Origin of the sequence: Lawsonibacter hominis, assembly GCF_014287895.1 — a bacterium.
Taxonomy (GTDB): Bacteria; Bacillota; Clostridia; order Oscillospirales; family Oscillospiraceae; genus Lawsonibacter_A; species Lawsonibacter_A hominis.
The window spans coordinates 1-45,126 of the sequence record NZ_JACOPP010000024.1; the positions used below are offsets into that span (position 1 = coordinate 1).

46 protein-coding genes and 2 pseudogenes are annotated in these 45,126 nt (G+C 64.3%); 5 read left to right on the top strand and 43 right to left on the bottom strand.

Going from position 1 to position 45,126, the window contains the following annotated elements; translation table 11 throughout:
* Positions 1–156 precede the first annotated feature (156 nt).
* The 21 genes from H8S57_RS13530 to H8S57_RS13615 all read right to left on the bottom strand — a co-directional run bounded on the left by H8S57_RS13530 (position 157) and on the right by H8S57_RS13615 (position 17,165).
* Positions 157–942 (bottom strand): polysaccharide deacetylase family protein, encoded by a 786-nt coding sequence (locus H8S57_RS13530; RefSeq protein ID WP_186908564.1) that lies wholly within the window; start codon positions 940–942, stop codon positions 157–159.
* Positions 943–1,157: 215 nt separating this feature from the next.
* On the bottom strand, positions 1,158–1,784 hold the full coding sequence (locus tag H8S57_RS13535) for a single-stranded DNA-binding protein (RefSeq protein WP_186908565.1): 627 nt from the start codon (positions 1,782–1,784) through the stop codon (positions 1,158–1,160).
* Positions 1,785–1,936: 152 nt separating this feature from the next.
* A complete protein-coding gene (locus H8S57_RS17740; RefSeq protein WP_256176535.1) occupies positions 1,937–2,068 on the bottom strand; it encodes a hypothetical protein in 132 nt (43 codons plus the stop codon).
* Between the two features lie 9 nt (positions 2,069–2,077).
* Positions 2,078–2,212: a hypothetical protein gene (locus tag H8S57_RS17745; RefSeq protein WP_256176536.1), complete on the bottom strand. Its 135-nt coding sequence runs from the start codon at positions 2,210–2,212 to the stop codon at positions 2,078–2,080.
* 24 nt (positions 2,213–2,236) lie between these two features.
* Positions 2,237–2,662, bottom strand: a complete 426-nt coding sequence (locus H8S57_RS13540; RefSeq protein WP_186908566.1) for a EutQ-related cupin domain-containing protein — start codon at positions 2,660–2,662, stop codon at positions 2,237–2,239.
* Entirely contained in the window at positions 2,655–3,749 is a 1,095-nt protein-coding gene (eutH, locus tag H8S57_RS13545; RefSeq protein ID WP_186908567.1) for an ethanolamine utilization protein EutH, read from the bottom strand. Before eutH ends, H8S57_RS13540 begins: the two co-directional genes overlap by 8 nt.
* Positions 3,750–3,912: 163 nt before the next feature.
* The gene (locus H8S57_RS13550) at positions 3,913–4,131 is read right to left on the bottom strand and encodes a EutN/CcmL family microcompartment protein (protein WP_369807630.1); all 219 of its coding nucleotides are present in this window, start codon (positions 4,129–4,131) and stop codon (positions 3,913–3,915) included.
* Positions 4,121–4,393 (bottom strand): hypothetical protein, encoded by a 273-nt coding sequence (locus tag H8S57_RS13555; RefSeq protein ID WP_186908569.1) that lies wholly within the window; start codon positions 4,391–4,393, stop codon positions 4,121–4,123. The genes H8S57_RS13550 and H8S57_RS13555 overlap by 11 nt, the downstream gene beginning before the upstream one ends.
* 73 nt (positions 4,394–4,466) lie before the next feature.
* Positions 4,467–5,087, bottom strand: coding sequence for a phosphate propanoyltransferase (pduL, locus tag H8S57_RS13560; RefSeq protein ID WP_186908570.1), 621 nt, complete (start codon positions 5,085–5,087; stop codon positions 4,467–4,469).
* 46 nt (positions 5,088–5,133) lie between these two features.
* Positions 5,134–5,892, bottom strand: coding sequence for a cobalamin adenosyltransferase family protein (locus tag H8S57_RS13565; RefSeq protein ID WP_186908571.1), 759 nt, complete (start codon positions 5,890–5,892; stop codon positions 5,134–5,136).
* Positions 5,893–5,895: 3 nt separating this feature from the next.
* Positions 5,896–6,195, bottom strand: coding sequence for an ethanolamine utilization microcompartment protein EutM (eutM, locus tag H8S57_RS13570; protein WP_186908603.1), 300 nt, complete (start codon positions 6,193–6,195; stop codon positions 5,896–5,898).
* 368 nt (positions 6,196–6,563) lie between these two features.
* Positions 6,564–8,027, bottom strand: coding sequence for an acetaldehyde dehydrogenase (acetylating) (locus tag H8S57_RS13575; RefSeq protein ID WP_186908572.1), 1,464 nt, complete (start codon positions 8,025–8,027; stop codon positions 6,564–6,566).
* A gap of 177 nt (positions 8,028–8,204) precedes the next feature.
* Complete coding sequence (gene eutL / locus H8S57_RS13580) at positions 8,205–8,858, bottom strand: ethanolamine utilization microcompartment protein EutL (RefSeq protein WP_186908573.1); 654 nt, start codon at positions 8,856–8,858, stop codon at positions 8,205–8,207.
* Positions 8,859–8,862: 4 nt separating this feature from the next.
* A complete protein-coding gene (gene eutC, locus H8S57_RS13585) occupies positions 8,863–9,747 on the bottom strand; it encodes an ethanolamine ammonia-lyase subunit EutC (RefSeq protein ID WP_186908574.1) in 885 nt (294 codons plus the stop codon).
* 300 nt (positions 9,748–10,047) lie between these two features.
* Positions 10,048–11,412: an ethanolamine ammonia-lyase subunit EutB gene (locus H8S57_RS13590; protein ID WP_186908575.1), complete on the bottom strand. Its 1,365-nt coding sequence runs from the start codon at positions 11,410–11,412 to the stop codon at positions 10,048–10,050.
* 35 nt (positions 11,413–11,447) lie between these two features.
* A complete protein-coding gene (gene eutA / locus H8S57_RS13595) occupies positions 11,448–12,869 on the bottom strand; it encodes an ethanolamine ammonia-lyase reactivating factor EutA (protein WP_186908576.1) in 1,422 nt (473 codons plus the stop codon).
* A gap of 110 nt (positions 12,870–12,979) precedes the next feature.
* On the bottom strand, positions 12,980–14,071 hold the full coding sequence (locus H8S57_RS13600; RefSeq protein ID WP_186908577.1) for a 1-propanol dehydrogenase PduQ: 1,092 nt from the start codon (positions 14,069–14,071) through the stop codon (positions 12,980–12,982).
* Complete coding sequence (locus H8S57_RS17125) at positions 14,053–14,238, bottom strand: hypothetical protein (RefSeq protein ID WP_207723803.1); 186 nt, start codon at positions 14,236–14,238, stop codon at positions 14,053–14,055. The genes H8S57_RS13600 and H8S57_RS17125 overlap by 19 nt, the downstream gene beginning before the upstream one ends.
* Before the next feature lie 22 nt (positions 14,239–14,260).
* Complete coding sequence (locus tag H8S57_RS13605; protein ID WP_186908578.1) at positions 14,261–15,859, bottom strand: MBL fold metallo-hydrolase RNA specificity domain-containing protein; 1,599 nt, start codon at positions 15,857–15,859, stop codon at positions 14,261–14,263.
* 31 nt (positions 15,860–15,890) lie between these two features.
* Positions 15,891–16,115 carry a hypothetical protein gene (locus tag H8S57_RS13610; protein WP_186908579.1) on the bottom strand — a complete coding sequence of 75 codons (225 nt, stop codon included), beginning with the start codon at positions 16,113–16,115 and terminating at the stop codon, positions 15,891–15,893.
* A 144-nt stretch (positions 16,116–16,259) separates the two neighbouring features.
* A complete protein-coding gene (locus H8S57_RS13615; RefSeq protein WP_186908580.1) occupies positions 16,260–17,165 on the bottom strand; it encodes a LysR family transcriptional regulator in 906 nt (301 codons plus the stop codon).
* A 115-nt stretch (positions 17,166–17,280) separates the two neighbouring features.
* Here H8S57_RS13615 and H8S57_RS13620 point away from each other — a divergent pair, with 115 nt between their 5' ends.
* Positions 17,281–18,570, top strand: coding sequence for an MFS transporter (locus H8S57_RS13620; RefSeq protein WP_186908581.1), 1,290 nt, complete (start codon positions 17,281–17,283; stop codon positions 18,568–18,570).
* A 16-nt stretch (positions 18,571–18,586) separates the two neighbouring features.
* Entirely contained in the window at positions 18,587–20,038 is a 1,452-nt protein-coding gene (locus H8S57_RS13625; protein ID WP_186908582.1) for an aldehyde dehydrogenase family protein, read from the top strand.
* A 52-nt stretch (positions 20,039–20,090) separates the two neighbouring features.
* Here the strand turns inward: H8S57_RS13625 and pyk are convergent, their stop codons facing one another.
* The 9 genes from pyk to H8S57_RS13670 all read right to left on the bottom strand — a co-directional run bounded on the left by pyk (position 20,091) and on the right by H8S57_RS13670 (position 30,310).
* Entirely contained in the window at positions 20,091–21,521 is a 1,431-nt protein-coding gene (pyk, locus tag H8S57_RS13630; protein WP_186908583.1) for a pyruvate kinase, read from the bottom strand.
* A 196-nt stretch (positions 21,522–21,717) separates the two neighbouring features.
* Complete coding sequence (locus tag H8S57_RS13635) at positions 21,718–22,929, bottom strand: alginate O-acetyltransferase AlgX-related protein (RefSeq protein ID WP_369807631.1); 1,212 nt, start codon at positions 22,927–22,929, stop codon at positions 21,718–21,720.
* A 14-nt stretch (positions 22,930–22,943) separates the two neighbouring features.
* Complete coding sequence (locus H8S57_RS13640) at positions 22,944–24,350, bottom strand: MBOAT family O-acyltransferase (protein ID WP_186908584.1); 1,407 nt, start codon at positions 24,348–24,350, stop codon at positions 22,944–22,946.
* A 13-nt stretch (positions 24,351–24,363) separates the two neighbouring features.
* Complete coding sequence (locus H8S57_RS13645; RefSeq protein WP_186908585.1) at positions 24,364–25,428, bottom strand: acyltransferase; 1,065 nt, start codon at positions 25,426–25,428, stop codon at positions 24,364–24,366.
* 5 nt (positions 25,429–25,433) lie between these two features.
* Positions 25,434–25,802, bottom strand: a complete 369-nt coding sequence (locus H8S57_RS13650) for a VOC family protein (protein ID WP_186908586.1) — start codon at positions 25,800–25,802, stop codon at positions 25,434–25,436.
* A gap of 61 nt (positions 25,803–25,863) precedes the next feature.
* Positions 25,864–26,712, bottom strand: a complete 849-nt coding sequence (gene sdaAA / locus H8S57_RS13655; RefSeq protein WP_186908587.1) for an L-serine ammonia-lyase, iron-sulfur-dependent, subunit alpha — start codon at positions 26,710–26,712, stop codon at positions 25,864–25,866.
* Positions 26,713–26,715: 3 nt separating this feature from the next.
* A complete protein-coding gene (sdaAB, locus tag H8S57_RS13660; RefSeq protein ID WP_186908588.1) occupies positions 26,716–27,384 on the bottom strand; it encodes an L-serine ammonia-lyase, iron-sulfur-dependent subunit beta in 669 nt (222 codons plus the stop codon).
* 63 nt (positions 27,385–27,447) lie between these two features.
* Positions 27,448–29,004 carry an amidohydrolase gene (locus H8S57_RS13665; protein ID WP_186908589.1) on the bottom strand — a complete coding sequence of 519 codons (1,557 nt, stop codon included), beginning with the start codon at positions 29,002–29,004 and terminating at the stop codon, positions 27,448–27,450.
* On the bottom strand, positions 28,991–30,310 hold the full coding sequence (locus H8S57_RS13670) for a chloride channel protein (RefSeq protein ID WP_186908590.1): 1,320 nt from the start codon (positions 30,308–30,310) through the stop codon (positions 28,991–28,993). The genes H8S57_RS13665 and H8S57_RS13670 overlap by 14 nt, the downstream gene beginning before the upstream one ends.
* A gap of 275 nt (positions 30,311–30,585) precedes the next feature.
* Between H8S57_RS13670 and H8S57_RS13675 the strand changes: the two genes are divergently transcribed.
* On the top strand, positions 30,586–31,926 hold the full coding sequence (locus H8S57_RS13675) for a hemolysin family protein (RefSeq protein WP_243204832.1): 1,341 nt from the start codon (positions 30,586–30,588) through the stop codon (positions 31,924–31,926).
* Positions 31,927–32,097: 171 nt separating this feature from the next.
* On the opposite strand, the pseudogene H8S57_RS13680 reads toward H8S57_RS13675, so the two are convergent.
* The 3 genes and pseudogenes from H8S57_RS13680 to thyA all read right to left on the bottom strand — a co-directional run bounded on the left by H8S57_RS13680 (position 32,098) and on the right by thyA (position 34,004).
* Positions 32,098–32,680: pseudogene (locus H8S57_RS13680) on the bottom strand (NUDIX hydrolase).
* A gap of 1 nt (position 32,681) precedes the next feature.
* Positions 32,682–33,161 (bottom strand): dihydrofolate reductase, encoded by a 480-nt coding sequence (locus H8S57_RS13685; protein ID WP_186908591.1) that lies wholly within the window; start codon positions 33,159–33,161, stop codon positions 32,682–32,684.
* A 12-nt stretch (positions 33,162–33,173) separates the two neighbouring features.
* The gene (thyA, locus tag H8S57_RS13690) at positions 33,174–34,004 is read right to left on the bottom strand and encodes a thymidylate synthase (protein WP_186908592.1); all 831 of its coding nucleotides are present in this window, start codon (positions 34,002–34,004) and stop codon (positions 33,174–33,176) included.
* Positions 34,005–34,190: 186 nt separating this feature from the next.
* Between thyA and H8S57_RS13695 the strand changes: the two genes are divergently transcribed.
* The gene (locus tag H8S57_RS13695; RefSeq protein ID WP_186908593.1) at positions 34,191–34,691 is read left to right on the top strand and encodes a hypothetical protein; all 501 of its coding nucleotides are present in this window, start codon (positions 34,191–34,193) and stop codon (positions 34,689–34,691) included.
* 107 nt (positions 34,692–34,798) lie between these two features.
* The gene (locus H8S57_RS13700) at positions 34,799–35,746 is read left to right on the top strand and encodes a 2-hydroxyacid dehydrogenase (RefSeq protein ID WP_186908594.1); all 948 of its coding nucleotides are present in this window, start codon (positions 34,799–34,801) and stop codon (positions 35,744–35,746) included.
* 48 nt (positions 35,747–35,794) lie between these two features.
* On the opposite strand, the gene H8S57_RS13705 is transcribed toward H8S57_RS13700, so the two are convergent.
* The 10 genes and pseudogenes from H8S57_RS13705 to H8S57_RS17435 form a co-directional block, all read right to left on the bottom strand.
* Complete coding sequence (locus tag H8S57_RS13705; protein WP_243204833.1) at positions 35,795–36,562, bottom strand: IclR family transcriptional regulator; 768 nt, start codon at positions 36,560–36,562, stop codon at positions 35,795–35,797.
* A 114-nt stretch (positions 36,563–36,676) separates the two neighbouring features.
* The gene (locus H8S57_RS13710) at positions 36,677–37,603 is read right to left on the bottom strand and encodes a uroporphyrinogen decarboxylase family protein (protein ID WP_186908596.1); all 927 of its coding nucleotides are present in this window, start codon (positions 37,601–37,603) and stop codon (positions 36,677–36,679) included.
* A gap of 73 nt (positions 37,604–37,676) precedes the next feature.
* Complete coding sequence (locus tag H8S57_RS13715; protein WP_186908597.1) at positions 37,677–38,657, bottom strand: D-2-hydroxyacid dehydrogenase; 981 nt, start codon at positions 38,655–38,657, stop codon at positions 37,677–37,679.
* 13 nt (positions 38,658–38,670) lie between these two features.
* Positions 38,671–39,969, bottom strand: coding sequence for a TRAP transporter large permease (locus H8S57_RS13720; protein ID WP_186908598.1), 1,299 nt, complete (start codon positions 39,967–39,969; stop codon positions 38,671–38,673).
* On the bottom strand, positions 39,966–40,466 hold the full coding sequence (locus H8S57_RS13725; RefSeq protein WP_186908599.1) for a TRAP transporter small permease: 501 nt from the start codon (positions 40,464–40,466) through the stop codon (positions 39,966–39,968). Before H8S57_RS13725 ends, H8S57_RS13720 begins: the two co-directional genes overlap by 4 nt.
* A 151-nt stretch (positions 40,467–40,617) precedes the next feature.
* Positions 40,618–41,733 carry a TRAP transporter substrate-binding protein gene (locus H8S57_RS13730; RefSeq protein WP_186908600.1) on the bottom strand — a complete coding sequence of 372 codons (1,116 nt, stop codon included), beginning with the start codon at positions 41,731–41,733 and terminating at the stop codon, positions 40,618–40,620.
* A 193-nt stretch (positions 41,734–41,926) separates the two neighbouring features.
* The gene (locus H8S57_RS13735) at positions 41,927–42,823 is read right to left on the bottom strand and encodes an HpcH/HpaI aldolase/citrate lyase family protein (RefSeq protein ID WP_186908601.1); all 897 of its coding nucleotides are present in this window, start codon (positions 42,821–42,823) and stop codon (positions 41,927–41,929) included.
* A gap of 76 nt (positions 42,824–42,899) precedes the next feature.
* Positions 42,900–44,714: a citrate lyase subunit alpha gene (gene citF, locus H8S57_RS13740; protein WP_256176122.1), complete on the bottom strand. Its 1,815-nt coding sequence runs from the start codon at positions 44,712–44,714 to the stop codon at positions 42,900–42,902.
* Positions 44,711–44,992: a citrate lyase acyl carrier protein gene (gene citD / locus H8S57_RS13745; RefSeq protein WP_186908602.1), complete on the bottom strand. Its 282-nt coding sequence runs from the start codon at positions 44,990–44,992 to the stop codon at positions 44,711–44,713. Before citD ends, citF begins: the two co-directional genes overlap by 4 nt.
* 13 nt (positions 44,993–45,005) lie before the next feature.
* Positions 45,006–45,126, bottom strand: a pseudogene (locus tag H8S57_RS17435) (NAD-dependent malic enzyme); the annotation flags it as partial.

Consider the following 45,126-nt stretch of genomic DNA (forward strand, 5'->3'; position numbering starts at 1 on the left):
CGGACATGGTTTACAGACTCCTTTCAGAATGGTGTGTCGCAACTTCATTCTACCAGAGTTCTGCAAACCATGTCTCTTTTTATCCTCTTTTATATTTGCGCAACTTATTTTACCTTATCTGAAACAGGCCGCCCCGCTTGCGGGAATCCCGCCATTTTATTGCGCCGGGGCTGCGATGGCCGGGATCTGCTTTCCGGTATGGTCGATGGTATAGTCGCTGCCGTAGGTTCCAGGCAGGATGATCTGAGAGATCGGAACAAATGTGTAGCCCTCCTGGAGCAGCTTTTCAAGAATGCTGGGCAGGGCCTCCGGGGTGTGGAGGGCGGCGTTGTGAAAGAGCACGATGGATCCCGGCTGGACCTTGGAAGTGACCCGCTGTATGATCTCCGACGCCGGAAGGTCCTTCCAGTCCAGGCTGTCCACATCCCACTGTATGGGCTCCATGCCGATGGAGCGGATCGCAGTGATCACGTTATTGTCATACTCTCCATAAGGCGGCCGGATCAGGGTGGGACGCACGCCGGTCACCGCCTCGATCTTGTCGTTGCAGGCCTCCACATCGGCAATGATCTCCTCTTTGGAGAGCTGCGACATATGGGCGTGATCGTTGGAGTGGTTCATCACCTCGTGCCCGGCATCATGGAGCGCCTTGACCGATTCGGGGTATTTATCCACCCACGAGCCTACCACAAAAAACGTTGCCTTGACGTTATACTTGCCCAAGATGTCGATAAGCTGCTGGGTATCCTCGTTGCCCCAGGCTGCGTCAAAGGATATGGAGAGCATCTTCTGATCCCGCTGGACGCAGTAGATGGGCAGTTGCCGGTCGGTGGCATAGGCGCTGACCGCCGCAGGATAATTGACCACATAGAACATGGCCGCCGCCGCCAGGGCGCAGGCCAGGGCGGTCAGGCGCTTTCGCTGGAGCAGGAACACTTTCATAGCTGGACCTCCTAAACTTCGTTTGCTCCATCTTATGAAAGACAAGGCCGGTTCAGAAGAATGCGGCGGCAGAAAGGCGGGACAGCGCCAGGGCCAGCAGGATGCTTCTTCCCGCATGTCTCATGATCGTTTCCCCCCTGTGCTCCAATTCCTTCCTTGTAACGGAAACAGGTCGGACATACAAGTCCGTGGAACCCTCCGGCAGGGATTACCGGCTATGTATCCCCCAACTCCACCGGCTCCAGCTTCATCACGGACACCTCGTAGGCCACCCGCTGCTGACTGACGCCGTCCTCAACCTTGGTGTAGGAGCGGCTCTGCAGCCGTCCGGCAAGGCGCACCCCGTCCCCCACCTCCAGCCCGGCGCAGCGCTGGGCCAGCCCGCCCCAGGCGATGCAGGGCAGATAGTCCGCCCGGCCATAGCGGCGGTTGACCGCCAGCATCAAATCGCAGATCTCCCGTCCCAGCGGGGTGCGGCGGAAGACCGGCGGCTTGCACAGCACCCCCGCCAGCACCAGATCGTTGGCCGGCTCCCCCCCGCCCTTCCGCAGGGAGCGGGCATACAGAGTGATGACCAGCCGGCTGCCCCGGCCGCTCTTGTTGTTGAAGGAGCGCACTTCCCCCTCCACCTCCAGCGGTGTGCCGACCGCCACGGGACATTGCTCCAGCAGCGGCCGGGCCGCGATGACGTTTACCCGGTCCTCCGAGCCGGAGAGCCGCAGCACCGAAAGCGGAAAGGTCTCGTAAGCCACGCCGTGATTCTCATGGGAAAGGGTGGGCGCCGCCGCCGCCACGCCCCGCAGCAGCGCCCGGTTCTCATTCCAGCCAGTTTGCATATCCATCCACGCTCCTGTGTATTGCTTTTTCGTTCACTGTGGCATGTATATGCGGGCATGTCCGCGGCTATGCCGCGCTCCGGGCCCTCCCCGGCACAAAACCGCCCCCATCCCCGGCGTCTCACGCGGGTGACGGGGGCGGCGCCCGGTGCGTACGCTTACCGCTCGGTGATGGGCTTGGCCTTTTCCTTGGCGGTTTTGGGCCTGCCCTGGAGCTCCGGCACGGGGGGCGCTTCGTTCCGGGGCTTTTCATGGGTGCGCTCGGGGCGCTTCATGCCTTGCTTTGCCATAGAGGCACCTCACACATCGTTATTGGGCAGCGACTGCTTCTTTGCATTGGGATTCTGGTTCTGGTTCTCCCGGGTCAGCGGGGTCTGCCCGTTGCACTTCTTTCTTCGTGCCGTCTTGTTGTCGGGCTGGCTGTCCTTTGGCATAGGGCGCTTCCTTTCTGTGCTGTGCTACGCCTGTTCCTGCCAGTTGGCGGGGTAGACGAAGTACAGGAATCGGGCATGGCCCGTGACGGAAAACTGGATGGAGCTGTCCTTGGGGATATAGATCACCTCGCCCGGACCGGCGCTGACGCGTTCTCCGCCGATGAGCACGTCCAGTCTTCCGCTGATCACGTAGTCCATCTCGTCGTAGCGCAGGGTCCAGGGGAACGTGGTGTCGGTCATCTCCATGATGCCCGCCCCCAGGCGCGGGCTCTCCTGGAGGGAAAACAGATCCCGGGTATAGACCCGGTGGCGGGGGTCGCCCGTGTCCATGCGATGCTCCTCGGAGACCGGCAGGTCGGGTACCCGGACGGCACGCACGCCGTGGGCGCCCCCGCCCAGCTTTTCCAGCAGCACCTGGCGCACCAGCGCCTCCAATGCATTCTTATCCATTCCGTTCCTCCCGGCCGTCCTTGCCTGTGAGGAGCATGGCCACGATCACACCGCCGACGCCGCCCACCAGCTTGCCCACGATCATGGGAAAGATCATGGTGGAATCGAACCCGGCGGTAAAGCCCAAATGGTCTCCGAAGACAAAAGCCGCGGACACGGCGAAGGCCACATTGATGACCTTGCCCCGCTTGTCCATATCGGCCATCATACCGAACATGGGGATGTTGTTGGCCAGGGTCGCCACCATTCCGGCAGCCGCCACATCGTTCATACCCAGCAGCCGCCCCAGCTTGAGCAGAGGCTTCTGAAACACCTTGGTGATGACGAAGACCAGGGGAAACGCGCCCGCCAGCACCACTGCGATATCGCCCACGATGGCGACGCCCTCTTCGATGGGGTTCATGCCCGGGATAATGGTGAGGGGGGTGAGCTTCTGGATGATGGCGGCGGCCAGCCCGATGGTGATGATGATGACGATGATCTTGCCGAAAACCTGAAAGCCCTTGACCATTCCATTGGGGATCAGCCAGAGGCCCAGGGCGATGAGCGCCGCGAAGAGAACGATGGGGATCAGGTTGCGCAGCACCATCCCCACCGGGAAGCCCGCCACCAGGCCGCCCACAAAGCTGCCCACCGGGACGGCCACCACGCCCGCCAGCACGCCGGTAGCCAGATACCTGCGGTCCTCCGCGCGGATGATGCCCAGCCCCACGGGGATGGTGAACACGATGGTGGGCCCCAGCATAGAGCCTACGATCAGCCCGCCGAACTGTCCGGCCTGCTTGGTGAGGGCCAGCTCCTGGGCCAGGGGCGCACCGCCCATATCATTGGCCAGAATGGTTCCCGCGAACATGGCCGGGTCCGCGCCCAAGAACTGATAAAACGGGACCACCACAGGGCTCAGCAGACGGGCCAGCACCGGGGCCAGGCAGATGATACCCACCATGGACAGGGCCAGGGAGCCCATGGCCAGGATGCCCTCCTCGAACTTCTCCCCCAGCCCGAAGCGGTTGCCGATGATACGGTCTATGGCGCCCAGGGCCATGAAGACCACCATCAGGTATACAATGATCTCATTGACGGACATTTACATGTCCCCTTTCTTATAGCTTGGCATAAAAGCGCTTCCCGAAGGCGCCGCTCAGACAGACCCGTTTTCTGCGGCAATCCCGGCGGCCCGGGCAAAAACCGGCGCGGCAGGGCGGGACCGTTTGCCGGACCGGCGGGCGCACGGACGGTTCCGTTCTGCCCTACGGCCCATCGATGATGCCCACAATGGCGGCGTCGATGGGGATATGCGCTCCCGCCGCCACCCGTGCCGCGCCCCCGGTGGCCACCAGGACCCGCTCCCCCTCTCCCGCGCCCACGCAGTCCGCGCATACCAGCAGCGCCCCGTCCACCGCTACGGTCAGCAGGGCCTGTCCCGTCAGGGCGGGGGATTTCTTGGTGGCCCATACCTTACCCGCCACTTGTCCTAATAACACCGATGCCCATCTCCCTCATCTGGCGCTCCATGCCCACGAATTTCTGGTAGATGCCCATAGGGGCGGTACGCTTGTACTGCCTGTACTCCATCGCTTCGGCCAGTACCGCCACCCGCTCCCCCCGCAGCAGCGCGCCCAGGACCTGCCGCGCCGGCTCGTCCAGCGGGATGCCCAGGGACAGAAGGGCCATGTCCTGGATGGGCAGGCTGGTGATGACCAACCGCTCCCCTCTCTGCTCCAGCGTCACGGCAGCCTCATCCCCCGGCCGCCCGGGGCGGCGGAAGCGGGAGCGGCCGGCACCGCGGCGGTCGGAACGCGTCTCACGGCAAAATCATCCCCCTGTCGCCCTTCTGGAAGCCGCAGGCGTTGGCCTCGTCGTAGTCGATATGCACCACCGTGGAAAACTTGGGGGACACCCGCACTTCCATCTGTTCGAAGACCAGAGGCCGGTTGGTGAAGCACCGGAACCGGACGTTCTGACCGTCCGCCACGCCGAGACGGCCGGCGTCCTCAGGCGTCATGTGGATATGGCGCTTGGCCACGATCAGGCCCCGCTCCAGGCGGATCACCCGCTCCCCATGGCGCACGGTGAGGCCCGGAGTACCCTGGATATCCCCGGAGAGACGCACCGGGGGCGTGATCCCCAGGGCCACCGCGTCGGTCAGGGAGATCTCCGCCTGACTCTCGCTCCGTTCCGGCCCGAGTATCACCACACGCTCCAGTTTTCCCTTGGGGCCCTCCAGGGTCAAGCGCTCGGCGCAGGCGTACTGCCCCGGCTGAGAGAGATCCTTGACCCGGTTGAGCTGATAGCCCGCGCCGAACAGGGCCTCCAGATCGCCCCGTGACAAGTGGATATGCCGTCCGCTGGCCTCGATCTCGATGGTCAGCCGGGATACGATCTCCTCCGCCAGGCGTTCGATCGCAAGTACATTGGTTGTCATGTTGGTCCACCGCCTTGTACGGCGCGGCGCCCCAGCGCGCCGCGCATCAGGATTGGCGCCGGTATTGCCCGGCCTTCCACTTGATCATCATGATCCACATCAGTGAGGACAGCCGGTTCAGGCCCAGGATCATGTCGCTGCGCGTCACGTTCCCATCCGGGTCCCGGAACGCGGCATAGGCGGCCAGCTCGGTCTGCCGCACCACGGTACGCAGTTTGTTGAGGGCCAAAAGGGCGGGCCCGTCGGTGTAGCGGATCATAAAATGGGGCTGGCCGAAGTGCTTTTCCGGGTAATGGGAATACTCCCGCAGCTGCTCCGGCGTATAGCCGCACAGCCGGATGCTCCCGACCGGCTCGTCCAGCACGTCGAAGCGGATATAGCGCCGTACGAACCCCAGTACCTCCTCCAGCTCCTCCGCCAGCGCGGGGCAGCCCTCCCCCGCGGCCGCCTGCTGGGCCAGGGTGATCTCCGCCTCCAACGCGTCGATCCAGCCCCGGAAGGCGATGCGGGGGTGGTCCTTAAAGACCAGGAGATTGCCCTTGAGATGGGTCATATGCTCCGGCTTTTCGGTCAGCGCCGCGCCGAACAGCGTCTGATATCGGGGCGCAGACGGGGCTTCCGCGCTGCCGGAGCCCGGCTTTGCTGCGCCCTCGGGCCTTCCCTGGGGGTAGACGACCTCCACCCGGTGCTCCCGCAGGTAGTCTTTCGCCCCGGGTGTGAGCACCTGGTCCCGATTGACCACCACCGGCCCGCGTGCGCCGTTGTCCGACATGCGGCGCACATCCTCTTCGGTCAGCAGGGCCATGGCTTACTGTCCGTCGGATTCGCCCTTGGTATGGGGCAGGATGTGATCCACCTCGGCATGGGGCCGCGGGATGACGTGCACGGAGATGAGCTCGCCCACCTTCTCAGCGGCTGCGGCGCCCGCGTCGGTGGCGGCCTTGACGGCCCCCACGTCGCCCCGTACCATAACGGTCACCAGGCCGCCGCCCACCTGTTCCTTTCCCACCAGCTGGACGTTGGCGGCCTTCACCATGGCGTCGGCGGCCTCGATGGCCCCCACCAGTCCCTTTGTCTCCACCATGCCCAGCGCATTCGTGTTTGCCATACGTTCGTTCCTCCTGTGATTCCTGTTTTTTTCATCCGCCGCTTCCTTGGGAAGGGCGGCGCTTTGGCTCTCCTTTTTGGCGCTCCGGGGCCGCGCCGTCTTTGGGCCTGCTGCGTCCGGACGGGCGGCGGCGTAGCTGCCGCTCCCCGCCCCCCGGCGCCTGCCCGGCGGAGCGGCGGTCTCGGGCGGGATATGTGGCGCGCCGCCCACCGTCCCGGCCGCCTCGCCGTTTCCGGCGAAGACGGTATGCTCCTGGTCGTCCTCCATCCCCTGGGGCGTTTCGGCCATCAGGGTGTTGGACAGGGCCTGTACCTGCTGAAGAATGGCCTCATGGGGGTTGAGCAGCACGCCGTCGGCGTTGACCTCGCTCATACGTTCAGCCTCCTCAGGATCTGCTGGACCAGCTCCTCCAGGCCGGGCATGGCCACAGCCTGTTCCGGCCGTCCCGGCTGGTACGGCGCGCGATCCTGCCGCAGATCTTCCAGCTCCCGCACGCCCCAGGCCACGCGCTTGATGTTGATCAGGTCCAGCGGCCCGATGTTGTTGGAGCTGGAGGAGCCGCCCACCGCGCCGCATCCCAGGGTCAGCGCCGGGAACAGGCAGGTGGTGGCGCCCACGCCGCCCAGGGACGCCGGGGTGTTCACCAGCACCCGGCTGGCGGGCACCTCCTGGGCAAAGCGCTTGACGGTGTCCTCGTCCTGGGCGTGGATGGCAAAGGTATGCCCCGCGCCCTCCCACTCCAGGATCTCCACGCAGCGGCGGAGCACCGCCTCTTCGTCGCTCTCCACGTAGTAGGCCAGGATCAGGCCCAGCTTCTCGTTGGAATAGGGATAGCCCCGGCCAACGCCCCGCTCCCGGGCCACCAGCACCCGCGCCGTGGGCGGCACCCGGTCCAGCCCCGCCAGCTTGGCCACCGTCTCCACCGATTTGCCTACGATGGCGGGGTTCATGGTGCCGTTGGAGCGCAGGATGAACCGGGAAAGCCGGCTGTGCTCCTCATCCGAGAGGAGATAGGCCCCCTGGGCCTTCAGCTCGGCGCTCACCGCCGCCTCCATCTCCCGGGTGACCACGATGGACTGCTCGCTGGCGCAGATGGTGCCGTTATCGAAGGTCTTGGAATCCAGGATGCGTTTGACGGCCAGCCTCACGTCGGCGCTGCGGTGAATATAGGCCGGTCCATTGCCCGCGCCCACGCCGATGGCGGGCGTCCCGGAGGAGTAGGCCGCCTTGACCATGGCTCCGCCTCCGGTGGCCAGGATCAGACGGGTCGCGTCGTGGCGCATCAGCGCCTGGGTCGCCTCCAGGGTAGGATTTGTGATGCAGGCGATGGCTCCCGCCGGCGCGCCGGCGCTCTCCGCCGCCCGGCGCACCACGTTCACCGCCTCCAGGATGCAGCCCGCCGCGCTGGGGTGCGGGGAAAAGAGGATCGGATTGCCCGCCTTCAGGCAGATCATGGCCTTATAAATGACGGTGGAGGTGGGATTGGTGGAGGGCACCAACCCCGCCACGATCCCTACCGGTACGCCGATGTCGATGGTGCGTTTCTCCCGGTCCTCGGCCAGGATGCCGTGGGTGCGCTCGTCCTTGATGGCGTCGTAGAGGGTAAGGGCGGCAAAGCGGTTTTTGATCTCCTTGTCCGCCGGGATACCGAAGCCGGTCTCCTCCACCGCCAGCTCCGCCAGTCTGCGGGCTTGCTCCGCCGCCGATGCGGAGATGGCCTTCGTTATTTTGTCCAGCTGTTCCTGGGTCATGCGTTCCAGGGCGCGCTGCGCCTGCCGGGCCTGTCCCAGCAGGTCCCGCACCTCCTGAATGGATTGCAGGTCCTTGTCCAAATCGTTCCCTCCTTGGGCTTGCAGAGACGGCTTGCCGCCTTTGCAGACATTTGCGGAATCGATGCCAGCCGCGGCGGCCCCCTCAAAGCGCGGAGGGGGGCGCACCGCAGGTGCACGTCCGGAGGGAAGCGCTCTCCCCCGGACGGCGCGTCGCGTTTGCGCCGAAAAGCGACGCGTCTAAACCTCACGCGGCCGGGCCGCCACGGCCTTGACCGCCTCGGCGAACGCAGCGGCGGCCGCGTTGCAGGCGGACTGGGTGCCGGTCAGCAGACCGCCGCCGAAGTTGGTCTCGCTGGGCGGCTCAAAAAGGGCTACCAGCTCCACGTCGGAAGCCTTGAGCGCTTCATCCAGGCCCACCACCGCCTCCAGCGGGGGCGCGATCAGGTAGGCCAGGGCCTCGCCCTCCTTTACCCCCGCCGTTTTGGACAAATAACTGCCTGTCCGGGAGACGGTATGGGCGAAGTAGACGATGGAGTCGTCCTCGTTGGCGGAGACAAAGCCCACGCCGCTCTCCATAAAGTCCACGCAGGATCTCAGCCCGCTCTGGACCTCCGCCGGGTTGGGCCCCGCCAGAATGCCGATGACCTCTCCCGCCAGCTTGGTGGAAGCATTGGCCGCTCCGGCATAGAGGGAGCGGCCGTAGACCACCTCCACAGCGGCGGCCTTGGTGGCCTCGTCCAGGGCGCAGTAGGTCACATCGTCGCTGTCGGCGGTAAGGATGCCGATGGAGCGGTATTCCTGGGGCAGGCCCAGCTTCTGGGCCAGCGTCTCGCTGACGTTTGCAATGGTATGGGTGGCCAATACCTTGGCCGGGATCCGGTCGCCTGTCATAACATCACCTCAAATCAATGCCGGAGGCTTTCTTCTCCAGCATCCTGTGAATCAATTCCGCAATGTGGGCCCCGGCCTCCACCGCGGTGGTGCCCTGCCGGTGGATGTTGGATACCACGGTGCGCTTGGACTCGGGTATGCCGATGTGGGGCTGATAGGTCACGTAGGCGGACATGGATTCCGCCGTCACCAGACCGGGCCGTTCTCCGACCAGCATGCACACCACCTCCGCCCCCGTCAGATCTCCGATGTGATCGCAGGCCCCCACCCGGCAGTACTTGACAAAGAGCACCGGCCCGGGCGGAATGCCATAGGCCTCCAGGCCCGCCCGGATGGCCTGCATGCAGTCGGCGGCGTTGGCCTCAATGGCGGCGGAGCTCAAACCGTCCCCCACCACCAGGGCCACCTTGGGGCTGCGTCCAAAGGTCTTTTGGATGATGGCCTGATTCTGCTCGTCGAACCGGCGGCCCCGGTCGGGGCGGGTCAGATATTCGTCCTTGTCGGCGCACAGCGTCTGGGTAAACACCCAGCCGTTTTGGTCCACAAAGGCCTCGTCCACGTGGGAAAACACGGAATCCTGCGCGGCCGCATGGTCTGCGCGCATGCGCAGCATGGTGATGGTCTTGTACCGGGCGCCCGCCCGGCCTACCCCCAGGCGGGCGGGGGTCTTCCGCTTCAGGTCCAGAAATGCCGGGCCGTTGCGGGGGTCCTTGACCAGATACTGCCGCCGCAGATCGATCTCGGAGATGTCGTCCAGACAGCCGTCTCCGGCGGTGCTCTCCCGTTCCATGGGGTGGTAGTCCGCTCCCTTCACCTGGGGCGTGGGCGCCTGGCCCGCCAGCTCCACGATCATGCGCTCCACCAGGGCGCGTACCTCTTTTTCGTTCATATCGATTGCTCCTTCGCCTCGCAGAGTTCTGTCGTCCGCAGACGACGGAATAAAATCAGGATCCGCCCGTTCCGGGAGACATCGGGTTCCCCCGGGACGGACGCTTCCCATGAAATTTTTGCCGACCGCTTCGTGCAGCTTCCTCGAACCGGCGGCAAAGCCGCTTTTTCCACTGCCTCGCTTGCCCCTTCGGGGCAATTCGCCTTCTGTGCGCCGCAGAATATACCGCTCGGCCCGTACGGGACGGCTTCGCCGCTTTTTTGCCCGCCCGGCCGGAGAGGCCCTCGCCCGCCGGCCGCGTCAGGCCAGTAAAATCGACGCGTCCCCCGCCAGGGCCGTGAGCTTGTTGTCCTCCACAAAGCCCATCTGCTCCAGCCAGCGCTGGAAGGGCTTGATGGCGGTCAGCCCGAACATTTCCCGCAGGGCCGCCGTCTCATGGAACCCGGTGGTCTGGTAGTTGAGCATGACGTCGTCCCCGTGAGGGATGCCCATAAAATAGTTGCACCCGGCGGTGGTCAGCAGGACGGCCAGGTCCTCGATGTCGCTCTGATCGGCCTTCATGTGGTTGGTATAGCAGGCGTCGCACCCCATGGGGATGCCGGTGAGCTTGCCCATGAAGTGATCCTCCAGCCCCGCCCGGATGACCTGCTTGGAGTTGTAAAGATACTCCGGGCCGATAAAGCCCACCACCGTGTTGACCAAATAGGGCTGAAAGCGCTTGGCAAAACCGTAGCACCGTGCCTCCATAACCACCTGGTCGGCCCCATGGTGGGCCTCGGAGGAGAGCTCCGAGCCCTGCCCGGTTTCGAAATACATCACATTGGGCCCCTCGGCATTGCCCTGGCGCAGCGCCAGCTGGCGTGCCTCCTCGATCAGCTTGCCGTCCAGGCCGAAGGCCTCGTTTCCCTTCTGGGAGCCGGCGATGGACTGAAAGATCAGATCGCAGGGCGCCCCCTGGCGTACCGCCTCCATCTGGGTGGTCACGTGGGCCAGTACGCAGATCTGCGTGGGAATGGCCCAGCGGTTGCGGATCTCATGGAAGCGGTCCAGCACACGGCGCACGCTCTCCACACTGTCGTCTACCGGATTCAGTCCCAGCACCGCGTCCCCCGCGCCGTAGGTCAGCCCCTCCAGCAGGCTTGCCATGATGCCGTCCGGGTCGTCGGTGGGATGGTTGGGCTGAAGGCGGCAGGACAGCGTGCCCGGCTCCCCGATGGTCGTGTTGCAGTGGGCGGTGACGGTGATCTTCCTGGCCGCGTAAATCAGGTCCATATTGCTCATAAGCTTGGCTGCCGCCGCGATCATCTCGGCGGTAAGCCCCCGGCTGAGACGCCGGATGGCGGCGGAGTCGTTGTGCTCGTCCAGCAGCCACTCCCGCAGCTCGGCCACTGTCCAGTTCTTGATTTCGTCATAGATCGTTTCGTTCACGTCGTCCTGGATGATACGGGTGACCTCGTCCTCCTCATAGGGGACGGCGGGATGGTTGCGCAGGTCGGCCAGGGTCAGGTTCGCCACCACCACCTTGGCCGCCACCCGTTCTTCGGCGCTCTCGGCGGCGATGCCCGCCAGGGAATCCCCCGACTTGACCTCGTTCGCCTTGGCCAAGACGTCCTTGACCGACTGAAACTGGTACACATGGCCCAGCAGCTTTGTTTTGAGTATCAAAAAAATCCGCTCCCTTGCAGCGGGGCATCCCCGCCCTACTTGTTGAATACCAACGTCTTAATGATCACCGGCAATACAGCTCCATTGGCGACGGGCGCGCCGATGTCGATGTAGTCGCCGTTGTCCACCCCCACGCCGTCCAGGCACAAAACAGGTCCCTCCAGCAGGGGCGCCATGGTCTGGCCCAGCACCTTGGCCATGTCCCGCTCTACCACGACCACGCTTGCAAACCCCGCCCGCCGCAGGGGCTCCAGCCCCCGTGCCAAGCCCTGGGCCAGCTCCCGCACACGGGAATAGCTGGGGTTTTCCTCTCCCCGCAGGCCCAGGGCCAACTGGCTCAGGCCGCCCTCATCGGCAAACCAGCGCAGCTTGGCCCCGATGGCCTGCTCCAGCGCCTGGGCCGATCCCCGTTCCTCCGCCTCGGTAAGCTTCAGGATGGGCAGGTTTTTCAGCGGGAACACCGCGTTCCGATAGAAGATGGTCGAGCCGGAGAGCTCCGTGGAGTGGCTGCCCGCCCCCACTACCGTGGCCCGGATGGTCTCGGTGCCGGCGCGCAGCTGTGCCCCGCGGAACCGGGGCGACTCCCGGATGGCCCGGCCCAGCAGCACGCCGATATCGCCATAGGCGCGCCAGTCCCCTTGGGGCGTGTAGATGCAGTCGGCCACCCCACCGGAGAAGGAGCACACCGGCGGCCGGTCCGGCGGCTCCCACCGGGTCCCCTCGGTCAAAAGGGCGTCCAGCTTATCCCGGCCCGGCCGCAGTCCCGCCGCCTGTTCCAGCGCCTGAGTCAAAAACTCCACCACCGGCGCCAGCGCTTCGGGGTGTGCCCGTTCCCCTGCCGCGGGGGGCGGGCACACTCCCGTCCTCCGCAGCACTGGGGAGACATAGGTGACCAGCCCCGTCTCCCGCTCCAGCTTGATCAGCCGTCCGCCCACATCCAGGCATCCGGTGCGCACCAGCTCCCCATGGGAGTAAAGCGCCAGGTTGGAGGTGCCGCCCCCGATATCGAAGTTGAGCACATCGGTATGGTGCTCCCGGGCGTAGGCGTCCGCGCCCGCGCCCCGGGCGGCCAGGATGCTCTCCAGGTCCGGCCCGGCGGTGGCCACCACAAAGTCTCCGGCAAAGGCCGACAGGGCGCCGAGCACTTCCCACGCGTTTTCCTTCCGGGCGGTCTCCCCGGTGATGATGACCGCGCCGGTGCCGATCTGGCGCTTGTCAAAGCCGGACTTCCGGTACTCCTCTTCCACAATGCGCCGTACCCCGTCGGCGTCGATCACGGTCTCCGATTTCAGGGGCGTAAAGTGGATGTCGCTGCGGTAGAGCACCTCCCGCTCCGCGATGGCTACCCGCGGCACGGAAAAGGGATTGGCCCGGTTTTCCAGGACCAGCCGCGAGATGACCAGCTGCGTGGTGGAGGTGCCGATATCAATGCCGACCGATAAAAGCTGCTCACTCATCCGGGCACCTCCGCCGCCGCCGCGGCCCCGCAGGCCCGGTCAGGCTCCGCCGGCCCGGTGGAGGCGGGGCTCCGCCGGCAATGCCTGCCGGGAAACACTGCCCCGCCATGCTATACCAGCTCCTTCAGGATCGCCTTCACGTCCAGCACCGAGACGCTTCTGGGGTTTGTGGGGGTACAAAGGTCGGCCAGGGCGGCCTCGGCCAGCGCGTCCATGTCTCCCCGGAGCTGCCCCGCCTCCACGCCGCAGGCGCTCAGCCGGTCGGGCAGCTTCAGGGCGGCGCGCAGCCGGTTGAGTGCCGCGGCCAGCGCCCGGGGGTTCTGGGCCAGGCCGCAGCGCCCGGCCAGCCGGGCATACCGCCGGGCGGCTCCGGCGTCCGCCGCGTTGAACTGGATGACGTGAGGCAGCAGCAGCGCGTTGAGCCGCCCATGGGGCACATGGTAGCGCCCGCCCAGGCTGTGCGCCAGACCGTGGCAAAGGCCCAGCCCGGCGGCGTTGAACGCCATCCCCGCCATGCAGGAGGCCAGCAGCATGTTCTCCTTGGCCCGGCTCTCCCCCGCCGTCTCATAAGCCGGCTTCAGGTGTTCATAGGCCAGTGAGAAGGCCTGCTCCGCCAGCGCGTCGGAGAAGGGGCTGGCCTGTTTCGCCACGTAGGCCTCGGCGGCGTGGGTGAGCACATCCATCCCCGTGTCCGCCGTGACGGCGGGAGGCACGCCGGCCAGCAGCGAGGCGTCCAATACCGCCGCGTCCGGCAGCAGGGCATCGTCCACCAGGGGATACTTGACCCCCCGCTCCGTATCGGTGAGCACCGCGAAGGAGGTCACCTCCGATCCGGTCCCCGCCGTGGTGGGCACCGCGTAAAAAAGAGGAGCCAGCCCCGCCTCCAGCTTTTTCCCGAACTCCACCATGGCTTTGGCGCAGTCCATGGGCGAGCCGCCGCCGAAGGCCACCACCGCCTCCGGCCGGAAGTCCGCCAGCGCCCGGGCCCCCCGCGCCACCAGGGCCAAAGAGGGATCGGGAACCACCTCGGTGAACCGTTCCACCGTGCAGCCGGTCAGGCGGGCGGTCACCCGGTCCAGCAGTCCGGAGCTGGATAAGAACGCGTCCGTGATGACCATCACCCGCTTTCCCGCCAGCGCATCCAGCGCCGCCAGCGCGTCCGGGCCAAAATAGATCGTCGGTTTCAGTTGAAATCGTTCCATGCCGTTTCCCCTGCTTCTTCCTTGATGGGGTTAGTATGGCAGAGAATGAAATGATTATGCAGCATGACTTGCCCGGACCAGCTGCAAAAAGCCGCCGGGAACTCCGTGAGTCGGAGTTCCCGGCGGCTTTTTGCACGTTTGGGGTTGGTGTGGCGGCTTTGCAGCACGCTTATGCGGCCTGCTTCCGCCCTATCGGTCCCACTTCTCGATGAGGGCGCGCAGCTGGTCGGCAAACTTGCCCAGATCCTTGTTGGCGCCGCCCTTGTTGCGGGCGATGACCTGCATGAGCTGTGCGCCCATGTCTTCCAGACGCCGGTAGGCCGGGGATGCCGCAGGGGCCGCGGCGGCGGACTTGGGCGGCAGCGGGATGCCGGCGGCCAGTACGCGGTTTTCCAGCAGATCGTAGACCTCTTCGTAGTCCGGCGCGTGCGCGGGAAGGCCCCGCTGGCGCAGGGTATCCGCATAGATCTCGGTGACTTTGCAGTCTCCATGGACCACAAAGACCTGGCGCGGCTTGGGCTGATAGTGGTCGATCCACTGCAGCAGGCCGTCCCGGTCGGCGTGAGAGGACAGGCCGTGGAAATTGACGATCCGGGCCCGGACGGCGATCTCCTCCCCAAAGAGCTTCACGGAGGAAACCCCGTTCAACAGCCGCCGGCCCAGGCTGCCCTCGGCCTGGTAGCCCACGAAGACCACGGCGCATTCCGCCCGCCAAAGGTTGTGCTTGAGATGGTGGCGGATGCGCCCGGCGTCGCACATGCCGGAGGCCGAGATGATGACCTTGGGCGACTTGTCCAGATTCAGCGCCTTGGACTCCTCGCTGCTCTCGGTGATGTTCAGCCCCGGGAACTGGAACAGGGCCCCGCCTTTCAGCGCCTGGATGGCCTGCTCGTCCAGATAGCCGTGCAGGTCGCCGGAAAAAATACGCGTGGCCTCTCCTGCCAGGGGGGAATCCACATAGACCTGGAAGTTGGGGACGCTTTTGACCATTCCCTGCTCTTTCATCTCCCGCATAAAGTACAACAGCTCCTGGGTACGCCCCACGGCGAACGAGGGGATGATCACGTTCCCGCCCTTGCTCAGCGTCTCGTCAATGATGGCGGCCAGGTCGCCGGTGTAATCCGGCTGCTCGCTCACATCGTGGAGACGGTCGCCGTAAGTGCTCTCGGTGAGCACATAATCGGCCTGACGGATGTACTGGGGATCCCGAATGATGGGCTGGTCCCGGTTTCCGATATCCCCGGAGAAGACGATCTTCCGCGTCTCGCTCCCCTCGGTGAGCCACATCTCCACGCTGGCCGAACCCAGCAGATGGCCGGCATCCACGAAGCGGGCCTTCACCCCGTCGGCGATCTGGATCTCCGAATCGTACTCGCAGGTGACGATGCGTTTCACCGCTTCCTCTGCGTCCGCCACCGTGTAAAGGGGCTCCACCGGCTCCCGGCCGGCCCGCCTGCCCTTTTGGTTGGTCCACTGGGCGTCGCTCTCCTGGATGTGGGCCGAATCCCGCAGCATGATGGACAAAAGCTGCCCGGTCAGGCGGGTGCAGTAGATATTGCCTTGAAATCCCTGTTTCACCAGCAGAGGGATGCGGCCGGAGTGGTCGATGTGCGCGTGCGTGACCACCACCGCGTCGATGTACCCGGCGCTGAAGTCCAGCTGGCGGTTGTCCCGCTCGTCCCTGCCCTGCTGCAAGCCGCAGTCCACCAGGATCTTCTTCCCGCCGCACTCCACGCAGTGGCAGCTGCCGGTGACCGCCCTGGCCGCGCCGAAAAAGGTCAGTTTCAACAAAGCACCTCCTTGTTTTTTCGCTTCGACTTTATTTTACATCCAAAACCGCTCGGTGTAAATACCTGTCCAGCATCCGGTAGGAGGGGCAGCAGATCTGCCGCCCGAACACCTGGGACAGCGCTTGGTTCCACTCCTCCAGGGTATAGGTATTGACCGGCAGCAGGGTCAGCAGCGTCAACAGCCACGCCGGGTCGGCTCCACAGGGCTCCACGCCCATACTCCGGCGCAGGCGGGCCAGAATGCGGTTTTCCATGTCCTCAATCACCTCTGCGCCTATTTTATGCGCCTCAGGCGGCTGGCGGGACCCCCCCGCCGCCCGGCGACGGCAGATGCAGGCTGGGCGCGTGCCCCCGGCGGCGGGCTTTCGGATCCAAACGGACGGGCCGGCCCGGCGCCTTCAGCGGTAATAACGGCGCAGTTCCTCCAAAAAAGCCATCAGCAGGGGGTTGGCGTTTCCCCGCCGCCGGACGGCGCACAGAGCGCTCCATGTGTCCGGCAGGGGGAAAACCCGCAGCAGCGGGTTTGCATAGTCCCGCAGGAACCGGTCGCACACCAGCACCTCGTCGTCCCGCTGCAGCGCGCTGATCAGTCCGTGCGCGTTGGAGGTCCACACCGCGATATCCGGCATGAAGCCGCCTTGCCGCAGGCAGATCTCCCGCACGTAGGCCGCATACCGGGGCGTCTCCTGCTCCCGTATACCCACAAAGCGCTGCCCCCGCAGGTCCTCATAGGTTACCCGCTCCTTCCGGGCAAGCGGATTGGAGCGCAGCATACATACCAGCTTGGGACAGGTGCAGATTTCTTCCTGCTCCAGCTCCGTCTCCGCCTCCCCCGCGTCGAACGCGATGGTGAGCACTACGTCCACCTCGTCCCGCAGCAGCTTGGAGCGCCACTGAGAAAACGAGGCGTATTCAAAGGACAGGTCGGCCTCCGGCTGCCGGCGCAGCAGTGCGTTGCGCACCTCCGGCATATCGTTGAGTACATTGAGGGAATCCACCGTGCATACCCGCAGGCGGCTGGCCCCAGTTGTCCGGAAGCGCTCCAGCACCTGGACGGACTGCTCAAAGGCGGCCAGCAGCGGCCGCCAGCGGCTGTAGAGCAGCTCCCCCGCCTCGGTCAGCCCCACCGGGCGCTCCTCCCGGCGGAACAGCCGCACGCCCAGCTCCCGCTCCAGCACGCCGATGCGGCGGCTGACGGTGGACTGCTCCAGATTTACCTGCTCCGCCGCCTTGGAAAAGCTGTGCTGCTCCGCCACGGCCAGAAATACCTGGATCTGCAGCAGACTTACGTCGAATTCCAGCATATGCCCCCTCCTGTACTATGTATTTACTGCATGATATCATGTAAAAGTTCATTTTACAACGGGCGTTCTTTTTTATATGATTACGCCAGCAATACAAATAACAGGAGGGATTATTATGGGCAAACCAACCAACAAGCAACTGACCAACAGCAAGTTTGGCCCCTGGGGCTGGAGCATGATACTTTATGCGTTTCTGCTCTACTATTTCTGGGCCGGCCTTTCAGTGGACGCCCTGAATGTTTACCCTGAAGCATTTGCCGCCCTGCACGGCTGGGACCCCAACGTACTGCTGGGCTTCGCCACCCCCGCCGGCATCATCGGCGTGCTGGGCGGCATCGTTTTCGGCCGCCTTATTATGAAGACCGGCGCCCGTAATTTGTCCGCAGTCACCCTGATCGTCACGGGCCTGATCTACATCCTCTTTGGCCGGGTGAGCTCCCCCACCATGTTCCTGGTCTGCCTGACCCTGTTCACCTTCATGGCCAACGCCTTCGGCCTGATCGTGACTTCCACCCTGATGAACAACTGGTTCCCCCGCAAGAAGGGCATCGCCCTGGGCTGGGCCACCATGGGCGCCCCCTTCTGCACCGCCACCTTCGTGGCCATTATTTCCGTTCTGTTCGGCAGATTCGGCATCCCCAACGCCTGCGCCATCGTGGGCGTGGTGGTCATCGTCTTCGGCGCGGCCTCCTTTCTCTGGGTCAAAAACTATCCCCACGATGTCGGGGCGTATCCCGACAACATCCGGGACGAGGGCGTGGATCTCAAGGCTCAGGCGGAAGCCGTCCACCACTATAAGAGTCCCTTTACCTTGGGCAAGCTGCTCCGGGACAAGGACATGTGGTGCATGGCCCTGGGCTTCGGCCTGCTGTGGATGGTCACCGTCGGCATTGTCAGCCAGTTCGTGCCCCGCATGATCAGCGTGGGCAATTCCCAGCCCGCCGCCCTGATGATGCTCACCGTGGCCGCCGTCGTGGGCCTGTTCGGCAGCTACTTCTGGGGCTGGCTGGACCAGAAGATCGGCACCAAGACCGCCAGCGTGATCTACTCCGCCTCCTACATCATCGCCCTGCTGCTGCTCATCTTCGCCAAGCTGCCCATCTTCACCTACATCGCCATCGTCTTTGTGGGCCTGGGCATCGGTGGCCTGCTGAACCTGATGCCCTCCATGGTCATCTCCGTGTACGGCAAGTATGACTTCACCGCCGCCAACAGCCTCGTCTCTCCCATCGCCTCCCTGCTGCAGAAGTTCGCCTTCCTCATCATGGCCGTGCTGCTGGGCAAGTCCGGCGGGGACTACACGCTGCCCTACGGCGTGTTCATCGTCATCGACGTCATCGGCGCGGCGCTGCTGCTGTGCGTCACCGGCAAGTGCAAGGGCAAGCAGGACGAAACCCAACAATAAAGGAGATATTGTCATCATGTCCGACTGCAAGAAAATGTACATCGGCGGCGCGTGGGTGGACGCCATGAGCGGCCAATTCTACGACGACTGCGACCCTTACACTGGCGAGGTCTTCGCCCGGGTGGCCAACGGCGGCGGCGAGGATACCCGCCGGGCCATCGACGCCGCCCAGGCCGCCTTCCCCATGTGGAAGGCCTACAACCCGGTGGAAAAGCGCAAGCTGCTCAACCGGGCGGCCGACCTGCTGGAGGAACGGATGGATCAGTTCGTGGACGCGCTGAACCGTGAGACCGGCGCGGCCACACCCTTCGCCAAATTCCAGGCCAAAAACTCCCCCGAGTTCCTGCGGGAAGCCGCCAGCCAGGTCCTCAATGTCCACGGGCAGATGTTCCCCTCTGAGACGCCCGACTGCGTCGGGATGATGTGGCGCCAGCCCATGGGCGTAGTGGGGTGCATCTCCCCCTGGAACGCGGCGCTGCTGCTGGCGCTGCGGGCGGTGGTCTTCCCGCTGGCCTGCGGCAACACCGTGGTCCTCAAGACCTCCGAGGCCTCTTCCGTGGTGGGCGGCGTCATGCTGGCCCAGCTCTTTGCGGACGCCGGCTTCCCCGCAGGAGTATTCAACCTGGTCACCACCGGCCCGGGCCGCTCCGGCGAGGTGGGGGATGTGCTCACCAGCGACAAGCGGGTGCGGTGCATCACCTTTACCGGCTCCACGCAGGTGGGCCGCGCCCTCAATGTCCAGTGCGCCCAGAACCTCAAGCGCTTCTGCGCCGAACTGGGCGGCAACTGTCCCCTGATCGTGCTGGGAGACGCGGACGTGGACTATGCCGTCAACGCCGCCGCGTTCGGCCGCTATATGCACCAGGGGCAGGTGTGTATGAACACCAAGCGTATCGTGGTGGAGCAGTCCATTGCCGACGCCTTCCTGGAAAAACTCACCGCCAAGGCCAAAAGCCTGAAGTTTGGCGACCCCAAGCTGCCCGACACCATCATCGGCCCTCTGATCAACCAAAGTCAGATGAATACGCTCCTCCGCCAGATCGAGACCGCCCGGGCACAGGGCGCCGAAATCCTCTGCGGCGGGCAGAACCACGGCCTGGTATACGAGCCCACGGTGCTGGTCATGACCGAGGAGATGGAAATCGCCCATCAGGAGGTCTTTGGGCCCGTGGCCAACGTGATCATTGCCAAGGATGCCGGGGACGCGCTGCGCATTGCCAACGACACGGACTATGGCCTCTCGTCCGGCATCATCACCGGCGACCTTGCCCGGGGCTGGGACATGGCGGAGCGGCTGGAGGCCGGCTGCTGCCACATCAACGACTGCACCCTGGGCGACGAGCCCCACGCCCCCCTGGGCGGCATGAAGGAGAGCGGAAGCGGCAAGAACGGCTTCATGGCTATCGAGGAATTCACGGAAGTCCGCTGGGTCACACTGCAAAAAAAGCCCCGTCACTATTTGTTTTAAACCAAAACCCGCCCCGGCGTTTGAAACGCCGGGGCGGGTTTTTCTGCGCGGCTTACAGGCGCTCGCCCACGACCTGAGCCTTGATCAGGTTGGTGGTGCCGGAGATGCCGATGGGCACGCCGGCCGTAATCACCACCGTGTCGCCGGGTTTGACGGCGCCCTCCTTCCGGGCCACCTCCACGGCCAGGGAAAACATCCGGTCGGTGGAGTCCACCTCTCCGGACAGGTAGGGGTGCACGCCCCAGGAGACGGCCAGCTGCCGCCGGGCCGACTCGGTCTGGCACAGGGCCACGATGGGGCAGGCGGGGCGGAAGCGGGAGATGACCTTCGCGGTATAGCCGGACTTGGTGGCCGCCAGGATGGCGGTGGCCTTCAGATCCATGGCGGTCAGGCAGCCGGAGTGCGAGATGGCGTCGCTGATGGTGGACACGCCGGGCAGCAGGCTGCTCTCCCGGAAGCGCCCCCAATAGTCGATGGCTCCCTCGGCGGCCCGGACGGTATCCACCATGGTCTCCAGCGCCTCGATGGGGTATTTGCCCGAGGCGGTCTCGCCGGAGAGCATCACGCAGGAGGTGCCGTCGAACACGGCGTTGGCCACGTCGGACACCTCCGCCCGGGTGGGCCGGGGATTGCGGATCATGGAGTCCAGCATCTGGGTGGCGGTGATGACCGGCTTGCCCTGCCGGATGGTGGCCTTGATCATCTTCTTCTGGAGGATGGGCACCTCATGGGCGGGGATCTCCACGCCCAGATCGCCCCGGGCCACCATCACGCCGTCGGAGGCGGCGATGATCTCGTTCAGGTTGTCCGCGCCCTCCCGGTTCTCGATCTTGGCGATGATGCGGATATCGTCTCCTCCGTGCTTGTGCAGCTCGGCGCGGATATCCTCCACATCGCCGGCCTTGCGCACGAAGGAGGCTGCGATAAAGTCGAAATCGTTTTCCACGGCGAAACGGATGTCCTCCCGGTCCTTGTCCGTCAGGGAGGGCAGCAGGATATGCACGTCGGGAATATTGATGGATTTATTGCTGGACAGGGCGCCTCCATTTTCCACCGTGCAGTGGATCTCATGGCCTAAGACCTCCTGCACCAGCAGTTCGATGAGCCCGTCGTCCACCAGGATGCGGCAGCCGGGGCCCACCTCGTTGTGCAGATTGGCGTAGGTCACCGACACCCGCTTGCCGTCGCCGGGCACGTCGTCGGTAGTAAGGGTAAACGCCTGCCCCCGCTCCAGGGTCACCGCTCCGTCGGCAAAGGCGCGCACCCGGATCTCGGGGCCCTTGGTATCCAGGATGGTGGCCACGGGGGCCCCCAGCTCGTCCCGGACCCGCTTGAGCTTTAAAAGCTGCGCCCTGTGGCTCTCATGGGTGCCGTGGGAAAAGTTGAACCGGGCGGCGTTCATGCCCGCCAGGATCAGCTTTCGGATGGTCTCCTCGCTGTCTACCGCAGGGCCCAGGGTGCAGATGATCTTGGTCTTTCTCATGTCATACCTCCATCGGGTAGGATGTCTGTTTCTCTCTTAAATAAACCGCAGTTATTTTACTACAGCCGTCCGGATTTGGAAAGTAAATTTTTTGTGTCCAGCCGCAGCGCGTCCCAAAGCAGCGCCGCGCCGGCGCAGCAGCCGCTGGAACACGAAGGCGGCGGTGGGAGGGGAGCGTCTTACCTTCGTCCAAGGGTCATTCCTCCGATGCGGCTTCGGATGGAAACAGCGCTGCGTTTCCCGTCGAACCCGCCGTCATCAGGCTCAGCACCAGGTCGGGCTCCAGCTTCACGACGGTGTCCAGCAGATCGCCGGAAAAATAGCGCAGGTCGATGGTGACCAGTTCCGAGCAGGACAGCGCCAAAAAGGGCGTCAGCGCGCAGGCGAACGAGTCCCGGAGGAGCACGATCCGGGGGCCGTCCGGGTTTCGGTGGTTGGTGACGGTGGCCAGGGGGTAGTCTCCCCCGGCGTAATAGGTGTAGGGATTGCCGCCGAACCAGTCCCGCCGGGCCACCCGTTCGGGAAAGCAGACCGATGTTTGGAAGGGTCCCCTGCGGTCGATGGCGTAAAAGGGACAGGCGTAGGTCAGCTCCGTTTCAAACTTCGGGGTATAGAGCGTTAAGCGGTCGGTCCCGGCATAGAGCGTGCCCACCCGCTTGCCCTGGCTGCCCAGGAAAAAGTCCTCCAGCACCCGGGTGTCCCAGTTGGACGCCTGGGTAAGGGCGGCGTCGCAGGCAAAGCCGTATTCCTCTTCCAGCAGTCCGGTCAGATACTGCCAGGCAAAAAAAGCCGCCTCCGGCTTCCAGTGGTGGTCGGTACGGAAGAACCAGTCCGCATAGCTCCCGTTTTCCTCAAAGAGCGGCCGCAGGTCGGTATAGGCCGCGCCCGCCTCCGCCAGCCCCGCCAAAAAGGCGTCCGCCGCGGCGTTGCCGCGGTCGGTCACCCCTGTGGGCAAAAGCGCCTGATCCCGGCCGATCTTCTGGGGGGCCAGCAGGAAACGGTAGGGGATGCCCCGCTCCGACAGGTCCTGGGCGAGGGCCGCCGTAGCCCCGGCGTTTTCGGCGGCTTGGGGCGCGGGGTCCGGACCGGTCAGATCAACAAAGTTCAGAGCCCCGGTCGAGAGCTTTACCACCGTGTTTTCTCCCACGGCGTCCTCCACCACCCGGCGGCCAGACAGCCGCTGTACCCCGCCAAACAGCTGGATGAAAAAATGATCCCGATCCAGGTCCTGATTGACGGCGCGTTCGGCCCCGTCCAGCACGGCCTGCACGTCCCGGTCCCGGAGGGCCTGCTTCAAAAGGGTCTCCAGCGCTCCCTCTCCCCCGAAGCAGGAGGAGACCACTACCGCCAGGGCCAGCGCCAGCGCCGCCAAAAATCCCAGCGCGGTCAGGGTATCTCTGCGCTTCACCGCTCTTCCCCTCCCTAAAAGTTAAAGTAGATAAAGGGATTGTAGGTCCCCTTGATGAGAAAGCTGGCCGCCGCCGCGAAGAGGAGCAGCATCAGCACCGCGTACCCCACGTCCAGCAGCAGACTGGGCCGGGCCGTGGTCTTTTTCCGCAGCCAGCGCCCCGCCGGCACGGAAAAGGCCGACGCCGCCAGCAGCACCAGAACGTTCTCCCGCAGGTAGAGGAGAAACAGGCTGTCCCAGCCTGCGGCCCCGAGGCCGAGCATGGCGCCCAGATACCGCCCGGCCGCGCCCAGGCTGTCCGCCCGGAAGAGTACCCAGGCGAAATTCACCATCAGGAAGGTATACAGTCCTTGCAGGGGGGCGGGCCAGCCGCGCCCCAGGCGGGCGTATTTCTCCAGCACCAGCAGCACGAAGTAGAACAGCCCCCAGGCGAGGAAGGTCCAGTTGGCGCCGTGCCACACGCCGGTGAGCAGCCACACCACAAACAGGTTGCGGATGTGCTTGGCCCTGGAGTCCACCCGGCTGCCGCCCAGTGGGAAATACACATAATCCCGAAACCAAGCGGACAGGGAGATATGCCACCGGCGCCAGAACTCGGTAATCGAGCGGGAAACATAGGGATAATCAAAGTTCTCCAGAAAGTGGAACCCGAACATCCTGCCCAGTCCGATGGCCATATCGGAGTAGCCGGAAAAATCATAGTAGATCTGAAAGGTGTAGCACAAAGACCCCAGCCAGGCAAAGGCGGCGGAGAGCTCCCCGCCGCCCAGGGAAAACGCCCGGTCCGCCACCACGGCCAGCTGATTGGCCAGGAGCACCTTTTTCCCCAGGCCCACCAGAAAGCGGCGGCACCCGGAGGCAAAGTCCGTCCAGGTCTCCGTTCGGGCGTCGATCTGCTCCGCCACCGTCTCATATTTGACGATGGGTCCGGCGATGAGCTGGGGAAAGAAGGCGATGTACAGTCCCACCTTCAGGGGGTCGCGCTGGACCTGGCCCCGGCCCCGGTGCACGTCCAGCACATAGCTCAGCGCCTGAAAGGTGAAGAAGGAGATGCCGATGGGCAGTTCGATCCCCGGCACTGCAAAATGCCCGCCCAGCCGGTTGAGGGTGTCCAGCACGAAGGTCAGGTACTTGAAGACAAACAAAAGCCCCAGATTGGCCGCCGCGGCCGCCAGGAGCGGGAGGCGGCAGGAGGCCCCCGCCCGGCGGCGCCGGTCCACCCAAAGCCCGAACCCGTAGTTGGCCAGGATGGAGGCGATCATGACCAGCACGAACCAGGGCTCCCCCCAGGCGTAAAACAACAGGGAGGCCGCCAGCAGGAACACGTTCTGCCCCTGCCTCCGGCGGCGCAGGGGCAGATAGTACACCAGCAGCACCAGGGGCAGGAACAGGAAGAGAAACAGGGAGCTGGAAAAGAGCATGGCTTTGGCTCCTTTATGTGAGATAACGGCCCACAAGGGGGATCTTGGAGAGCACCCACGCCACGGCAAAGGAGCACAGGAAGATGCCCGCCGCCAGTACCGGTACGGCCAGCGCCGGCGCGAAGGAGAGCGCGTCGATCCCAACGCGGCGCAGCAGCATAAGAAACAGGTCATGCACCAGATAGATCCCGAAGCTCACCTGCGCGGCTTTGGACAGGCGCTCCCGGCGGGAGCGCTCCTCGCTGACCCCCAGCACATACCGAAACAGCACGAATACCGCCACGGACATCAGCGCTACATTAGGGCTGTCGTAATTATAAAAGACCTGCACCAGCTCCCCCCGCTGCCGGGAGAGCAGGGCCGTCCCGCCCACGGTGACCGCCGCCCCCAGCGCGCCCAGCAGATAGAGCGCAAATTCCGCCGCCCGGCTGAGCGTGTTCTGCTTCAAATAGTAGCCCAGCACGTAGTACCCTACATAGCCCAGGACCAGATGCAGGTTCAGATTGCCGATCCAAAGGCTCGCCGTCTGGCTGGGCCGCAGGCGAAGCAGGGTGGGCAGCAGGAAGGTAAACACAAACACCAGCAGAAAAAACCAGTGAAAGTCCCCCCGGCCCGCGCCCCGGACGAAGGCCCGCAGCACCGGCGTGACCAGATACAGGCCGAGGATCATATACAAAAACCACAAATGATAGTGGGTGTGCCCCCGCAGGGCCTGCCAAAGGGCTTCCCGCACCCCGGGCCAGGTCCATGCGCCGCCCTGCTCCAGATGGTTGGCCACGGCGTAGACCGCGCCCCACACCGCCAGGGCCGTAAAAATGCGCAGGATGTGGCGGAACAGGAGTTTGGGCAGAGGCAGGCTGTGCTTGGGGTCCAGCAGGAAGGCGCCGGACAGCATCACGAACACTGGCACACACCAGTGGGTCAGGCCGTCGTAAACATTGAGCACCTGAAATGCCCCGGAATCCACCGGCACATCCGCCAGACGCGCGCCGGACACGTGGAGCAGGACGACTGCAAAAAGCGCGGCGCAGCGCAGCAGGTCCGCCCAGGCCAGGCGTCCGTTACCGTTTTTCCCCATGTATCCTACTCCCGGGCCGGGACGATCTCGATCCAGTAGCCGTCCGGATCCTCGATGAAATAGACGCCCATCGCCGGGTTTTCCAAGCACACGCAGCCCATGGCCTTGTGGCGGGCATACAGCGCGTCGTACCGGTCGGTCCGAAATGCCAGATGGAACTCCTGCTCCCCCAGGTCGTAGGGCTCGGTGCGGGAGCGCAGCCAGGTCAGTTCCAGCAAAAAGCCGGTCTCCCCGTCCCCCAGGTACACCAGCCGGAAGGAGCCGTCCCGGGCCGTCTTTTCCCGGACCGTCTCCAGCTCCAGCGCCTGCCGGTAAAAGGCCAGCGAGCGTTCCAGGTCCAGCACGTTGAAATTGAAATGGTTGAATTGCAGCATCGTTCTCTTCCTCCTGATCCTTCTCCGGGCGGCGCTTTGCCGCTTTTCCGCGAATCGCCCCCTACATCCCTTCCGCGATCCTTCTGCCGGTGGGTGTGGCCGCCAATCCGCCTCCGCCCGTCTCCCGCAGCGCGGCGGGCAGGGCGTCGCCCACGGCGCGCATGGCGTCAATGACCTCGTCACAGGGAATGGCGCTCTCCGCGCCGGACAGGGCCATCTCTGCACAGGACAGGGCGTTGACCGCCCCCATCACGTTGCGTTTGACGCAGGGCACCTCCACCAGCCCGGCCACCGGGTCGCACACCAGCCCCAAGGTGTTGGACAAGGCCATGGCGCAGGCATGGGCCATCTGCTCCCCCGTTCCGCCCATCACATGCACCAGCGCGGCGGCGGCCATGCCGGAGGCGGAGCCCACTTCGGCCTGACAGCCCCCCTCCGCACCGGCGATGGAGGCGCGGGTGGCGATGACCTGCCCAAAGCCCGCGGCGACATAGAGGGCCTGGATCATGACCTCGTCGCTGAGCGCGTCCCGCTCCCGCAGGGGGATGAGCACTGCGGGCAGCACGCCGCTGGCCCCCGCCGTGGGGGCGGCCACGATGCGGCGCATACAGGCGTTGCACTCCCCCGTTTTCAGCGCCGCGGCAATGATCCTGCGCAGAAAGGGCGGGCACAGGCCCGGTCCCGTCCCGTCCAGCCGGGCGCCCTCTCCCCCGCTCAGGCCGCTGGGCGAGCGGCGTGCGGGATCATAGTCCTCCAGCGGAGCCTGCATCGCCTTCCAAAGACGCTCCATCTGCGCCCAGGAATGCTCCCGCGCCACGCCCCGGTCCCGCTGGTCGTCCTCCAATACCGCCTGCCACAGGGGCGTCGTCCGGGCAGCCGCCAACAGTCCCTCAACGGATGAAAACGCCATGGCTCATTCCTCTCCTTCCAGATCCAGATAAGTCACGCTGACGATGCCGGGGCAGGCCCGCAGCTCCTCCGCCGCCGCGCCACAGATGGGCTGGTCGCTCTCGATGACCATCACCGCCAGACCGCCCCGCATATCCCGGTAGAGCTGCATCGCGGCGATATTCACCTGCCGCCGGGACAGCACGCCGGTGACTTCGGCCACCATGCCGGGCTTGTCCCGGTTGCGGATGATCAGGGTAGGCAGGTCCCCCGTAAAGCTGGCCTCCAGGCCGTCGATGGAGCAGACCTTCACCCGGCCGCCGCCCAGAGAGGAGGCCACCACCTCCATCTCCCGGCCGCTGCCGCCCTTCACCCGCAGCAGCACCGTGTTGGGGTGCGCTCCGCGCAGCACCGTCTTTCCCAGCGCGAGGTCCATCCCGGCCTCCTCCGCCAGCTCAAAGGAGCGGGGCAGGCGGGGATCGTCAGGCCGCATGCCCAGCAGCCCCGCCACCAGGGCCCGGTCGGTGCCGTGCCCCGCGCCGGTGGCCGCGAAAGACCCGTGGAGCAGCAGCTGGGCCGAAACAGGCGGTTCCCCCAGCAGCCGCCGGGTAATCCGCCCGATCCGCGCCGCCCCCGCCGTATGGGACGAAGACGGCCCCACCATGATCGGCCCCATGATATCAAACAGGTTCATACGATCGCTCCCTTCTCCCTTCCGGCAGAGCGCCCCGCCAGGCCGCCCTCCGCGCGCTTTCGTTCAGCGCGCGTATACCGTCGTTCCGTCCTTGATGGTCTCCAGCACCCAGATCTGCCGGATGGACATGGGCTCTACCGCCGTCGGGTCGCCGCTCAGGATCACCAGATCCGCCCGCTTGCCGGGGGCGATGCTCCCCCGCTCGTTCTCCATAAAATACTGGTACGCGGCGTGGATGGTGACAGCCTTGAGCGCTTCCCGCGGCGAAAGGCGCAGCTCCGGACCCAGCACCGCGCCGCGCCGGGTCACCCGGCACGCCGCGCACCACACGCTCTCCAGCATGTCCGGCTGGATGACCGGGGTATCCTGGTGCAGCGTAAAGGGCAGGCCCAGCTCCGCCGCCCAGGCCAGGGGGCTGATGGAGGCGGCCCGCCGCGCTCCGAAGTTCTCCGTGTGGACATCCCCCCAGTACCACAGGTGGGCGGCAAAAAAGGAGGGGATCATCCCCAGCCGTTTCATCCGCTCCAGCTGCTCCCTGCGGACCAGCTGGGCATGGATCATCACGCTCCGGATGCAGGCGGCTTCCACGCCGGTCTCCGCCGCTGCCCGCTCCATACAGCGCAGGTACTGTTCCGCCGCCGCGTCGCCGTTGCAGTGCGCCAGGATCTGCCGCCTGCGCTTCAGCGCCGTACGCAAAAATCCCGTCACTTCGTCGTCGGAATAGACCGGGTAGCCCCGGTAATCCGTCTCCCCTTCCTCCTGCCGCGCGTAGGGCTCCAGCATCCAGGCGGTGCGTCCCTGGGGCGACCCGTCCAGAAAGATCTTATACCCGCCGATCCCGGGCCGCTCCGCCAGGTCCGGGTCATGTTTCAAATCCGCATAGCCCACGGTGTCCACCGTCAGCCGCGCCGATGCCAGCAGATCGTACCGCCCCTGGTCGGCCAGCCCCTCCTGGGCCAGCACAATGCCGTGGGACAGGTAGGCCTGCTCCGCCGCCGCCAGGGCCTTGCACGCATCCGCCCGGGACGGCGCGGGCAGGGCGGCGCGGATGCGAAGGAAGGCGGTCTCCTCCAGGTAGCCGTTGGGCGTGCGTCCGTCGGCCTCCCGGCCGATCCTGCCGCCTTCCGGGTCCGGGGTGTCCGCGGTGATCCCCATGGCCTCCAGCGCGGCGGTGCTGGCCACCCCCATGTGGCCGGATGCGTGGGTAATGAGGACAGGGACTCCGGGCATACATTCATCCAGCACCTGCCGCGTGGGGTGCGCCCGCTCGTCCAGCACGTTGTGGTCGTAGCCAAACCCGACCGTCCACCCCTGCGGATGGGCCGCGCGGTAGTCCTGCAGGGCCGTCCGGATCTCCCGAAAGGAGCCCGCCGCCCCCAATTGGCACAGGCCCAGCGTGGAGGCCAACGCCGTGATGTGGGAGTGGGCGTCCAAAAACGCGGGCATCAGGCAGCACCCCTCCAGGTCCCGCCGCCGGGCGCCGGGGGCCAGCGCCGTCAGGGCGGCCAGCGGGCCCGCCGCGGCAATTTTTCCATCCCGGACCAGCACCGCCTCCGGGGCCGGAGCATCCTCCATGGTCAAAATGCTTCCGCCGAAAAACAGGGCCTCACTTCTGCTCATGCTCGTTCGCCTTCTTATTGATAAATTCCGGTTTGAGCTTACTATAAACGATTTTTTGTTCGCTATACAGGCCATAATAACCGGAAAGCATATAAGAAACGCCGATCGAGACGGCGAAGAGCCCCAGGCTCTGTCCGGTAAACATCCCGTAGCTGTCTCCGGCGAACAGCTCCAGGGAAAGCAGCAGGGAGGTCAGCGGGCAGTTGGTGACGCCGCAGAAGACGCTGACCATGCCCAGCCCCGCCCCAAAGGAGGGATGCAGTCCCAGCAGCGGGGCCACGGTGCAGCCGAAGGTCGCCCCGGTAAAGAAAACGGGAACGATCTCACCGCCCTTGAACCCCGCTCCCAGCGTGATGGTGGTGAAGAGCATCTTCAGAAAAAAGGCCTCGGGCCGGGCCTGACCGCCGATCGCGGCGTGGATGACCGCCTCCCCCGCGCCGTTATAGTCGTAAGTGCCCGGGTTCCACAGCCAGACCAGGAACGTCAGCCCGATCACGACGGCTCCGCCCACTGCGGCCCGCAGCACCGGCCGGGGCAGGAAACGGTCGTAGATCTTCGGCGCGGCGTGCATCAGCCGGCAGAACAGGATGGAAAGGGCGGCAAACAAAATGCCCATACCGATCACCTGTACCAGGGTCAGCGGGGTCAGATCGGGCACCCCCGCCAGGTCAAAGGCAGTGCCGGGCACGCCAAAAAACTGCGCCACCCACAGTCCGATGATGGCCGAGAGGACGCAGGGAACGATGGCGGCATAATAGAGCACGCCTACGCTGGTGACTTCCATGGCGAACATGGCCGCCGTCAGGGGCGTACCGAACAGCGCGGAAAACGCCGCCGACATGCCGCACATGGTAATGATGCGCCGGTCCTTGTCGTTCAGCCCCATCCAGTGGCCGATCTTGGAGGAGATGGAGCCGCCGATCTGAAGGATGGCCCCCTCCCGGCCGGAGGAGCCGCCCACCAGATGCGTAATAATGGTGGAAAGGAAGACCAGCGGCGCGGTACGCAGGCGCAGGGGCTGGTCCTCCCGCACGGCCACCAGCACGAAGTTGGTGCCCCGGTCCCGTTCCATCCCGCAGGCCCGGTAGAGCAGCACGATGGCCGCGCCCCCGGCGGGCAGCAGAACGATGAGCCAGTGGTGGGCCTGCCGCAGGGTGGTGGCCCAGTGAAAGCAGAAATAAAAGGCGGTGCTCACGCCGCCCACCACGATGCCGATGACGCAGGCAAAGACCACCCACTTGAGGAAGACCCCCGGCTCGTCCAGCCATCTGCGCAGCGCGCCGCGGCGCGGTTTTGCTTGGTTCATATCCGCTCACTCCGTTGTCAGGATTACATATGGGGCCTGCGCGGCGGAAGCGCCGCGTTGCCGCCCGGATCCCACAGATGCCAACCCGTTCGCTGCGGAAGCCCGCAGGGCGGGAACGCAGCGTGCCGGGCAAGCGGCATAACAGCCGCATCGCGGCTATTATACCATGCATCCCAAGTTTTTTCTTCATTTATATAGATTTTTTTCGCAAACATGGTATACTGAATTTTGTATCGCATCCAATTTGTCCCGTATTTTTTAAGGAGGAATTTGTTTTGCAACCCCCGTTATGGCCGCAGCTGCTCTTACAAGTCGTACTCATCGCCCTCAACGCCTTTTTCGCCGCCACGGAAATCGCCGTCCTCTCCCTGAATGAGGCGGTGGTCCGCCGCCAGGCCGAGGAGGGCGACAAAAAGGCCGTCCGCCTGCTGGCGATCGTGGAGACGCCCACCCGCTTCCTCTCCACCATCCAGATCGGCATCACCCTGGCGGGCTTTCTGGGTTCGGCTTTCGCCGCGGACAACTTTGCCGGACGCATCACCCGCTTTTTTACCGTTCAGTACGCCCTGCCCGACGCCGCCGCCGGGGCGGTCCACACCCTGTCGGTCATCCTCATCACCGTGATCCTCTCCTTCTTTACCCTGGTCTTCGGGGAGCTGGTGCCCAAGCGCATCGCCATGAAGAAGAGCGAGCCGGTGGCCCGCTTTGCCTGCGGTGTGGTAAGCGCGCTGTCGGTGGCCATGCGCCCGCTCATCTGGCTTTTGACCGTCTCCACCAACGGCGTGCTCCGTCTGGTACATATCGACCCCAACGAGGAGGGCGATGAGGTATCGGAAGAGGGCATCCGCATGATGGTGGATATCGGCGAGGAGCAGGGCGCCATTGAGTCCGGCGAAAAAGAAATGATCGAGAATATTTTTGAGTTCAACAACACCACCGCCGAGGACGTAATGGTCCACCGCACCGATATGGTGATGCTCTGGGCGGAGGACACGGCGGAGGAGATCGAGCAGACCATCGAGGACTCCGGCCTGTCCCGGTTCCCGGTGTACGAGGAGGACGCCGACGATATCATCGGCATCCTCAACACCCGGGATTGGCTGCTCAACGCCCGCAAACCCGCCCCCAAACCCCTTCGCCAGCTGCTGCGCCCGGCCTATTTCGTGCCCGAGTCGGTGCGGGCCGACATTCTGTTCCGCGACATGCAGAGCAAGAAGGTGCACCTGTCCATCGTGGTGGACGAGTATGGCGGCACCTCGGGTCTGGTGACCATGGAGGACCTGCTGGAGGAGATCGTGGGCAATATCTACGACGAGTTCGACCCGTTGGAGGACCAGGAGATCGTGCCTCTGGGCGACAATCTGTGGCGGATCGCCGGCGGGGCCGATCTGGACGACGTAGCCCAGGCGCTGGACGTGCAGTTCCCTGAGGACGAGGATACCGAGACCCTGGGCGGTCTGGTCTTTGCCCAGCTTTCCGTCATTCCCGAGGACGGCAGCCACCCGGAGGTGGATGCCTGCGGTCTGCACATCAAGGTAGAGGAACTCACCGACCGCCGGGTGGAGTGGGCCCTGGTATCCAAGCTGCCCCCCACGGAAGCGAAAGACGGCGACTGACGCCGTGTCTTCGGCGCGGCGATCGGCTCCAAAGGCCCGGCACGCTGCGCGCGGTCAAACGCTGTTCCGGCGCTTGACCGGAGTTGGACCGGATGGGAACGGATGCAAACCCGTGCGCGGCTCAGTTTGAGCCGCGCACGGGTTTTCTCGTTCCAGCCGCCCGCCGTCTTCCTATGCGCGGCCGGTCTCCCGGCCCAGCAGCGCCCTGGCGCGGGCGAGCAGCTTGGTATACACCCCGTCCATCTGCCACTCCCGGGTGTATTCCAGCAGACGCTCCGCCGGGAGCCAGCCCACCCGGGTATTCTCCCCCTCCCGGGCCCGGAGCGGATCGGTTTCATCGGCCACCAGAAGATAGGAGACGTTCAGATGCTGGTGGGCGCATACATACCGCCCCCCCCTTCACGTGGCCCCAGACGGGCAGGATATCCACCGAGGCGATCTGTGCGGACAGGGGCCGGACATGCTCCACGCCGGTCTCCTCCCGCGCCTCCCGCAGGGCCACCGCCAGCAGGTCGGCTTCCCCGTCGGCATGGCCGCCGGTCCAGGCCCACACCCGGTAGAGGTTATGGTGGGCCATCAGCACTTTGGAGGCGTCGGCGTTGACCACGAAACCCGAGCTGGTCATGTGGGCGATCGCGTTGTCCCGGGTGAGGATATTGTCGGGAAAACGGCGGATATACTCCAGGATCATCCGCCGGTCCGCGTCCTCCTGCTCGTTTTGGGGCGAATAGGCCCGCAGCGCGTCGGCATACATACTAAGGCCTCCTGCGATAGGTCACATAGCGGAAGACGAGCCCCTCGTGCTCCAGCGGAGCCTCCGCCCCGGCCACGTACCAGTCCGCCCGCCGGTCCAGGTCGGGGAAAAAGGAGTCGGCGGGCCAGGCGGCGTCGATCCTGGTCACATAGGCGGTGTCGCAGGCGTCCAGCAGGGCGCGGTATACGCTCTCCCCGCCGATGACGAAGGCGTCCGCCGGGGCGGCCCTGCGCAGGGCGTCCAGGTCCTGAAAGACCTCCGCCCCCTCGATCTCCAGTCCCGCCTGCCGGGAGAGCACCAGGTTCCGGCGCCCCTTCAGAGGCCGTGCGCCGGGAAAGGTGGCCAGGGTCTTCCGGCCGAAAATCACCGTGTGTCCGGTGGTCAGGGCCTGGAAGCGCTTGAGGTCGGCCGGGAGATAGCACAGCTGATCCCCGTCCTTTCCAATGGCCCAGTTCCGGTCCGCCGCTACGATCAGATTCATGCGCCCGCCCCCTTACACCGCCACCGGGATGGGCGTATCCAGCGGATGGAACTGATAGCCCTCCAGCTTTATGCTGGCGGGGGCAAAGCGGTAAAAGTCCTCCACCGCCGGATCCAGCCGCAGCCGGGGAGCCGGGTAAGGCTTGCGGGCAATGATCTCCTCCACCACCGGCACGTGCCGGTCATAGATATGCGCGTCCGCGATCACATGGACCAGCTCCCCCGGTACCAGGCCGGAGACCTGGGCCAGCATGTGCACCAGGGCGGCGTACTGCATCACGTTCCAGCCGTTGGCGGTGAGCATATCCTGACTGCGCTGGTTCAGGATGGCGTTGAGGGTCCTGCCCGAGACATTGAAGGTCATGGAATAGGCGCAGGGGTACAGGGCCATCTCGTGTAGGTCGTGGTGGTTGTAGAGATTGGTCAGGATACGCCGGGAGGCAGGGTTATGCTTCAGGTCGTAGAGCACCCGGTCCACCTGGTCGAACTCCCCCTCGGGGTAGCGGTGCTTCACCCCCAGTTGGTAGCCGTAGGCCTTTCCGATACAGCCGCTCCCGTCGGCCCAGGCGTCCCAGATGTGGCTGTTCAAATCATGGACATTGTTGGATTTTTTCTGCCAGATCCACAAAAGCTCGTCCACCGCGCTTTTGAACGCCATGCGGCGGATGGTCTGGACCGGGAACTCCTCCCGCAGGTCGTAGCGGTTGACGATGCCGAAGCGCTTCACGGTATGGGCGGGGGCGCCATCCTCCCACCGGGGGCGCACCTCCAGATCGGTATCCCAAACGCCGTGGCTCAGGATCTCCTTGCAGTTTTGGATGAACAGCTCGTCTGCGCGGCTCATGTACATTCCTCCCGGGTTTCCTTGATTGGGTCATCCCATGGCATTACACGGCATACGCCCGCCGGAAGTACGGCAGGCGTACTGCCCCGGATTCACCGAGGGTATCATAACACAAAAAATTGCAATTGGGTAGAGGTCGTGATAGGATAGAATCAATTGAGCTTCATCTGCTTGGGAGGCAACGCTATGAAGGATCATCCGGAAGAAAAACGCGGCCGCAGGTGGCTGGCGGCCCTGCTGCTTCTGAACCTGCTTTTGACCGCGCTGGAACGGACGCTGCCCGTCTGGCCGTACCGGAGCGGCCCTGTGCTCCTGCTTACGGCCGCCGGACTGCTGCCCACGGCGGTGGTGCTCTGGGGACTGCTCCGGGGCAGCTGGCCCGCCCTGGCGGTGTTCTGTATCGGCGCGGTCCGGGGCGTGGGCGATCTGGTGGGGCTGCTCCAATTCGGCGGCGTTTCCGCCCTCGACCGGGCGACCGCTTTGACGCTGGTCGTCCTGCTCTCCCGCATCACGGTTCTGCTGGCCCTTTTCCGGCAGGACGACGTCAGCCGCTACTGGGAGCGGCGCCGCCTGCGCCGCCGCCGCGGGGACCTGGTCCTGGAGGCCGTTCTGTTTTTGTCGGCCCTTGTCCTGCCCCTCCTGCTGGGGGCGCTGCTGCAAGGCGCGTTTTCCTCCGGAAACCTTTGACGCTGCGGGAAAAAGGGCTTGTCAAGGGGCAAAAAAGGTGATATAATAAAACTACATTTTAATGTATGAAATTTACAGCGTGTAAACGACAGGAGGATGCTTCCCGGATGAACATTGTTTTGCTGGAATCCCTGGGCGTGCCGGACCAGATCCTGAACGCCTGCGCCAAGCCCCTGGTGGATGCGGGGCACACGTTCCAGGCCTACCCCAAGGACACCGATCCCCAGGTGCAGATCGAGCGCGCCAAGGCCGCCGACGTGATCATGATCGCCAATATGCCGCTGAAGGGCGAGGTCATTTCCGCCTGCCCGGAGCTGAAGTTCATCGACGTGGCCTTCACCGGCGTGGACCACGTGGACCTGGACGCCTGCCGCGCCAAGGGCGTGAAGGTATCCAACGCCGCCGGCTATTCCAACCAGGCCGTTGCGGAGCTGGTGATCTGCATGGCCCTCTCTCTGCTGCGCAACGTTCCCCAGGTGGAGGCGCGCTGCCGCGCCGGGCAGACCAAGGACGGTCTGGTGGGCTGCGAGCTGCAGGGCAAGACGGTGGGCATCGTGGGCGTAGGGGCCATCGGCCGGCGTACGGCGGAATTGTTCCACGCCTTTGGCTGCAGGGTGCTGGGCAATAAGCGGCACGTCAAGGGGGACGAGCCCTCCTTCATCCAGTTCGTCTCCCTGGACGAACTGCTGGCGCAGTCGGACCTCGTCTCCCTCCACTGTCCGCTGAACGAATCCTCCAAGGGCCTGATCGGCAAGGAGAACATCGCCAAAATGAAGCAGGGCGCGCTGCTTATCAATGCCGCCCGGGGCCCGGTGGTGGACTCCCAGGCCCTGGCCGACGCGCTGAACAGCGGCTATCTGGGCGGCGCCGGGATCGACGTGTTCGAAGTGGAGCCCCCTCTGTCCGCCGACCATCCCCTGCTCCACAGCAAGAACACCATCGTTACCCCCCACGTGGCCTTCGCCTCCGCCGAATCCATGGAGGAGCGCTGCAAGATTGTATTCGACTCGCTCCAGCAGTGGATCGCGGGCCGTCAAATCAACGTGATCCTGTAACAAAGCCCCCGCCCACGGAATTCCGTGGGCGGGGGTTTTCGCTGCCGTTCACATGGCGTCATAGGCCAGGGCCTTGGAGATTTGGGCCGCCGTCCCCGTGACCACGGGGGCTACCTCCCGGATATGCTCCATCGTCATCCGGGAGATGGGCCCGGAAATGCTGATCCCGGCCACGATCCGGCCGGTATAATCCCGAACGGGCGCGGCCACGCAGCGGGCCCCCAGTTCGCACTCCTCATCATCCAGGGCATAGCCCTGGCCGCGGATCTCCTCCAGCTTAGCCGCCAGGGCCTGTTTGGTGACCAGGGTATTGGGGGTCAGTGCAGGCAGTCCCTTGGCGGCTATGTATTCGTCCAGCTGCTCCTCGCTGTAATTCAGCAGCAGCAGCTTGCCGATGCCGGTGGAGTGCATGGGCGCCCGTTTTCCGATCCGCTGCATGATCTTGAGCATACTGTCCGGGCCGTCCACCACATCGGTATAGACCACTTCCATGTCCTCCTCGATGGCCAGACAGGAGGCCTCGCGGCACTCCCGGGACAGCTCCGCCAGCAGGGGATGCACGATATCCCGCAGGCTCACCTGCTCACAGACCCGGCTGCCGATCTGTGCGAATTTCAGCGACAGGGAATAGCGCAGGCTGTGGGGATCCTGGTTCACGTAGCCGTACACCAGCAGCGTATTGAGCATCCGCAGGACCGTGCTGGCCGGCATGCCGCATCCGGCCGCCACATCCTGCAGGCGCATGGGCTGCCGCTCATGCGCCATGATCTCGATGATCTGGAGCACCTTTTCCACTGATTGATTGAGTTTTGACAATTTGGCCGTCATGTTCCCTCTACACCCTTCACTTCATTTCATTACGTAAAACTTTAGCACAATTTTTCCAAGCACGCAAGTGTAAAGGAACTCTTGGGGCAGAAATAAATCCGCTCAGCTTCTCCGGAGGCGCCCATAGGTGCGTATTTCATCCCGCAGGATGGCCGGATCCAGTTTCAGCTTCATAGGATACAAATCCCACAGCAGCAGATTGTTCCTGCCGCCCAACGTGTCGATGTAATAACGCACCACCGCGCGGGCCTCCTCCTCCGTACAGAAGTCAAATTTCTGCATATCCATGTTGGAGGAGAAGCCCAGCCGGTCCCCGTACTGCGCATAGAGCGCGGGCAGGTCACAGCAGGGCATCACCGAATCCCAGGTATCCGCGCCGAGCGCTGCGAAGCGCCCCACCAGCGGGTCCACCTTTCCGCAGGAGTGGAAGACGAACACCTTGCCCCGCGCATGCACATAGTCCGCGATCCGTTTCAGAGAAGGCAGGAAGAAGGCATCAAAGATCTCCGGGGAAAAGAACAGGCTGGTCTGGGTACCATAATCGTCCCGGTAATCCACGATATCCGGATCATACAGGTCGATCAGCCTTTCCATGAGCTTCAGACGGAAATCGGTCAGCGCCCCGATCAGCTCCAGCGTTGCCTCCGGGTCGTCATAGAAGGAGGTCGCGCCATATTCAAATCCCAGCAGGGAGTGCAGGCGCTCAAACAGGCCCTGAGACAGGGAAAGCCACAGCGCCTTGCTTTCCCGCTCCAGTCCGGGCAGGAGCCGTTCGGCCTCCGTCTTCCAGTCGATGGCGTCCAGGTCCGGAAATACCACCCGCTCCTTCCACTCCGATATGTCCTCGAACAGCGGCTCGTTCAGCGGGGAAAAATCCCGCCAGCGCACGCCGAACCAGTCCAGCCCCTCCTTTACCTTGTCCCGGGACTGGGGTACTGTGAAAAAGCGCACGCTGTCTGTAATGTTGGCGATCCACTCCGCCTTCCCGTCGTGCCGGAGTGCATGCAGGACATTTTCCTTTTCCGTCATTGCTGACCACGCTCCCTTCGTTATACATGGCCGCAGGGGCAGGGGCCGCTTCGGTCCCTGCCCCTGCCGGTGCTCAGTACTTTCGCTTCAGGTCGATCTCGTTGAACAGAGGCTCGCCCTGTTCAAAATGCTTCAGGTTCTCGCAGAACTGCTCCATGGCCCGGTCCATATAGAGGGTGCTGTCCGCCGCACAGTGGGGCGTAAGGATCACCTGTTCCATGTCCCACAGGGGGCTGTCCGCAGGCAGCGGCTCCGGATCCACGGCGTCCAGGGCGGCGCCGCCGATGATGCCCTTCTGGAGCGCTTCTACCAGCGCTTCGGTATCCACCACAGGCCCGCGTGCAATGTTGATGAGCACGCCGGTGGGTTTCATTTTGGCCAGCTGCGCCGCGCCGATCATGCCCCGTGTGGCGTCGGTCAGGGGCGTGAGGATCACCACGAAGTCGGAGGCGGCCAGCACCGTGTCCAGTTCCGTGTTGGGGTAGACCCGGTCATAGTGCTCCAGGGGCGTAACGGTACGCTTGACGCCCAGTACCGTCATATCCATGCTCTTGCAGAGCCGGGCCACCTCGCCGGCGATGGCGCCCGCGCCGATGATGCCCACGGTCAGGCCGGTGGGTTCCATAAAGGTGACGGTGGTCTTGTCCCACACATGCTCGCGCTGTTGGCGCAGCATGGTTGGGAAATGCCGCAGAAATGAGATGATGTACCCCATGGTGGTCACGCCCATGGTCTTGCCGTGAATGCCCTTGGCGTTGGTCAGACGCACCGGCAGATCGGAGATGGGACCGTCCATGATGGGGTTGACGCCGGCGGAAAAGGAGTTGATCCATTTCAGCCGTTTGGAAGATGCGCACCATGCCTCAGGCATCCTGCCGCTTCCGCCCCAGAGGAAAAGGACCTCGGCGTCCACGCCGTCGGCCAAAGCCTCCTCCTCGGTCTGGTAGTAGTACACCTTGCCGGAGCAGGCGGCCTGGACCGCATCCAGATGCCGCCGCTCCACCTTCATGGGGATGTCGGGCCGGTGCCCGAAGAGGATCAATACGTCTGCCATCGTTTTCTTCTCCTTATACGACAAACATGGTCAGGGGTTCCACATACACCAGCAGGAACAGGATGGCGATCATCAAAAGTACGAAGGGGAATATCTTTTTGACCAGATTCGTCATACTGACCTTCGCCACGTCCATCGCGGTGAACAGGCAGGTGCCGAAGGGCGGGGTCACAAAGCCGATGCACACCGCCACGCACATGCAGATGCCGAAATGGAGGGCGTTGATGCCCACGGCATTGCAGATGGGCAGGAAAATGGGGATGGTGATCAGCATGATGGGAGTGGCGTCCATGAGGCAGCCCATCACCAGCAGCACCGCGATCATGATGAAGTACAGCACGGCGCGGCTGTCGGAGATGCTCATGAGCACGTCCAGGATGATCTGGGGCACGCGGGCGTAGGAGATGACCCAGGCGAACAGTCCGGCGGCAGCCACGATGTACATGACCTTGGCGGTACTCTTGGCGGAGCCCAGCAGCACCTTGCCGATATCGCGGATCTTCAGTTCCCGGTAGACAAAGATGCCGATGATAAAGGAATAGATGACCGCGATGACCGACGCCTCGGTGGGGGTGCAGAAACCGGAGAAAATGGCGCCCAGGATGATGACGGGAGAACCCAGGGCGGGGATCGCGCCCACCACCGTCTTGAATACCTTACTCCCCGTGAGCTTTTCGCCCTCCCCCATGTTCAGGCAGGCGGTCTTGGACAGGCCCTTATAGCCGCGCTTCTTGCAGTAGAAGAAGCTCAGCACGCACAGGCCGAGCGCCAGGATGAGGCCGGCGGGGATGCCCATCAGGTACAGCGAGGAAATGGACGTATTGGTGTTGGCCGCATAGATGATCATGGCGGTGCTGGGCGGGATGATGGGGCCCAGTACGGAGCCGGCCGCCACGATGGCGGCGGAGAAGGACCGGTCATAGCCGGCTTCGTCCATGAAGGGGATCATAATGGCGCCCACGGTGACGCAGCAGGCCATGGCGGAACCGGTCATGGCGGCAAACAGGGCGCAGACAATGATGGTTACGTAGGCCAGGCCGCCGGTAATGTTGCCCACCACCAGGTTGGCCACCCGTACCAGGCGCTTTGCAATCCCGCCTTTGGCCATCAGGTCGCCGGCCAGAATGAAGAATGGGATGCACATGAGGGCCACCACATCCACACCGGCAAACATCCGCTGGATAACAGTGGAGGTGGGAATGCCCTCCAGGATAATAAAGATGACTGAGGACAGGCCCAGCGTGGTGGCCACCGGCACGCCGATGACCAGCAGGACCACGGCCAGAATAAAGAACAGCGCGACAGAGTTCATGCCTGCTCCCCTCCCTTCTCAGGCTGTTTGGCAAAGACCAGGATCAGGCGGAACAGATAGGCCACTACCATCAGTATGGTGACCACGGGGAAGATCCCGTAAACGATCCCCATGTTGATATCCATGTTGGAGGAGACGGCCTTGGAGGCCAGGGCCACCTGGGGGAAGCTGTAGTAGGCCAGCATCACGGAAAAGATCAGCCCCACAATGTCTTGCAGAACCAGCACGATCTTCTTCCCCAGACCGTGCACCAGGTCCTCGATGACGGTGACCTTGATATGTTCGTCATTGAAGATGATCTCAGTGGCGCCGATAAAGACCATCCAGATCATGCAGTACCGGGCGGATTCCTCCGACCAGACGAAGCTCTTGTGGAAGATGTATCGGGCTCCTACTTGGATGCCCAGGGACACGACCATCCAGATGAACAGGACGACCATGACGACCCTCATGATCTTGGTCAGCACATCACTGACCTTTTGCAGCGTGGAAACCATGCACGCGCTCCTTTCTCGACCTTTGGCTTAAGCAAGCGCCGGATCGTCCTGCACGGCAGGGATCCTCGGCGCTTCCTAAAAAATTGGGACAGGCGCGACGCAACCGACGCGCGCCTGTCCCAAGGCTGAACGATCTCTCTTTTTCTTCGGATCAGCCGGCCAGAGCCTGGATCTGCTCCACATAGGAGCCGGCGGAGTGGTTGGCGGTGAAGTCCTCATACAGGGGCTGCACCGCGTCAATGAAGGACTGCTTGTCCACGTCTTTGGTGACGACGGCGCCCTCGGACTCCATGGTGGCCAGCAGCTCGTCGTTCTCCACGCGCAGGGCCTCGGTCCGCTCGGCGGCGGCCTCCTGGGCGGCGGCAAGGATGTCGGCCTGCAGGTCGGCGCTCAGCCCCTCGAACAGGGCGTTATTGATGGTCAGGCCGTTGAAGTGGACGGCGTGCTCGGTGATGGAGATATACTTGGCAAACTCATAGTAGCGGTCGGCGTACTGCACGTTGTGCACGTTGTCGCAGCCGTCGATGGTGCCCTGCTGCAGGGCGGTCAGCACCTCGGGCCCGGCGATGATCTGGGGATTGGCGCCCCAGGCCTCATACTGAGCGCGGTAGATGGGGCTGTCGGTGACGCGGATCTTGGTGCCGGCGATGTCGGCGGGAGTCTTGACGGGGCCGGTGCACATATCCATGTTGCGGAAGCCCACGGCCTGCATGCACAGCATGCGCGCGCCGGTGGAGGTCAGGCTGTCCAGCAGCTGCTGGCAGATGTCAGAGGCCAGGAAGGCGTTGATGTGATCGTAATCCTGGAACAGGTAAGGCAGATCCAGCACCTGGAAGATTTCATCGTAGTTGGAGATAATGGGCGTGTTGTTCACGGCCATATCCAGAGTGCCGGCGATCACGCTCTCAAAGGACTCACGGTCGTTGCCCAGCACGCCGCCGCCATAGATGACCACGTCCACAGCGCCGCCGGTCTTCTCTTCGACGATGCGCTCAAAGGCGATGGCCAGCTGGGCCAGCTGGTTGGTGTCGTTGCCGGCAAAGTGGGAAAGCTTCAGCTCCAGCGGGTTTTCAGCGGAGTAGTCGCCGTAGTCCTTGTCGCCGGTGGAAGGAGCGGTGGTCTCGGGCGCGGTGGTCTCAGGCGCGCTTGTCTCGGGCGCAGTGGTGGAGGGCGTGTTGCCGGTGCCGGCGCCGTTGCCGCAGGCCGCCAGGGCGAGGGCCATAACCAGCGCCAGGATCAATGCCAGGATGCGGTTCGTCCTTTTCATTTTGTTGTTCCCCCTTAAATTTTACCAAATGAAACTAAGTTTCATTTGCTGTGGCTATTATATCGCTTTCGTCCCTTTTTTGTCAAGGCGGGCGGATAAAATTGCCACCGGCATTTCTCCTAAAATCTAAGTCGATTTTTTGTAGTAAACTCCAATTTCTATAAGTGAAACGCCGGTGGCTCTGTCACAGTTGTTATTTCCGCTTGGCTTCCTTGGCCTGGATGGCCTCATAGCGCTCGATGGTCTCGCAGGCGGACACATACACAGGGGTATCCACCATGCCGCCGTCCATGGATACGGAGGCCAGGCCCTTGGCCAGGCCCTCTTCCTCAAAGAATTTCTTCACCTTGCGGGCATGGGCGACCGCCTCGTCAGTGGGGCTGTACAGACGGTGGGCAACAGGGATCTGGCTGGGATGGATGATCATGCGGCCCTCGTAGCCCATATCGATGCCGTCCAGGGTATTCTGCTCAAAGTCGGCCATGTTGGAGAAGTCGGCAAAGGGGGCGTCCAGGGCGGTCAGGCCGGCGCTGCGGGCGGCGATGGCCACGATGGAGCGGGCCACCTTCTGCTCGGCGGCCAGGTTGGTGCGCTTGATGCGCATGTCGGCGCAGTAATCCACGGCGCCGAAGAAGGCGGAGACCAGGCGCTTGGAGGCGGTGCAGATCTCATAGGCGTTCATGATGCCGGAGGCGGTCTCCAGCAGCACGCTCATCTTCACGCTGCCCTCGGGCATGCCGTAGCGGTACTCCATCTCGCTGATCTTCCAGTCCAGCCGCTTCACGTCGTCGGCATTGCGGGTCTTGGGCAGGGTGATGCCGTTCAGGCCGGGACGCACAACGGCCTCCAGGTCGTCGTTGGTCCACTCGGTGTGCCAGCCGTTGATGCGGACATACACCTCGCTGCCGCCCTCGGCAGCCATCTTCAGGCTCTCCGCGGTCATCTTGCGGGCGTTTGCCTTCTCCTGAGGGGGCACCGCATCCTCGATATCAAAGGTCACGATATCCGCGCCGGAGGTGGGGGCCTTTGCGATGAAGCGGGGGTTGTTGCCGGGGATGTACAGGCTGGTACGCATGACGTCGTTCAACATGGTAATTTCCTCCTAAAAAATATTATTTTGTATAGTGAAATCAGATCCGCAAAAAAAGAGGCCGCCGGGAGCGCCGCTATTTGGGCTGCCGCACCACGTCGATCACCGTGCCGTCCCGGTACTCCACCACCCCGATGATCCGGTCGGTGAATTCCTGGGGCGCCGGCGTCCCGGTCAGGTGCTCCCCGATGCGCCGGAGCGTATGGATGTCCACCAGGGGCAGTCCGCTGTCCCTGAGCCGCTCCAGCAGATCCGTCCGCCTGGGGTTGACGGCCACGCCGTACTCGGTGACCAGCACATCCACGGTCTCTCCGGGGGTGGTGATGGTGGTCACCCGGTCCCGGACCACGCACAGGCGGCCCTTGAGGAGATTGGTGACGATGATGGTGAGCTTGGCGCCCGCCGCGCAGTCGTTATGGCCGCCGGAGGCGCCCAGGATCACGCCGTCGGAGCCGGTGATCACGTTGACATTGAAGTCGGTATCGATCTCGGTGGCGCCCAGGATCATGACATCCAGGTTATTGACGATGCAGCCCTTGGTGTGGGGGTTGCCGTACAGGGAGGCGCTCATGGCCATATGGCGGGGATCCTCCGCCGCAGACCGGATGGCGTCCAGGTCGAAGCACTGTACATCGAACAGGGCGCGGAACAGGCCCTCCTGAAGCATCTTGACAAAGTAGGAATGGATCCCGCCGGAGCCGAATGCGCCCACCACGCCCTTCTCCTTCATATACTCCCGCACCTCGGCGGCCACGGCCAGGGAGGTCCCGCCCGCGCCGGTCTGGAAGGTCATGCCGTCCTTGATATAGCCCGCCTGGTCGATGAGCCGGGCGGCGTCGCGGGCGATGCGCAGGTTTACCGGGTCGGTGGTGATTTTGGTGGTACCGGAGACAATGCCGTTGGGATCGCCGATGGAGTCCACTTTTACCACGTAATCCACCAGGTTCTGGCCGATCTCGATGGGGCAGGCGGGGTAGGGCACCAGGTTGTCGGTGACCGCCACCACGGTATCGGCAAACTCCGCGTCGGCATAGGCATAGGAAAGATAGCCGCAGGCGGAGGGGCCGTGGGTCCCGTTCAGGTTGCCCATCTCGTCGCAGGTCGGCGCGGCGATAAAGGCCACGTCCACATGCATCTCGCCGCTCTCAACGGCACGGGGCCGGCCGCCGTGGCTGCGGAGGATGGCGGGCTTGCGCAGCTTGCCCTGCGAAATGGCCCGGGCCACCGGGCCGGGGTTGAAGGTATTGACGGAGATCTGGGTGATGACCCCGGACTCGATCAGCGGCACCAGAGGTTCATGGCAGGCAAAGATGCCGGAGGCCGCCAGGTGGATGTCCTGGAAGCCCATGTCCGCAATGGTCTGCATGACCAGATTGGTCACCTTGTCCCCATTGCGCAGGTGATGGTGGAAGGAGACCGTCATGCCGTCCTTCAAGCCGGAGCGCCGGATGGCCTCCTGCAGGGCGACCACCTTCTGCTCTCCGGGCGTCCGGGATTTGACCCGGGCGCCGGTGCGCCGGCGCTCGCCCACGTGGGCAAAGGCGCCGCTGAAATGCTCCACCCGCCCGTAATACTCGATGTAGTCGGGGACCGCCCGATCCGGCGCAGTCCGCCCGGGCGCCGGCACATCGTCGGCACGCGGGAACGAACGCGGCGGTACGCGCCCCAGCTCCGGCGCGCCGCCCGGTTGGGCGGGCGCGCGGCGGAGAAAGACCTCCATCCCGCTGTAATCCAGAAATGCGAGGGCCTCCTCGGTCAAAAGCTCCGCGGCGTCCCGCTCCGCCTCGTCCACACTCTCCCAGAGATCGATGACCACTTCCCGCTCCCCCCGCAGGGGGGCGTTGATGAGGGCCTTGGGGTCGTTGCCGCAGATGGTAAACCGTTGGCTCACGACGCAGCCCCCCCCTTCGCACGGCGCAGGGCACAGCGTACCCGGGCCCGGATCGCAAAATCCAGCGCGCCGCCGCCGTCCCTGACCTCGATCCGGGCGGCGTCGACCCCCTCGTCGGCCGCCGCCTGGCGCACCGCACGCTCGATCTGGGCGCCGAATTGCTTTGCAATGATAGGCTTTGCCAGGAGCTTGACCGTCAGTTCTTCGGCAGGCGACACCGTGACCAGCACGTCGCTCTTGTTCTCGCTGCCCGCCTGGGCGCTGGTGTTCAGCTTCATAGGCGCCTCCCTTTTAGATGCGGGCCACGCCGCTGTCGCGGGCGGCCCGGGCCACGGCGGCGGCCACCGTCCTGCCCACCCGGGGGTCGAAGGCGGCGGGGATGATGTAATCGGCGTTCAGCTCTTCGTCTGAA

Bases quoted from the DNA above. Each gene is read 5' to 3' on its own strand.
- citD (WP_186908602.1), bottom strand. From the start codon at position 44,992: ATGAAGCTGAACACCAGCGCCCAGGCGGGCAGCGAGAACAAGAGCGAC.
- eutA (WP_186908576.1), bottom strand. From the start codon at position 12,869: ATGAGTGAGCAGCTTTTATCGGTCGGCATTGATATCGGCACCTCCACC.
- H8S57_RS13615 (WP_186908580.1), bottom strand. From the start codon at position 17,165: ATGCTGGAATTCGACGTAAGTCTGCTGCAGATCCAGGTATTTCTGGCC.
- H8S57_RS13710 (WP_186908596.1), bottom strand. From the start codon at position 37,603: ATGACGGAAAAGGAAAATGTCCTGCATGCACTCCGGCACGACGGGAAG.
- H8S57_RS13670 (WP_186908590.1), bottom strand. From the start codon at position 30,310: ATGAACCAAGCAAAACCGCGCCGCGGCGCGCTGCGCAGATGGCTGGAC.
- thyA (WP_186908592.1), bottom strand. From the start codon at position 34,004: ATGAGCCGCGCAGACGAGCTGTTCATCCAAAACTGCAAGGAGATCCTG.
- H8S57_RS13695 (WP_186908593.1), top strand. From the start codon at position 34,191: ATGAAGGATCATCCGGAAGAAAAACGCGGCCGCAGGTGGCTGGCGGCC.
- H8S57_RS13565 (WP_186908571.1), bottom strand. From the start codon at position 5,892: ATGGCCCTGCTGACCGAAGAGGATGTGCGCCGCATGTCGGACAACGGC.
- H8S57_RS13715 (WP_186908597.1), bottom strand. From the start codon at position 38,657: ATGGCAGACGTATTGATCCTCTTCGGGCACCGGCCCGACATCCCCATG.
- H8S57_RS13645 (WP_186908585.1), bottom strand. From the start codon at position 25,428: ATGGGGAAAAACGGTAACGGACGCCTGGCCTGGGCGGACCTGCTGCGC.
- eutL (WP_186908573.1), bottom strand. From the start codon at position 8,858: ATGACAGGCGACCGGATCCCGGCCAAGGTATTGGCCACCCATACCATT.
- H8S57_RS17745 (WP_256176536.1), bottom strand. From the start codon at position 2,212: ATGCCAAAGGACAGCCAGCCCGACAACAAGACGGCACGAAGAAAGAAG.
- H8S57_RS13540 (WP_186908566.1), bottom strand. From the start codon at position 2,662: ATGGATAAGAATGCATTGGAGGCGCTGGTGCGCCAGGTGCTGCTGGAA.
- H8S57_RS13665 (WP_186908589.1), bottom strand. From the start codon at position 29,004: ATGAGCAGAAGTGAGGCCCTGTTTTTCGGCGGAAGCATTTTGACCATG.
- H8S57_RS13625 (WP_186908582.1), top strand. From the start codon at position 18,587: ATGTCCGACTGCAAGAAAATGTACATCGGCGGCGCGTGGGTGGACGCC.
- H8S57_RS13600 (WP_186908577.1), bottom strand. From the start codon at position 14,071: ATGGAACGATTTCAACTGAAACCGACGATCTATTTTGGCCCGGACGCG.
- H8S57_RS13620 (WP_186908581.1), top strand. From the start codon at position 17,281: ATGGGCAAACCAACCAACAAGCAACTGACCAACAGCAAGTTTGGCCCC.
- H8S57_RS13610 (WP_186908579.1), bottom strand. From the start codon at position 16,115: ATGGAAAACCGCATTCTGGCCCGCCTGCGCCGGAGTATGGGCGTGGAG.
- pyk (WP_186908583.1), bottom strand. From the start codon at position 21,521: ATGAGAAAGACCAAGATCATCTGCACCCTGGGCCCTGCGGTAGACAGC.
- sdaAA (WP_186908587.1), bottom strand. From the start codon at position 26,712: ATGGCGTTTTCATCCGTTGAGGGACTGTTGGCGGCTGCCCGGACGACG.
- H8S57_RS13535 (WP_186908565.1), bottom strand. From the start codon at position 1,784: ATGGATATGCAAACTGGCTGGAATGAGAACCGGGCGCTGCTGCGGGGC.
- pduL (WP_186908570.1), bottom strand. From the start codon at position 5,087: ATGACAACCAATGTACTTGCGATCGAACGCCTGGCGGAGGAGATCGTA.
- sdaAB (WP_186908588.1), bottom strand. From the start codon at position 27,384: ATGAACCTGTTTGATATCATGGGGCCGATCATGGTGGGGCCGTCTTCG.
- H8S57_RS13725 (WP_186908599.1), bottom strand. From the start codon at position 40,466: ATGGTTTCCACGCTGCAAAAGGTCAGTGATGTGCTGACCAAGATCATG.
- H8S57_RS13700 (WP_186908594.1), top strand. From the start codon at position 34,799: ATGAACATTGTTTTGCTGGAATCCCTGGGCGTGCCGGACCAGATCCTG.
- H8S57_RS17740 (WP_256176535.1), bottom strand. From the start codon at position 2,068: ATGGCAAAGCAAGGCATGAAGCGCCCCGAGCGCACCCATGAAAAGCCC.
- H8S57_RS13720 (WP_186908598.1), bottom strand. From the start codon at position 39,969: ATGAACTCTGTCGCGCTGTTCTTTATTCTGGCCGTGGTCCTGCTGGTC.
- eutM (WP_186908603.1), bottom strand. From the start codon at position 6,195: ATGGCAAACACGAATGCGCTGGGCATGGTGGAGACAAAGGGACTGGTG.
- eutH (WP_186908567.1), bottom strand. From the start codon at position 3,749: ATGTCCGTCAATGAGATCATTGTATACCTGATGGTGGTCTTCATGGCC.
- H8S57_RS13685 (WP_186908591.1), bottom strand. From the start codon at position 33,161: ATGAATCTGATCGTAGCGGCGGACCGGAACTGGGCCATTGGAAAGGAC.
- H8S57_RS13730 (WP_186908600.1), bottom strand. From the start codon at position 41,733: ATGAAAAGGACGAACCGCATCCTGGCATTGATCCTGGCGCTGGTTATG.
- H8S57_RS13650 (WP_186908586.1), bottom strand. From the start codon at position 25,802: ATGCTGCAATTCAACCATTTCAATTTCAACGTGCTGGACCTGGAACGC.
- H8S57_RS13530 (WP_186908564.1), bottom strand. From the start codon at position 942: ATGAAAGTGTTCCTGCTCCAGCGAAAGCGCCTGACCGCCCTGGCCTGC.
- H8S57_RS13735 (WP_186908601.1), bottom strand. From the start codon at position 42,823: ATGTTGAACGACGTCATGCGTACCAGCCTGTACATCCCCGGCAACAAC.
- eutC (WP_186908574.1), bottom strand. From the start codon at position 9,747: ATGAACGAAAAAGAGGTACGCGCCCTGGTGGAGCGCATGATCGTGGAG.
- H8S57_RS13640 (WP_186908584.1), bottom strand. From the start codon at position 24,350: ATGCTCTTTTCCAGCTCCCTGTTTCTCTTCCTGTTCCTGCCCCTGGTG.